General features: G+C 68.4%; 47 protein-coding genes and 1 tRNA gene (1 of these 48 only partly in view). 21 read left to right on the top strand and 27 right to left on the bottom strand.

Translation table 11 applies throughout. The features are described 5' to 3' along the window. The first annotated feature begins 78 nt into the window (after nt 1-78). Both ABZ928_RS11640 and ABZ928_RS11645 read left to right on the top strand, forming a co-directional pair. Entirely contained in the window at nt 79-444 is a 366-nt protein-coding gene (locus ABZ928_RS11640; protein WP_361517128.1) for a DUF6344 domain-containing protein, read from the top strand. A gap of 396 nt (nt 445-840) precedes the next feature. Then, entirely contained in the window at nt 841-4,929 is a 4,089-nt protein-coding gene (locus tag ABZ928_RS11645) for an AAA family ATPase (RefSeq protein ID WP_361517129.1), read from the top strand. Between the two features lie 224 nt (nt 4,930-5,153). Here the strand turns inward: ABZ928_RS11645 and ABZ928_RS11650 are convergent. The 9 genes from ABZ928_RS11650 to dnaA all read right to left on the bottom strand — a co-directional run bounded on the left by ABZ928_RS11650 (nt 5,154) and on the right by dnaA (nt 18,027). Then, nucleotides 5,154-5,230, bottom strand: a tRNA-Ile gene (locus tag ABZ928_RS11650). A gap of 88 nt (nt 5,231-5,318) precedes the next feature. Then, a complete protein-coding gene (locus ABZ928_RS11655; RefSeq protein WP_361517130.1) occupies nt 5,319-6,131 on the bottom strand; it encodes a DUF3566 domain-containing protein in 813 nt (270 codons plus the stop codon). A 17-nt stretch (nt 6,132-6,148) separates the two neighbouring features. Next, the gene (gene gyrA / locus ABZ928_RS11660; RefSeq protein WP_361517132.1) at nt 6,149-8,743 is read right to left on the bottom strand and encodes a DNA gyrase subunit A; all 2,595 of its coding nucleotides are present in this window, start codon (nt 8,741-8,743) and stop codon (nt 6,149-6,151) included. A 42-nt stretch (nt 8,744-8,785) separates the two neighbouring features. Further along, on the bottom strand, nt 8,786-10,825 hold the full coding sequence (gyrB, locus tag ABZ928_RS11665) for a DNA topoisomerase (ATP-hydrolyzing) subunit B (RefSeq protein ID WP_361517653.1): 2,040 nt from the start codon (nt 10,823-10,825) through the stop codon (nt 8,786-8,788). 416 nt (nt 10,826-11,241) lie between these two features. Then, nucleotides 11,242-11,778: a DciA family protein gene (locus tag ABZ928_RS11670; RefSeq protein WP_361517134.1), complete on the bottom strand. Its 537-nt coding sequence runs from the start codon at nt 11,776-11,778 to the stop codon at nt 11,242-11,244. Beyond that, nucleotides 11,775-12,896 carry a DNA replication/repair protein RecF gene (recF, locus tag ABZ928_RS11675; RefSeq protein WP_361517136.1) on the bottom strand — a complete coding sequence of 374 codons (1,122 nt, stop codon included), beginning with the start codon at nt 12,894-12,896 and terminating at the stop codon, nt 11,775-11,777. The genes ABZ928_RS11670 and recF overlap by 4 nt, the downstream gene beginning before the upstream one ends. Nucleotides 12,897-12,948: 52 nt before the next feature. After that, the gene (gene gnd, locus ABZ928_RS11680; RefSeq protein WP_361517138.1) at nt 12,949-13,824 is read right to left on the bottom strand and encodes a phosphogluconate dehydrogenase (NAD(+)-dependent, decarboxylating); all 876 of its coding nucleotides are present in this window, start codon (nt 13,822-13,824) and stop codon (nt 12,949-12,951) included. 190 nt (nt 13,825-14,014) lie between these two features. Beyond that, the gene (gene dnaN / locus ABZ928_RS11685; RefSeq protein ID WP_361517140.1) at nt 14,015-15,145 is read right to left on the bottom strand and encodes a DNA polymerase III subunit beta; all 1,131 of its coding nucleotides are present in this window, start codon (nt 15,143-15,145) and stop codon (nt 14,015-14,017) included. An 881-nt stretch (nt 15,146-16,026) separates the two neighbouring features. Beyond that, entirely contained in the window at nt 16,027-18,027 is a 2,001-nt protein-coding gene (gene dnaA, locus ABZ928_RS11690) for a chromosomal replication initiator protein DnaA (RefSeq protein ID WP_361517142.1), read from the bottom strand. A 375-nt stretch (nt 18,028-18,402) separates the two neighbouring features. On the opposite strand from dnaA, the gene rpmH reads away from it, so the two are divergent. From rpmH to ABZ928_RS11735, 9 genes are all read left to right on the top strand, one after another. Continuing rightward, entirely contained in the window at nt 18,403-18,540 is a 138-nt protein-coding gene (rpmH, locus tag ABZ928_RS11695; protein WP_005482975.1) for a 50S ribosomal protein L34, read from the top strand. A gap of 21 nt (nt 18,541-18,561) precedes the next feature. Continuing rightward, a complete protein-coding gene (gene rnpA, locus ABZ928_RS11700; protein ID WP_329337087.1) occupies nt 18,562-18,933 on the top strand; it encodes a ribonuclease P protein component in 372 nt (123 codons plus the stop codon). Then, entirely contained in the window at nt 18,930-19,283 is a 354-nt protein-coding gene (gene yidD / locus ABZ928_RS11705) for a membrane protein insertion efficiency factor YidD (RefSeq protein ID WP_361517145.1), read from the top strand. Before rnpA ends, yidD begins: the two co-directional genes overlap by 4 nt. Before the next feature lie 3 nt (nt 19,284-19,286). Next, on the top strand, nt 19,287-20,564 hold the full coding sequence (gene yidC / locus ABZ928_RS11710) for a membrane protein insertase YidC (RefSeq protein ID WP_361517147.1): 1,278 nt from the start codon (nt 19,287-19,289) through the stop codon (nt 20,562-20,564). A 15-nt stretch (nt 20,565-20,579) separates the two neighbouring features. Further along, complete coding sequence (locus tag ABZ928_RS11715) at nt 20,580-21,092, top strand: R3H domain-containing nucleic acid-binding protein (protein ID WP_361517149.1); 513 nt, start codon at nt 20,580-20,582, stop codon at nt 21,090-21,092. A gap of 127 nt (nt 21,093-21,219) precedes the next feature. After that, nucleotides 21,220-21,939: a 16S rRNA (guanine(527)-N(7))-methyltransferase RsmG gene (gene rsmG, locus ABZ928_RS11720; RefSeq protein ID WP_361517151.1), complete on the top strand. Its 720-nt coding sequence runs from the start codon at nt 21,220-21,222 to the stop codon at nt 21,937-21,939. Nucleotides 21,940-22,242: 303 nt separating this feature from the next. Then, the gene (locus tag ABZ928_RS11725; protein WP_361517654.1) at nt 22,243-23,316 is read left to right on the top strand and encodes a ParA family protein; all 1,074 of its coding nucleotides are present in this window, start codon (nt 22,243-22,245) and stop codon (nt 23,314-23,316) included. After that, nucleotides 23,313-24,413, top strand: coding sequence for a ParB/RepB/Spo0J family partition protein (locus tag ABZ928_RS11730; RefSeq protein ID WP_361517153.1), 1,101 nt, complete (start codon nt 23,313-23,315; stop codon nt 24,411-24,413). Before ABZ928_RS11725 ends, ABZ928_RS11730 begins: the two co-directional genes overlap by 4 nt. 325 nt (nt 24,414-24,738) lie before the next feature. Further along, a complete protein-coding gene (locus tag ABZ928_RS11735; RefSeq protein WP_361517155.1) occupies nt 24,739-25,356 on the top strand; it encodes a GNAT family N-acetyltransferase in 618 nt (205 codons plus the stop codon). Between the two features lie 76 nt (nt 25,357-25,432). On the opposite strand, the gene trxA is transcribed toward ABZ928_RS11735, so the two are convergent. The 7 genes from trxA to ABZ928_RS11770 form a co-directional block, all read right to left on the bottom strand. Continuing rightward, complete coding sequence (trxA, locus tag ABZ928_RS11740; protein ID WP_007383275.1) at nt 25,433-25,765, bottom strand: thioredoxin; 333 nt, start codon at nt 25,763-25,765, stop codon at nt 25,433-25,435. Nucleotides 25,766-25,812: 47 nt separating this feature from the next. Then, nucleotides 25,813-26,781 carry a thioredoxin-disulfide reductase gene (gene trxB / locus ABZ928_RS11745; protein WP_361517157.1) on the bottom strand — a complete coding sequence of 323 codons (969 nt, stop codon included), beginning with the start codon at nt 26,779-26,781 and terminating at the stop codon, nt 25,813-25,815. Nucleotides 26,782-26,941: 160 nt separating this feature from the next. After that, entirely contained in the window at nt 26,942-27,796 is an 855-nt protein-coding gene (locus ABZ928_RS11750; protein ID WP_361517159.1) for a hypothetical protein, read from the bottom strand. Then, nucleotides 27,793-28,518, bottom strand: coding sequence for an RNA polymerase sigma factor SigM (gene sigM / locus ABZ928_RS11755; RefSeq protein ID WP_361517161.1), 726 nt, complete (start codon nt 28,516-28,518; stop codon nt 27,793-27,795). Before sigM ends, ABZ928_RS11750 begins: the two co-directional genes overlap by 4 nt. A 27-nt stretch (nt 28,519-28,545) precedes the next feature. Then, nucleotides 28,546-30,243, bottom strand: a complete 1,698-nt coding sequence (locus tag ABZ928_RS11760) for a protein kinase family protein (protein WP_361517163.1) — start codon at nt 30,241-30,243, stop codon at nt 28,546-28,548. 138 nt (nt 30,244-30,381) lie between these two features. After that, nucleotides 30,382-32,637, bottom strand: a complete 2,256-nt coding sequence (gene murJ, locus ABZ928_RS11765) for a murein biosynthesis integral membrane protein MurJ (protein WP_361517165.1) — start codon at nt 32,635-32,637, stop codon at nt 30,382-30,384. A gap of 44 nt (nt 32,638-32,681) precedes the next feature. Continuing rightward, nucleotides 32,682-35,045 carry a DUF6049 family protein gene (locus ABZ928_RS11770; RefSeq protein WP_361517167.1) on the bottom strand — a complete coding sequence of 788 codons (2,364 nt, stop codon included), beginning with the start codon at nt 35,043-35,045 and terminating at the stop codon, nt 32,682-32,684. 246 nt (nt 35,046-35,291) lie between these two features. Between ABZ928_RS11770 and ABZ928_RS11775 the strand changes: the two genes are divergently transcribed. Next, the gene (locus ABZ928_RS11775; RefSeq protein ID WP_361517169.1) at nt 35,292-36,734 is read left to right on the top strand and encodes a CCA tRNA nucleotidyltransferase; all 1,443 of its coding nucleotides are present in this window, start codon (nt 35,292-35,294) and stop codon (nt 36,732-36,734) included. Between the two features lie 110 nt (nt 36,735-36,844). On the opposite strand, the gene ABZ928_RS11780 is transcribed toward ABZ928_RS11775, so the two are convergent. From ABZ928_RS11780 to ABZ928_RS11800, 5 genes are all read right to left on the bottom strand, one after another. After that, on the bottom strand, nt 36,845-37,198 hold the full coding sequence (locus tag ABZ928_RS11780; RefSeq protein WP_361517171.1) for a peptidase inhibitor family I36 protein: 354 nt from the start codon (nt 37,196-37,198) through the stop codon (nt 36,845-36,847). Between the two features lie 150 nt (nt 37,199-37,348). Beyond that, entirely contained in the window at nt 37,349-37,849 is a 501-nt protein-coding gene (locus ABZ928_RS11785; RefSeq protein WP_361517173.1) for a hypothetical protein, read from the bottom strand. 123 nt (nt 37,850-37,972) lie between these two features. Further along, on the bottom strand, nt 37,973-39,235 hold the full coding sequence (locus tag ABZ928_RS11790) for an MFS transporter (RefSeq protein WP_361517175.1): 1,263 nt from the start codon (nt 39,233-39,235) through the stop codon (nt 37,973-37,975). Nucleotides 39,236-39,332: 97 nt separating this feature from the next. Beyond that, a complete protein-coding gene (locus ABZ928_RS11795; RefSeq protein WP_361517177.1) occupies nt 39,333-40,415 on the bottom strand; it encodes an inositol-3-phosphate synthase in 1,083 nt (360 codons plus the stop codon). Between the two features lie 44 nt (nt 40,416-40,459). Continuing rightward, nucleotides 40,460-41,152, bottom strand: coding sequence for a PadR family transcriptional regulator (locus ABZ928_RS11800; RefSeq protein WP_361517179.1), 693 nt, complete (start codon nt 41,150-41,152; stop codon nt 40,460-40,462). A gap of 737 nt (nt 41,153-41,889) precedes the next feature. Between ABZ928_RS11800 and ABZ928_RS11805 the strand changes: the two genes are divergently transcribed. Both ABZ928_RS11805 and ABZ928_RS11810 read left to right on the top strand, forming a co-directional pair. Next, nucleotides 41,890-44,139 (top strand): transglycosylase domain-containing protein, encoded by a 2,250-nt coding sequence (locus ABZ928_RS11805; RefSeq protein ID WP_361517655.1) that lies wholly within the window; start codon nt 41,890-41,892, stop codon nt 44,137-44,139. Between the two features lie 108 nt (nt 44,140-44,247). Then, the gene (locus ABZ928_RS11810; protein ID WP_361517181.1) at nt 44,248-45,750 is read left to right on the top strand and encodes a glycosyltransferase 87 family protein; all 1,503 of its coding nucleotides are present in this window, start codon (nt 44,248-44,250) and stop codon (nt 45,748-45,750) included. 102 nt (nt 45,751-45,852) lie between these two features. Here ABZ928_RS11810 and ABZ928_RS11815 read toward each other — a convergent pair whose 3' ends face one another. The 3 genes from ABZ928_RS11815 to ABZ928_RS11825 all read right to left on the bottom strand — a co-directional run bounded on the left by ABZ928_RS11815 (nt 45,853) and on the right by ABZ928_RS11825 (nt 48,601). After that, complete coding sequence (locus ABZ928_RS11815; protein WP_126273066.1) at nt 45,853-46,884, bottom strand: alanine racemase; 1,032 nt, start codon at nt 46,882-46,884, stop codon at nt 45,853-45,855. Between the two features lie 101 nt (nt 46,885-46,985). Further along, nucleotides 46,986-48,107 carry a peptidoglycan bridge formation glycyltransferase FemX gene (femX, locus tag ABZ928_RS11820; protein WP_361517183.1) on the bottom strand — a complete coding sequence of 374 codons (1,122 nt, stop codon included), beginning with the start codon at nt 48,105-48,107 and terminating at the stop codon, nt 46,986-46,988. A gap of 179 nt (nt 48,108-48,286) precedes the next feature. Beyond that, a complete protein-coding gene (locus ABZ928_RS11825) occupies nt 48,287-48,601 on the bottom strand; it encodes a hypothetical protein (protein ID WP_361517185.1) in 315 nt (104 codons plus the stop codon). Between the two features lie 264 nt (nt 48,602-48,865). Between ABZ928_RS11825 and rpsF the strand changes: the two genes are divergently transcribed. The 4 genes from rpsF to rplI all read left to right on the top strand — a co-directional run bounded on the left by rpsF (nt 48,866) and on the right by rplI (nt 50,595). Next, the gene (gene rpsF, locus ABZ928_RS11830; RefSeq protein WP_007383258.1) at nt 48,866-49,156 is read left to right on the top strand and encodes a 30S ribosomal protein S6; all 291 of its coding nucleotides are present in this window, start codon (nt 48,866-48,868) and stop codon (nt 49,154-49,156) included. Between the two features lie 80 nt (nt 49,157-49,236). Next, the gene (locus ABZ928_RS11835) at nt 49,237-49,836 is read left to right on the top strand and encodes a single-stranded DNA-binding protein (protein WP_361517187.1); all 600 of its coding nucleotides are present in this window, start codon (nt 49,237-49,239) and stop codon (nt 49,834-49,836) included. A gap of 57 nt (nt 49,837-49,893) precedes the next feature. Continuing rightward, nucleotides 49,894-50,130, top strand: a complete 237-nt coding sequence (rpsR, locus tag ABZ928_RS11840; protein ID WP_003949403.1) for a 30S ribosomal protein S18 — start codon at nt 49,894-49,896, stop codon at nt 50,128-50,130. A gap of 18 nt (nt 50,131-50,148) precedes the next feature. Then, nucleotides 50,149-50,595: a 50S ribosomal protein L9 gene (rplI, locus tag ABZ928_RS11845; RefSeq protein ID WP_188290056.1), complete on the top strand. Its 447-nt coding sequence runs from the start codon at nt 50,149-50,151 to the stop codon at nt 50,593-50,595. Between the two features lie 175 nt (nt 50,596-50,770). Here the strand turns inward: rplI and ABZ928_RS11850 are convergent, their stop codons facing one another. Beyond that, entirely contained in the window at nt 50,771-52,108 is a 1,338-nt protein-coding gene (locus tag ABZ928_RS11850; RefSeq protein WP_361517189.1) for an MATE family efflux transporter, read from the bottom strand. 458 nt (nt 52,109-52,566) lie between these two features. Here ABZ928_RS11850 and dnaB point away from each other — a divergent pair, with 458 nt between their 5' ends. After that, on the top strand, nt 52,567-54,039 hold the full coding sequence (dnaB, locus tag ABZ928_RS11855; RefSeq protein ID WP_361517191.1) for a replicative DNA helicase: 1,473 nt from the start codon (nt 52,567-52,569) through the stop codon (nt 54,037-54,039). A 61-nt stretch (nt 54,040-54,100) separates the two neighbouring features. Beyond that, a complete protein-coding gene (locus ABZ928_RS11860) occupies nt 54,101-55,486 on the top strand; it encodes a serine hydrolase domain-containing protein (RefSeq protein WP_361517193.1) in 1,386 nt (461 codons plus the stop codon). 88 nt (nt 55,487-55,574) lie between these two features. Here the strand turns inward: ABZ928_RS11860 and ABZ928_RS11865 are convergent, their stop codons facing one another. Both ABZ928_RS11865 and ABZ928_RS11870 read right to left on the bottom strand, forming a co-directional pair. After that, the gene (locus ABZ928_RS11865) at nt 55,575-56,027 is read right to left on the bottom strand and encodes a GNAT family N-acetyltransferase (RefSeq protein WP_361517195.1); all 453 of its coding nucleotides are present in this window, start codon (nt 56,025-56,027) and stop codon (nt 55,575-55,577) included. 10 nt (nt 56,028-56,037) lie between these two features. After that, complete coding sequence (locus ABZ928_RS11870) at nt 56,038-56,496, bottom strand: MarR family transcriptional regulator (RefSeq protein WP_361517197.1); 459 nt, start codon at nt 56,494-56,496, stop codon at nt 56,038-56,040. 141 nt (nt 56,497-56,637) lie between these two features. Here ABZ928_RS11870 and ABZ928_RS11875 point away from each other — a divergent pair, with 141 nt between their 5' ends. Next, on the top strand, nt 56,638-57,671 hold the 5' portion of the coding sequence (locus ABZ928_RS11875) for an MFS transporter (RefSeq protein WP_361517200.1). Its footprint extends 199 nt past the window's final position; 1,034 of the gene's 1,233 nt are visible here — the first part of the coding sequence; it begins with the start codon at nt 56,638-56,640; its stop codon lies off the right edge, out of view.

Raw genomic sequence — 57,671 nt, forward strand, 5'->3', positions numbered from 1 at the left:
CCCGGGTCCACGATTTCGTCGCCTCCATACACATCATGAGGAAAGTACGCAAATCGCCCAACCCGAAAGTGAGGGGCCATGGCCCAGAACAAGGTCATGAAGCTGTGGACCGCCATCGTCACCGCGCTCCTGGCGCTGTGCACGGCGCTCGGACTCGTCACGACGACCGCTGCCGCCGCGACGGCCGCACCGCAGACCGGTACGAACGGGACGACGACCCGACACAGCACCGCCGAGACCACGACGGCGGCACCGCCCCTCTGGTCCTGGTCCTGGACCAGGTCCCTGCCCCCCACGATGAAGCAGCGCATCCGGGCCGAGGCCCACGGCAAGACCCCCAGCTGCCGCCACCGCCCGCCCGCTGACGACGAGTCGACCGACGACACCTCCTGCGAGGACGCCGGCGCCGTCCCGGACGAACCGGCCGCACCCCTCCAGCGCTGACCGCGCCCCGAGGAACGTCACGGCACTCATGTGCCGCCCTCACCACCCCGACGTAACGGCGAACTTGCGTACCCGCCAGCTACGAAGACGTACAGAAGTACGTACGGAACGACATATGTGATGACGTATGTGAAGACGTACGGCAATGCGACGACCCCCGGTCCCAACCGATCGGGGGTCGTCGTGCTGCCGGCGCGGGCGTCCGGCGTGCCGGTCGGTGCCGGTCCCTCCCCTCGTGGGGACCGGTACCTGGCGGCGCGGACGACGATTGCGTCGTGATCCTGCCAGCCGAGGCCTCCGGTGAGGAGGTTCCGGTCTCCGGACGACTACAAAACCGCAGGTCAGCCGTATAAGGTGAGTTTTCCGGTCCGGATACCAGTGCGGGGGAAGTAAGGGGTGGGGACCTTGGGTTCCGACTCAGGGGCGCGCACAGCCTTCGCGGAACGTCTCGCGCTGCTGTACAAGGAGGCCGGTGATCCTCCGCTCAAACGCGTGTCCGAGGCCGTCGTACGGTTGCAGCGGGTCGACGAGCGAGGGCGGCCCGTACGGGTCTCCGCGCAGCGGATCAGCGACTGGCGGCGGGCGCGGAACGTACCCGCCCAGTTCACGGCGCTCGCGGCCGTGCTGCATGTCCTGATACCCGACGCCCGCCGTTCGCGGCCCGCGCCCGTGTCCCCCGGCCTCTACGACCTGGGCCAGTGGCAGCGGCTGTGGGAGCGGGCGGTGGCCGACCCGGTCGGTGACGGTCCCGCGGGGGCCGCGTCCGCGGAGGACGAGGACCGGCTGTCCGCCGAGGCGCCGGCCGATCCCGGTGTGTGTCCGTATCGAGGGCTGGCTTCCTATCGTCCGCAGCACGCCCGGTGGTTCTTCGGGCGGGAGCGGAGCACCGAGGCGCTCGTCGCCCGGCTGCGTGCCGCGGAGCGGACCGGCGGTCTGATCATGCTCGTCGGCGCGTCCGGAGCGGGAAAGTCCTCGCTGCTGAGCGCCGGACTGGTGCCCGCCCTGCGCGGCGGCGCGCTCGACGACGAGTCCCGGCCGGCCACCAGCGTCCTGGAGTTCGTACCGGGAGCCGACCCTCTCAAGGAGCTGAGCCGGCAGATCCCCGAACTCGAAGGCGTCACGTCCGCCGCGGAGGAAGAAAGGGGGGAGGAGGCCGAGCGACCAGCGGCGCACCCCGCCGGCACTCCACACCCCCCTGGCAGCCCCCACCCCGCCGGCACCCCGCACTTCGCCCACGCCGTGCGCGCGGCCCTCACCGCCTGGGCCCGGCGTCAGCCGGAGTCCGCGGCCCGTCCGGTCCTCATCGTCGACCAGTTCGAGGAAACCTTCACCCTCTGCTCCGACGAGACGACCCGGCGCACCTTCATCGAGCTCCTGCACGCCGCCGCCACGCCGTCCGAGGCGGGGGAGCCGGCGCCCGTGCTCGTGGTCCTCGGTATGCGCGCCGACTTCTACGAGCAGTGCCTGGCCCATCCCGAGCTGGCCGACGCGTTGCAGCACCGGCACATGGTGCTGGGGCCGCTGTCCGCCGCGGAGCTGCGGGAGGCGGTGACCGGGCCGGCCAAGGCGGTCGGTCTCGAGCTGGAGCCGGGGCTGGCGGAGCTGATCGTGCGGGAGGTCAGCGCGGACGGTCCGCGGGGGGCGCACGACGCAGGCGCGCTGCCGCTTCTCTCGCACGCGCTGCTGGCCACCTGGCAGCGGCGCAAGACCGGCCGTCTGACGCTGGCCGGCTACCGGGCGGCGGGCGGGATCCAGGGTGCGGTGGCGGCGACCGCCGAGCGGGCCTGGTCCGATCTCGACCCGGCGGCCCGTACGGCCGCGCGGCTGCTGCTGCTGAGGCTGGTCCGGCTCGGCGAGGACACCCAGGCCACCCGCAGGAGGGGGACGCGGCGCCGGCTCGCGGAGGAGTCGAGGGACCCCGACAAGACGGAGGAGTCCCTGGAGGCCCTGGTACGTGCCCGGTTGGTGACGCTCGACGCGGAGAGCGTGGAGATCACCCATGAGGCGCTGCTGCACGCCTGGCCGCGGCTGCGGAACTGGATCGACGAGGGCCGCAGTGATCATCTGCTGCGGCAGCGGCTGGAGGAGGACAGCAGGTCCTGGGAGAGCGCGGACCGCGACACGGCGCTGCTCTACCGGGGTTCCCGGCTCGCGCAGGCCCACGCCTGGGCGGAATCCGCCGGTGACACCTTCCTGACGCGCGGCGCGGTGGAGTTCCTGGCGGCTTCGGTCAGGCTGCGCCGGCGCGTGGTCTGGATCAGCCGGGGTGCCGTCGCGGCGCTGGTCGCCCTGGCGTTGGTGGCCGGGGGTGCGGCGCTGGTCGCGATGCAGCAGCGGGACGACGCGGTGTTCGAGCAGGTCCTCGCGGAGGCCGACCGGGTCCGCTCCACCGACCAGTCGCTGTCCGCCCAGCTCGACCTGGTCGCCCATGACCTGCGCCCGGGCGACGCGGACACGAACAACAGGCTGGCCTCCATCGTCAACGCCCCGCTGGCCACCCCCCTGCTGGGCCACACCGGCGCCGTCTACCTCACCACGTTCAGCCCCGACGGACGGCTCATGGCGAGCGCCAGCTACGACCGGACCGTACGCCTGTGGGACGTGTCGGACCGGGCCCGCCCCAAGCCCCTGGGCAAGCCGCTGACCGGGCACACCAGTTGGGTGAGCAGCGCGGTGTTCAGCCCCGACGGCCGGACCCTGGCCAGCGCCGGGGACGACGGCACGCTCCGCCTGTGGGACGTCACCGACCCCAGCGGTCCGCGCCCCCTCGGCGCTCCCCTCACCGGCCACGACGGCACGATCTACCTGGTCGCCTTCAGCCCCGACGGGCGCACGCTCGCCACCGCCGACGAGGACCGCTCCGTACGGCTGTGGGACATGAGCGACGTACGGCGCCCGAGGACGCTCGGCACGCTGACCGGCTTCACCGCACCCGTGCGCGCGGTGGCGTTCAGCCCCGACGGACGGACGCTGGCGGCGGGCGGCGACGACTACAAGGTCTCCCTGTGGGATCTGCGCGACCGCCGTCACCCGGCTCGGATCGGTACGCCGCTCACCGGCCACACCGACACCGTGCACTCGGTGGCCTTCAGTCCGGACGGCCACACCCTCGCCAGCGGCAGCGCGGACAACACGATCCGGCTGTGGGACGTCACCGATCCGCGGCGGGCGAGCTCCCTCGGAGCGCCGCTCACCGGGCACACCGGGCCCGTGTGGTCCGTGGCGTTCAGCCCGGACGGCGGCATGCTCGCCGCCGGCAGCGCGGACAGCACGGCGAGCCTGTGGAACGTCGGCAATCCGGCGTACCCGTCGCAGATCGGCTCGCCGCTGGCCGGCAGCAGCGGGGAGATGTACGCCGTCGGCTTCAGCCCCGACGGGCGGACCCTCGCCACCGGCAGCGGCGACAGCAAGATCCGGCTGTGGTCGGTGCCGACCTCGGACATGATCGGCCGGGTCGGCGCGTTCACCGAGGACGGGCGGATCCTCGCCACCGCAAGCGCCGACGGCAGGATCCGGCTGTGGAACGTGACCGATCCCGGCCGCCCCGTCGCCCTGGGCGAGCCGTTCGGGGTCGGTGAGGACATGGGCGTCCAGCAGCTGGCGTTCTCGCGGGACGGCCGCAGCCTCGCCGTCCTGACCGGCACCCACAACACGGTCCAGCTGTGGAACGTCTCCGACCCCGCGCACCCCGTCCCCCACGGCAAGCCCGTGGCGCTGCGCACGCGCTACGCGGGCGCCGACTCAATGGCCCTCAGCCCCGACGGCCGCATCCTCGCCGGCGCCTACGACGACCGCACCCTCCAGCTGTGGGACGCCACCGACCCGTCCCGCCTCGTCCCGCTCGGCAAGCCGCTCACCGGCCACAAGGGGTACGTCAACGCCCTCGCCTTCAGCCCCGACGGCCGTACGCTCGCCAGCGGCAGCTCCGACCTCACGATCCGCCTGTGGAACGTCAGCGACCCGAGCCGCGTCACCCTGCTCGGCAAGCCGCTCACCGGGCACACCGGCCCCGTCAACACCCTCGCCTTCAGCCCCGACGGGGAGACCCTCGCCAGCGGCAGCGGCGACGACACGGTCCGCCTGTGGAACGTCACGGACCCCGGTGAGGCGACCCCGGCGGGCTCCCCGCTGACCGGTCACACCGAGGCCCTCGTCTCCCTGACCTTCAGCCGCGACGGCCGCACCCTGGCGAGCGGCGGCAACGACAACACGGTCCGCCTGTGGAAGGTCGCCGATCCGTCCCGGGCCGCGCCGATCGGCGAGTCCATGAGCGCCAACGCCAAGACGGGCAACTTCCTGCTGTTCAGCCCCAGCGACGACGACCTGCTCGGGGTGTCGACCGGCACCGACACGGTCCGCCTGTTGAGCCTCGACGTCGACCGGGCCGTCAGCCACATCTGCGCGGCCACCCGGAACGTCCTGACCCCGGAGAAGTGGCACGAGTACCTGCCCCGGCTCTCCTACGACCCCCCGTGCGACACCTGACGAACCCGCCGCTCTCACGTGACGCCGATCACAACTCCGCGTTACAGCCGAGCGGTCCACTCCCGCCGTTCGAACAGCGTTGTTAGTGTGGGCCACAGCCCGACCGCTTGCGCATCCCCCGTCGCCAGCGGTCGGGCGTTTTCCTGCCCTGCCGCGGCAGGGGCGTTGGTGTCACCCGTGAACGCCGAAGACCCCCAACCGTGACTGGTTGGGGGTCTTCGTGCTGGTGGGGCTAACAGGATTTGAACCTGTGGCCTCATCCTTATCAGGGATGCGCTCTAACCAACTGAGCTATAGCCCCGCCGCGCTCTGCGGTGTGTGTCCCGCGCGCTGACTCCTGAAGATTAGCGCACGACCGGGGCAGTCCCAAAATCGATAGTCGGGGCCCCTCACTCGTCCTCGGCGAGCGTCAGCTCGATGCCGCCGACGAAGCCCGCGGAGAGGTTGTAGATGAACGCGCCGAGGGTCGCGAGGGCCGTCGCGAGGACGACGTCGATGACCGCGATGATCGACGTGAACAGCAGGACGTTGGGCAGCGAAAGGAAGGACTGCAGGTCGAAGCCGTTCGACTCGTTGGAGCCGGTCGCCTCCGAGATGGTGCCGCCGACCGTCGAGAAGACGCCCATCGCGTCCATGACCATCCACAGCACGGCGGCCGCGACGATCGTGCAGATGCCGAGCGCGATGGAGAGCAGGAAGCTGACCTTCATCACCGACCACGGGTCGGCCTTCGCCACCCGCAGCCGCGCCTTGCGGGTGCGGGGCGTGGTGCGGGCGCCGGTGCGCGGACGGCGTACGGCGCCGGTGGCGGCCGCCGGTGCCTGCGCCGGGTAGGCCTGCGGCGGGTGGTAGGGCCCGGCGGCCTGCTGCGGCTGCCGTTCCCCCGGCAGCGGCGACGGCGCCTGCGGCTCCGCCGAAGGCTGCGGTCCCGCGCCCGGAGCAGCCGAGCCCGCGCCGGCCGCGTACTGCTGGGTCTGCGGGCCTCGGGTGTCCGTCACAGTTCCCCCCTGTGATCCAGATGAGTCGGGCGAGGGTGAGTCCTTCGCGGGTGGCTTGATCGCCTTGAGCTGGGTCGTGTGCGAATCTGTCGCGCGCGCGTCGGTCGTACGCGCGGCGGAGCCACGGCCACCGCCGTCCGTCTCCGTACCGGTCTGAGAACCGGTAGAGGTACCGGACGATCCGGCGCCCGTGGCTCCGCTCACGTGACTCACTCCTCGTGCTACTCGGCCGAGGGCGCCTCACCCTCGTCCGTGCCGGTGGTCGCGGCGCCTTCGGCGGTCTCGTCGACGGCGTCCTCGCCGTCGACCTCCTCCGCCTCGCGCCCCGCCTCGGCGTTACGTGCGATACCGACGACGGCATCGCGCTTGCCCAGGTTGATCAGTTGGACGCCCATGGTGTCACGGCCCGTCTCCCTGACCTCGTTGACTCGCGTACGAATCACACCGCCGCCCAGTGTGATGGCGAGGATCTCGTCGGTCTCCTCGACCACCAGCGCGCCGACGAGAGAACCCCGGTCCTCCACGATCTTGGCGGCCTTGATGCCGAGGCCACCGCGACCCTGGACGCGGTACTCGTCGACGGCGGTCCGCTTCGCGTACCCACCGTCTGTGGCAGTGAACACGAACGTACCGGGTCGAACAACATTCATCGAGAGCAGCTCGTCTCCCTCACGGAAACTCATGCCCTTGACACCCGAGGTCGCGCGGCCCATCGGTCGCAGCGCGTCGTCCGTGGCCGTGAACCTGATCGACTGTGCCTTCTTGCTGATCAGAAGCAGATCGTCCTCGGCCGAAACGAGTTCGGCTCCGATCAGTTCGTCGTCCGAACCGGCGTCCGTTTCCCGGAGGTTAATCGCGATGACACCACCGGAGCGCGGCGAATCGTAATCCTTCAGAGCCGTCTTCTTGACCAGACCGCCCTTCGTGGCGAGCACCAGATACGGCGCCACCTCGTAGTTGCGGATCGCGAGGATCTCCGCGATCGCCTCGTCCGGCTGGAAGGCCAGCAGGTTGGCGACATGCTGTCCACGCGCGTCACGCCCGGCGTCCGGAAGCTCGTACGCCTTCGCCCGGTACACCCGGCCCTTGTTGGTGAAGAACAGCAGCCAGTGATGGGTCGTGGAGACGAAGAAGTGGTCGACGATGTCGTCTTCCTTGAGCTTCGTGCCCCGTACGCCCTTGCCGCCGCGCTTCTGCGCCCGGTAGTCGTCCGTTTTTGTGCGCTTGACGTAGCCGCCGCGCGTGACGGTGACGACGATGTCCTCTTCGGCGATGAGGTCCTCGATGGACATGTCACCGTCGTAGGGCACCAGCATGGTCTTGCGGTCGTCGCCGTACTTCTCGACGATCGCGGCGAGCTCCTCGCTGACGATGCCGCGCTGGCGGACCGGCGAGGCCAGGATCTCGTTGTACTCCGTGATCTTCGCCTGGAGTTCGTCGTGCTCCTGGATGATCTTCTGGCGCTCCAGGGCGGCGAGCCGGCGCAGCTGCATCTCGAGGATGGCGTTGGCCTGGATCTCGTCGATCTGGAGAAGGTCCATCAAGCCCGTGCGCGCGATGTCGACCGTGTCACTGGCCCGGATGAGCGCGATGACCTCGTCGATCGCGTCCAGGGCCTTGAGCAGACCGCGCAGGATGTGCGCCCGCTCCTCGGCCTTGCGCAGCCGGAAGCGCGTACGGCGGACGATGACCTCGATCTGGTGCGTCACCCAGTGCCGGATGAACGCGTCCAGGGACAGGGTGCGCGGGACGCCGTCGACCAGGGCCAGCATGTTGGCGCTGAAGTTCGACTGCAGATCCGTGTGCTTGTAGAGGTTGTTCAGTACGACCTTGGCGACCGCGTCCCTCTTGAGCACGATGACGAGACGCTGACCGGTGCGCGAGCTGGACTCGTCCCGGACGTCCGCGATACCGCCGACCTTGCCGTCCTTCACCAGGTCGGCGATCTTCTGCGCGAGGTTGTCGGGGTTGGTCTGGTACGGCAGCTCCGTGACCACCAGGCACTGGCGGTTCTGGATCTCCTCGACCTCGACGACCGCCCGCATGGTGATCGAGCCGCGGCCCGTGCGGTACGCCTCCTCGATGCCCTTGCGGCCCACGACGAGCGCGCCGGTCGGGAAGTCGGGGCCCTTGACCCGCTCGATCAGCGCGTCCAGGAGCTCCTCGTGCGAGGCCTCCGGGTTCTCCAGATACCACTGGGCACCGGCCGCAACCTCGCGCAGGTTGTGCGGCGGAATGTTGGTCGCCATACCGACCGCGATCCCGGCCGAGCCGTTGATCAGCAGGTTCGGGAAGCGGGCCGGCAGGACGGTCGGCTCCTGGGAGCGGCCGTCGTAGTTGTCCGTGAAGTCGACGGTCTCCTCGTCGATGTCACGGACCATCTCCATCGACAGCGGCGCCATCTTGCACTCGGTGTAGCGCATGGCGGCCGCCGGGTCATTGCCCGGAGAGCCGAAGTTGCCGTTGGAGTCGACGAGCGGCATGCGCATCGACCACGGCTGGGCGAGCCGGACCAGGGCGTCGTAGATCGAGGAGTCGCCGTGCGGGTGGTAGTTACCCATGACGTCACCGACGACACGGGCGCACTTGTAGAAGCCGCGCTCGGGGCGGTAGCCGCCGTCGTACATCGCGTACAGGACGCGGCGGTGGACGGGCTTGAGACCGTCCCGGACATCCGGCAGGGCACGCGCCACGATGACGGACATCGCGTAGTCGAGGTACGAGCGCTGCATCTCGGTCTCGAGCCCGACGGGCTCGACACGCTGGACGATGGCGCCGCCCTCTTCAGGGGTGACAGGAGTGTTCTCGTCGGCCATTGCTGGTGAAGATCCTTCCTGGTGCGGTCAGCTGAGACCGACTCAGATGTCGAGGAAGCGGACGTCCTTGGCGTTGCGCTGGATGAACGCGCGACGGGCCTCGACGTCCTCGCCCATGAGGACCGAGAACAGGTCGTCGGCCTGGGCGGCGTCGTCGAGAGTGACCTGACCGAGGACACGGTGCTCGACGTCCATGGTCGTCACGCGCAGCTCCTCGGCGTTCATCTCGCCGAGACCCTTGAAGCGCTGGATCGAGTCCTCGCGGACCCGCTTGCCGCGCTGCCGGCCCATCTCCAGGAGCGCGTCGCGCTCGCGGTCCGAGTAGGCGTACTCGATGTCGTCCCGGCCCCACTTGATCTTGTACAGCGGGGGACGGGACAGGTACACGTGCCCGGCCTCGACCAGCGGCCGCATGAAGCGGAACAGGAAGGTCAGCAGCAGGGTGGAGATGTGCTGACCGTCGACGTCGGCGTCCGCCATCAGGATGATCTTGTGATAGCGGAGCTTCTCGATGTCGAAGTCCTCGTGCACACCCGTGCCGAAGGCCGAGATCAGCGCCTGGATCTCCTGGTTCTGCAGGATCTTGTCGATCCGCGCCTTCTCGACATTGAGGATCTTGCCCCGGATCGGAAGGATCGCCTGGTACTGCGGATTACGGCCGGACTTGGCCGAACCACCGGCGGAGTCACCCTCGACGATGAAGATCTCGCACTTGGTCGGGTCGTTCGACTGGCAGTCGCTCAGCTTGCCCGGCAGCGACGCCGACTCCAGCAGACCCTTACGACGCGTCAGATCACGCGCCTTACGGGCCGCCACGCGCGCGGTGGCCGCCTGGATGCCCTTGCGGATGATGTCCGCGGCCTCGACCGGGTTGCGGTCCAGCCAGTCGTTGAGGTGTTCGTAGACGGCCTTCTGCACGAAGGTCTTCGCCTCCGTGTTGCCCAGCTTCGTCTTCGTCTGACCCTCGAACTGCGGCTCACTCAGCTTGATCGAGATGATCGCCGTCAGACCCTCGCGGATGTCGTCACCCGTGAGGTTGTCGTCCTTCTCCCGCAACAGCTTCTTGTCGCGCGCGTACTTGTTGATCAGGTTCGTCAGCGCCGCGCGGAAACCCTCTTCGTGCGTACCGCCCTCATGCGTGTGGATGATGTTGGCGAACGAGTACACACCCTCGGTGTAGCCGCCGTTCCACTGCATCGCGACCTCAAGAGAGAGGTTGCGCTCCTTGTCCTCCGCCTCAAGGTCGATGATCGAGGGGTGAACCGCCTCCCCCTTGCGGGAGTTGAGGTACTTCACGAAGTCGACGATGCCGCCCTCGTAGTAGTACGAGACGGTCTTGACCTCGTGCTTCTCGTCCTCGCCCGCCTCGTCCGCGCCCGCGGTGGCCTTCGCCGACTCACGCTCGTCGGTGAGGTTGATGCGCAGGCCCTTGTTGAGGAACGCCATCTCCTGGAAACGCCGCGACAGCGTCTCGAAGGAGTACACCGTGGTCTCGAAGATGTCCGGATCGGCCCAGAAGGTGACCGAGGTACCGGTCTCGGAGGTCGCCTCGTGCCGCTCCAGCGGTGCGGTGGGGGCGCCGCCCTTGTACTCCTGCGTCCAGCGGTAGCCGTCGGTCCTGATGTCCACCGCGAGCTTGGTGGACAGCGCGTTCACGACGGAGACACCCACGCCGTGCAGACCACCGGAGACGGCGTAACCGCCGCCGCCGAACTTGCCGCCCGCGTGCAGCACGGTCAGCACGACCTCGACGGCCGGCTTCTTCTCCACCGGGTGGATGCCCACCGGGATGCCACGGCCGTTGTCGACGACACGCACACCGCCGTCGGCCAGGATCGTCACATCGATCGTGTCCGCATGCCCGGCCAGCGCCTCGTCGACCGAGTTGTCGACGACCTCCTGCACGAGGTGGTGCAGGCCGCGCTCGCCGGTCGAGCCGATGTACATACCGGGTCGCTTGCGAACCGCGTCCAGACCCTCGAGGACGGTGATGGCGCTGGCGTCGTACGAGGCGGTGACCTCGCCGTTGGCGCCGACGCCGGTGGACGGGATGTTCTCGTTGGGGTTGCCGGAATCGGCCACGAAGCGCCCTTTCTGGCACAGCACGAGCCAGGCTCCTCGGCGGGTTGCCGGAGCGGCTGCGGCATGTTGCGTTGGTAAGCCTTGATCAGCGTTGCTCAGCTTGTCCCGGCTGGTCCCCACGAGTGGGGCGGGATTGGCTTCCAGTCTACCGGTAGCGCCGACAGTGATGGGGGTTTGCCGGTACCTGAGTCCTCATGTGCCGCCCTGAATCCTCCTCTTCCGAGTCCCCATATACGGAACGGGGCTCCAAGAGGCTCAAGGAGGCACTCAGCGCTTCCGGCTGTCAACCCTTGGCTACTTGGGAGTCAGGTCCCTGTTCGCAACCGCGTGCGGTCCCACGACACGAAGGCCGCCGACGGTCGTACAGAACCGTCGACGGCCTTGAGTGTGATGTCTGTCACCCGCGGGTTTGCGGGTCACCCATAGGTGTCACCAGGGCCCGTGCTGCCCGGGGCACGCAAGGGACCGTAGCGCCGCGCGGGACCTCCCGGCCCCTGCACCTTGATGACCCGCACGGCCCCGTGCCCGAGATCCTCATTCAGCCGCGCGACAAGCGTCGGCGCGAGCAGCCGCAAATTGGTCGCCCAGGCCGTGGAATCACACCTCACGACCAGCACCCGCTCGTCCTCGTCGTACCGCTCCGGCTCACAGTGCTTGGCCACGTCCTCACCGACGATCTCCGGCCAACGCCCCATCACCCCGCCCACCGCAGCCGGCGCCTCCCAACCCCGCTCACTGATCAGCCGGTTGATCGCCGACCCCAACGCCATCGGATCCCGCCCATCAGCACGCGCGCCGGAACGCAGACCACCCCGCCGCGCCTGCTTCCTCTGCTGCGCCGCGTCCCCACGCGCACGTGCCTGCTCCTTCGCCGCCCGCAACGCCACGCGCGCGAGGTCGACACCGGACGGCTCAGGGCCCTTCTCGGGAGCCGGTTCCTGAGGGCTGCTCATACCCGCTCCACCACCCCACCGGACACCGAATACCGCGCCCCCACCAGCAGATGCGGTACGTCATCGTCGACCGCCGCCGTCACCAGCACTTGCTCCCCGGGCGCCACCAACTCCGCCAGCCGCTCCCGCCGCCGCGTGTCCAGCTCCGCGAACACGTCGTCGAGGATCAGCACCGGCTCATTGCCCTCCGCACGCAGCAGGTCGTACGACGCCAGGCGCAGCGCCAGCGCGTACGACCAGGACTCCCCGTGCGAGGCGTACCCCTTGGCGGGCAGCTGACCGAGCTTGAGCAGCAGATCGTCCCTATGGGGGCCCACGAGGGTCACACCCCGCTCGATCTCCTGCTTACGGGCCTCCGCGAGCGCCGCCATCAACTGCTCGTAGAGATCCTCACGCGTGTGCGCCTCACCCGGCGCCGACGGCTTGTACTCCAGGGCGATCGGACCCCCGCCGGGCGCCAGCTGCTCGTACGCCTTGTCGGCCAGCGGCTGGATCGCCGCGATCAGGTCGAGCCGCTGGGCGAGCAGCTCCGCACCCACGCGCGCGAGGTGCTGGTCCCACACATCGAGGGTGGACAGGTCCATGGACCGCCCACCGTGCCGCCGCGCGAGCGCCGCCGACTTCAGCAGCGTGTTGCGCTGCTTGAGCACTCGCTCGTAATCGGAACGCACACCCGCCATCCGCGGGGAACGCGCGGTGATCAGCTCATCGAGCAAACGGCGCCGCTCACCGGGGTCGCCCTTGACCAGGGCGAGATCCTCCGGCGCGAAGAGGACAGTCCTGACGATGCCGAGCACATCACGCGGTCTGACCTGCGAGGACCTGTTGATACGGGCCCGGTTGGACTTGCCCGGGTTCAGCTCCAGCTCGACCAGCTGCTGCCGCTCGCCCTGCTTGACCTGCGCCCGGATGACCGCACGGTCGGCGCCCATACGGACCAGGGGGGCGTCGGAGGCGACACGGTGGCTGCCGAGGGTGGCGAGATAGCCCACCGCCTCGACCAGATTCGTCTTGCCCTGCCCATTGGGGCCGACGAAGGCCGTGACGCCCGGGTCCAGTGGAACTTCGACCCGGGCGTACGAGCGGAAGTCGGCCAGCGACAGATGCGTGACGTGCATGGTCGGGCGCCGACCTCCCCCAGCTTGCGGACTGTCTCAACAGCCCTGTGGATTACTTCTTCTCGACCGCGTGGCCGCCGAACTGGTTGCGCAGCGCCGCGATCATCTTCATCTGCGGCGAGTCGTCCTGCCGGGACGCGAACCGCGCGAACAGGGACGCGGTGATCGCCGGGAGCGGTACCGCGTTGTCGATGGCGGCCTCCACAGTCCAGCGGCCCTCGCCGGAGTCCTGTGCGTAACCGCGCAGCTTGTCCAGGTGCTCGTCCTCGTCGAGGGCGTTGACGGCCAGGTCGAGCAGCCAGGAACGGATGACCGTACCCTCCTGCCACGACCGGAAGACCTCACGCACGTCCGTGACGGAGTCGACCTTCTCCAGCAGCTCCCAGCCCTCGGCATAGGCCTGCATCATCGCGTACTCGATGCCGTTGTGGACCATCTTCGCGAAGTGCCCGGCGCCCACCTTGCCGGCGTGCACCGAGCCGAAGTCGCCCTCGGGCTTCAGCGCGTCGAAGACCGGCCGCACCTTGGCGACGTTCTCCGCGTCGCCGCCGTACATCAGCGCGTAGCCGTTCTCCAGGCCCCAGACACCGCCGGAGACACCGCAGTCGACGAAGCCGATGCCCTTGGCCGCGAGCTCCTCGGCGTGCTTCTCGTCGTCCGTCCAGCGGGAGTTGCCGCCGTCCACGACGACATCGCCCGGCTCCAGGAGCTCGGCCAGCTCGTCGACGGTCGACTGGGTGGCGGCACCGGCGGGGACCATCACCCATACGACCCGCGGCCCCTTCAACTTGCCCACAAGCTCTTCCAGGCTGTGGACATCGGTGAGGTCCGGGTTACGGTCGTATCCGATGACGGTGTGGCCTGCGCGGCGGATCCGCTCGCGCATGTTGCCGCCCATCTTGCCGAGGCCGACGAGACCGAGCTCCATCAGTTGTTCCTTAGGTTGCTGTGGCGTGTGTGGCACCTTCGTACCCACGTCTGAGCCTAAACCCGGACGCTCACGCACACCTGTGGGCATACGCGCTCATACGTACTGTCCCACCTGCGGGTTTCCCCAGACCGCGAGATCCCTCTCCACCGCCTGGGGACAACTCCGGAGATCAGCCCCGCGCAGCGACTCAGCCGCTGAGCCGCACCGGCATGATCAGGTACTTGTAGGCCTCGTCCGCCTCCGCGTCCAGCGCCGGCTTACCGCTGAGCAGCGCGGGCTTCGTGGACGTCGTGAAGGACAGCTGGGCGACCGGGGAGTCGATGGCGCTCAGGCCGTCCAGCAGGAAGGTCGGGTTGAAGGCGATCGACACGTCGTCGCCCTCCAGGTTGGCGTCAACCCTCTCCACAGCCTGTGCGTCGTCACTGGAACCGGCCTCCAGGATGAGCACACCCTGCTCGAAGCTCAGCCGCACCGGGGTGTTGCGCTCGGCGACCAGGGCCACACGCTTGACGGCCTCCACGAAGGGGGCGGTCTCGATCACGGCGACGGAGTTGAACTCGGTCGGGAACAACGAGCGGTACTTCGGAAGGTCGCCCTCCAGGAGACGGGTCGTCGTACGACGACCGGCGCCCTCGAAACCGATCAGGCCCTCGCCCGCGCCCGAGCCGGAGAGCGCCAGGGTGACGCTGTCGCCGCTCGTGAGCGCCTTGGCGGTGTCCAGGAGCGTCTTGGCGGGCACCAGGGCCACCGCGGACGCCTCGGGGTTCTCCGGCTTCCACAGGAACTCGCGGACCGCGAAGCGGTAGCGGTCGGTGGAGGCGAGGGTGACGGTGTCGCCCTCGATCTCGATGCGCACACCGGTCAGCACGGGCAGCGTGTCGTCGCGGCCCGCGGCGATGGCCACCTGGGAGGCGGCGGAGGCGAAGACCTCACCGGGGACGGTGCCGGTCGCGGTCGGCATCTGCGGCAGCGCCGGGTACTCCTCCACAGGCAGGGTGTGGAGTGTGAATCGCGAGGAGCCGCAGACCACGGTCGCCCGTACACCGTCTGTGGAAATCTCGACGGGGCGGTTGGGGAGCGCGCGGCAGATGTCGGCGAGGAGCCGGCCGGACACCAGGACGGTGCCCTCCTCCTCGACCTCCGCCTCCACGCTCACGCGTGCCGAGACCTCGTAGTCGAAGCTGGAGAGGCTGAGCGCCCCGTCCTCGGCCTTCAGCAGGAGGCCGGCGAGGACAGGCGCCGGCGGACGGGCCGGGAGGCTGCGTGCCGCCCAGGCCACTGCCTCCGCGAGTACGTCGCGTTCCACCCGGATCTTCACTGTTGCCGCCTCCTGCTGTTGCCGGCGCTTCGCTCTGCCTGGCCCTCGTCGTCTGTCTCGGTGTCGTCAGCCCCTGTGAGGGGAAGGACACCGGGGAACAGTCTGACGCACCCCACTGACAGTAGGTGCCTCTCGGGGTCAAGTCGTGACGAGGGGCGGCCGGGAGCCGGACAGCAAGTTGTGCACAGCCCCCTCTTCGAAACGGATTCCCAGCTCTCTCTAGTTGGGAGTAGTAGTAGGGGCTGTGGAAACGGTGGATAACCCCGTTTTCCCAGGTCAGGCGGCAAATTTTGTCCACGGGCCCTGTGGGCGAAGACGGTGGACAACTTGGTGGATCTGTGGAGAACAGAAAGTTCTGCACACTCCATGCACAGCCCGAGGCGACTTCTCCCCAGCGCCGTCCCCAGCTTTACCCATGTTTCCCACACCCCAACCCGGCACCTTCGTGTGACGCCTTTCACTCGACCCGGTGAGCGGCCGCGTCGCGTTGCCGAACAGTGGACAGCGATGTGGAGAAACTGGTGATCGCTGGGGACAACATGCCTCAGCCTGTGGGTGGCCGGTGGACAACTTGGTGCACAGCCTGTGGATCTTTTCTCTGTCCACAGTCTGTGGAGATCCTTCATCCACCAATCCACAAGCAGGTGACCTGCCCTGATGACCTTTCAACAGGTCCCGCTGTGGACACAGTCTGGACAACTTCCCAGTCCCCAGGGTGTGGACGGCAGAAAGTCACCGAATCTGTGGAGAGAGACCGTAACGCGGCGGCTATTCGAACAGGCGGCTACGGGGACGTGACGACGGCGCCGGCGAGTCCATGACGAAGGGCGCCCCTGGAACCTCGTCCCAGGGGCGCCCTCAGCGGCGTACGACCGGCTTGCTCAGCCGTTCTTGATGCGGTTGGTCAGCTCCGTGACCTGGTTGTAGATGGAGCGCCGCTCGGCCATCAGATTGCGGATCTTGCGGTCCGCGTGCATGACGGTCGTGTGGTCGCGGCCGCCGAACAGTGCGCCGATCTTCGGCAGCGAGAGGTCCGTGAGCTCGCGGCACAGGTACATGGCGATCTGGCGGGCGGTGACGAGCGCGCGCCCGCGCGAAGTGCCGCACAGGTCCTCGACGGTCAGGCCGAAGTAGTCCGCCGTCGCGCCCATGATCGCCGTGGAGGTGATCTCGGGTGCCGAGTCCTCGCCGCCGGGGATCAGGTCCTTGAGGACGATCTCGGTCAGGCCCAGGTCGACCGGCTGCCGGTTGAGCGAGGCGAACGCCGTCACCCGGATCAGCGCGCCCTCCAGCTCGCGGATGTTGCGCGAGATGCGGGAGGCGATGAACTCCAGTACTTCCGGCGGGGCGTTGAGCTGTTCCTGGACCGCCTTCTTGCGGAGGATCGCGATCCGCGTCTCCAGCTCGGGCGGCTGGACGTCGGTGATCAGGCCCCACTCGAAACGGTTCCGCAGTCGGTCCTCCAGGGTCACCAGCTGCTTGGGCGGCCGGTCGCTGGAGAGCACGATCTGCTTGTTGGCGTTGTGGAGCGTGTTGAAGGTGTGGAAGAACTCCTCCTGCGTCGACTCCTTGTCCGCGAGGAACTGGATGTCGTCGACGAGCAGGATGTCCATCTCGCGGTACCGCTTGCGGAAGCTGTCGCCCTTGCCGTCGCGGATGGAGTTGATGAACTCGTTGGTGAACTCTTCCGAGCTCACGTAGCGCACGCGCGTGCCGGGGTACAGGCTCCGCGCGTAGTGCCCGATCGCGTGCAGCAGGTGGGTCTTGCCGAGTCCGGACTCCCCATAGATGAAGAGGGGGTTGTACGCCTTCGCGGGTGCCTCGGCGACGGCGACCGCGGCGGCGTGCGCGAAGCGGTTGGAGGCGCCGATGACGAAGGTGTCGAAGAGGTACTTCGGGTTCAGGCGTGCGGTCGGCTCGCCGGGGCCGCTGGCCGGCGCGGGCTTGGCGGCCAGGGGGCCGGGGGCGCCGCTGGCGGCGGGCAGCGTGGGTCCGCCGCGGTGCACGTGCCCGGCGCCGGAGGGCGGCTCGGGCAGGTCGCGGCGGGGGTCGCGCTGGTCGTGGTCGGCGGAGCGGGGCTGTCCGTAGTCGGGGCGCCGCTGGTCGTAGTCGGGCCGGTGCGGTTCGTACTCGGAGCGCTGCGGCTCGTATTCCGGGCGCTTCGGTTCGTAGTCGGGGCGCTGGCCGTCGTGTGACGGGCGGTCCATCGGCTGGGGGCGGTAGTCCTGGCTGGGCGCGGAGTACGCGTCCTGGCCGTACGGCTCCTGCGACGGGGGCGTGGCGTAGGGGTCGCGCTCCGGGAAGCCGAGGCGGGGCTGCTGCCAGCTGTACTCGTCCTGCTGCGGGCGCGGCCAGGCGCCGGGTTCGGGGCGTTGGTACTCGCCGGGGTAGGCGGGGCGTGCGGTGGGCAGCGGGTCGTTCTGTTCGGGCCGGCTCTGCGGGTGGTCGTCGGCGCGGTGGCGGCCGTAGCCGTCGTACTGCCGGTCGCCCTGGCCGTCGTACTTGCCCTCGTACTGATTGTCGTACTGGTTGGAGGGGAGCTCGGGCTCCTCGTAGCGCGGCTGCGGGCGGGCGGCCGGGGGTGCCGGTGGGGTGGGGGGCTCGCCGGCGGAGTCGTCGACGGTGATCGCGATGCGGATCGGGCGGCCGCACTCGCGGCTCAGGGTTTCGCTGACGATGGGCGCGAGGCGGCCTTCGAGTACGTTCTTCGCGAATTCGTTCGGTACGGCGAGCAGTGCGGTGTCGGCGACCAGCGCGAGGGGCTGGCAGCGGCGGATCCAGTGCTCGTCCTTGGTCTCGACGCCCTGCCCGCGGCCCCCGTCGAGGAGTTGCTCGAGTACTCGTGGCCACACTGCGGCAAGATCGGCAGGTACGTCAGCCACAGGGCACGCTCTCTCACGGGGTCCCACGAACGTGTGGTTGTGGGACGAGTCGGGATTCAAAGGGGGTGGGGCAGATACAAGGGAACGAATCGGAGTTCAGCCACGGTAGTCAGGGCGACGGGTGCGGTTCAAGTTGTTGTCCCCAGCCTGTGGATAGTGTCTCCCGGTGACCGCTGGTTTGACCGGATGGCGTAGCCGCGCGTACCGTAACCAGGTCGAGTTGTCGATGGCTGCTGCCGCCTGCCTCCGATGGGCCAAGATCGCGTCAGGTGATCGGGAAGCGGTGCACTCGGGCGTAACGAGAGCTACTCGTGGGCGCACGGTGACAGCCAGGACGGCACCCGCCACCACCGATTTGATTTCTGGAGCCCCCGAGTGAGCAAGCGCACCTTCCAGCCGAACAACCGTCGTCGTGCGAAGACCCACGGCTTCCGCCTGCGGATGCGTACCCGTGCCGGTCGCGCGATTCTCGCGAACCGCCGCAGCAAGGGTCGCGCCAGCCTGTCCGCCTGATCCTGATCAGGTCATGACGTCGTGCTGCCTACCGAGCATCGGCTGAGGCGGCGCGAAGACTTCGCGACCGCGGTACGACGGGGTCGCCGGGCAGGCCGCCCGTCTCTCGTCGTCCATCTTCGTAGCGGTGCCACGGACCCGCACGCGCCTGGGGAGAGCGCTCCCCCGACGCGTGCGGGTTTCGTCGTGAGCAAGGCCGTGGGCGGTGCGGTGGTGCGCAACAAGGTGAAGCGCAGGCTTCGCCATCTGATGCGCGACCGGGTCGACCTGTTGCCCCCCGGTAGCCTGGTAGTCGTACGAGCGCTGCCCGGTGCGGGTGACGCCGACCATGCACAGCTGGCCCGAGACCTGGATGCCGCCATCGAGCGGTTGCTGGGAGGGGGCGCGCGATGAAGTACCCGCTGCTGGCTCTGATCAAGCTGTATCAGTGGACGATCAGTCCGCTGTTGGGGCCTGTCTGCAAGTACTACCCGTCGTGTTCCCACTACGGCTACACGGCTATCGACCGGCACGGTGCGATCAAGGGCACGGCGCTCACCGCCTGGCGCATCCTGCGGTGCAATCCGTGGTCGCTCGGCGGTGTGGACCATGTACCGCCTCGCAAGCGTCCGCGGTGGCACGAATTGCTGCGTAACGCCTGGCGTGCACGCAAGGGCGGGCCCTCCGCCGCCGAAACGGCCATTGAAGGACAGCCTCCTTCGAGCCCGGCCGCAGAGACCCCGTCCCATGCCCAAGGAGCATGATTAGTGGACACGATTGCCAGCCTCTTCAGCTTCATCACGACACCTGTCTCCTGGGTCATCGTCCAGTTCCACAAGGTGTACGGCGCCGTCTTCGGCCCCGACACCGGGTGGGCCTGGGGCCTGTCGATCGTGTCCTTGGTGATCCTGATCCGTATCTGCCTGATCCCGCTCTTCGTGAAGCAGATCAAGGCGACCCGGGCCATGCAGACGCTGCAGCCCGAGATGAAGAAGATCCAGGAGCGCTACAAGAACGACAAGCAGCGTCAGTCCGAAGAGATGATGAAGCTGTACAAGGAGACGGGTACCAACCCGCTCTCCTCGTGCCTTCCCATCCTGGCGCAGTCGCCGTTCTTCTTCGCCCTGTACCACGTGCTCAACGGCATCGCGACGGGCGACACCATCGGTGTCATCAACGAGTCGCTGCTGGCCAGCGCCCGTAAGGCGCACATCTTCGGCGCTCCGCTGGCCGCGAAGTTCACCGACAGCTCCTCGACGGTGAGTGCGCTGGGCGCCACCTTGATGGATGTCCGTGTCGTCACCGCGATCATGATCGTCCTGATGTCGGCGTCGCAGTTCTTCACGCAGCGTCAGCTGATGACGAAGAACGTCGACACCACGGTGAAGACGCCGTTCATGCAGCAGCAGAAGATGCTGATGTATGTCTTCCCGGTCATGTTCGCCGTCTTCGGCATCAACTTCCCCGTCGGTGTCCTCGTCTACTGGCTGACCACCAACGTGTGGACCATGGGCCAGCAGATGTACGTGATCCGCAACAACCCGACGCCGGGTTCCAAGGCTCAGGCCGCCTACCTGGAGCGTCTGACGAAGCACGTCACGCAGCACGGCAAGGTCCGCCGCCGCAGCGAGCGCACCATCGTCAAGGCGATCGTCGCCAAGGGCCGCGACCGCAACGAGTTCGAGCGCAAGTTCATCAACGGCCTGAACAAGGCGGGTCTCGCGGCCCAGGCGGACGGCAGTGTGGTGAAGGGCGAGGCGCAGGCCGCCGCCCAGAACGAGGACGGTACGCCGACGGCGACCGGCGGTGCTCCCAAGCGTCAGCAGCCGAAGCGGCAGAGCAAGTCGCAGCGGCAGTCCGGTGGTGCCGCGGGTGCTCCGAAGGCGGCCGACGAGCCCACGTCGCTCACCAAGTCCGACGAGCCCGAGGACGCCAAGCCCGCCGCCGCTCCCGCCAAGAAGCAGCCCGGCGGCGCTACCCGCAGCAAGGCCCAGTCCGGACAGCGCAAGGGTCCGCAGCGGCCCAAGTCCCCGTCCAAGAAGTAAGAAGGAGTCCATCCCGTGACGGAAGGCACCACCTCCGCCGCTGCCGAGGGTGTAGACACCCTGTCCCGCCTGGAGCAGGAGGGCGAGATCGCGGCGGACTACCTCGAGGGTCTGCTGGACATCGCCGATCTCGACGGCGACATCGACATGGACGTCGAGGCCGACCGCGCCGCTGTGTCGATCATCAGCGAAGGCGGCGGCCGCGACCTGCAGAAGCTGGTCGGCCGGGACGGCGAGGTGCTGGAGGCGCTCCAGGAGCTCACGCGCCTGGCCGTGCACCGGGAGACCGGGGACCGCAGCCGGCTGATGCTGGACATCGCGGGCTTCCGCGCCAAGAAGCGTGCCGAGCTCTCCGAGCTGGGTGCCAAGGCCGCCGCTGAGGTCAAGAGCACCGGTGAGCCCGTGAAGATGAACCCGATGACGCCGTTCGAGCGCAAGGTCGTGCACGACGCCGTCAAGGCCGCCGGTCTGCGCAGCGAGTCCGAGGGCGAGGAGCCGCAGCGCTTCGTCGTTGTGCTTCCCGCCTGATCGGCCCGTACGTTCCTCCGGCCCCGTCTGTAGCGCAGACGGGGCCGAACTTTGTCAGCCTGATAGTTCTGGTGGTTGTGGTGATCGGCGCACGGTGCGCCCATCGCGGTACGGAAGGACGGTCCCCGTGACGGAGGCAGCGGAGCTTCCCCCCGCGCCCGAGCAGGCGCGCGAGGTGTTTGGCGATCGCTTCGCGGATGCGGTCCGATACGCGGAGCTGCTCGCTGAGGCGGGCGTGCAGCGTGGTCTGATCGGCCCGCGTGAGGTGCCCCGGCTGTGGGAGCGGCACCTGCTGAACTGTGCGGTGCTCTCGGAGGTCGTGCCCGAGGGCGTGACGGTGTGCGACGTCGGCTCGGGCGCGGGCCTGCCCGGCATCCCCTTGGCGCTGGTCCGGGAGGACCTGAAGATCACCCTGCTGGAACCCCTGCTGCGTCGTACGACCTTCCTGACCGAGGTCGTGGAGCTGCTGGGCCTGGACCATGTGACGGTCATGCGCGGCCGCGCCGAGGAGGTCATGGGGAAGCTGCCCCCGGTCCATGTGGTGACGGCACGGGCCGTGGCCCCGCTGGACCGGCTGGCCGCGTGGGGCATTCCGCTGCTGCGCCCGTACGGCGAGATGCTCGCGCTGAAGGGCGACACGGCGGAGGAGGAGCTCAAGGCGGCGGGCACGGCGCTGAGCAAGCTGGGTGCTGTGGGGACCTCGGTTCTTCAGGTCGGTGAGGGCGTGGTGGATCCGCTGTCCACGGTGGTGCGGGTCGAGGTCGGGGAGAGCCCGGGTGGTGTGCGTTTCGCCGCGAAGCGGGCCAAGGCGGCTCGTACGGGAAGGGCGCGTCGGCGGCGGGGGTAGTGGAGAGCCCGCGTAGTCGGTTTTCGGTGGGTCGCTGATCCGTCCTGACGACGAGACGTACTCCACACAAGCTGCCAAACCTATACATGCCGGAGTGTCGCGACAGTTCGGCCTCGGCTGCTGTGCATCGTGTTTCACGTGAAACGTCGCTCACTGCTTCACGGCATCATCAGCCGTGGCCGCGCCGCGGCCGAACCGCGCGACCGGAAGCCTCTCGGGTCACTCGGAGAGGTACCGGAGTTGTCCACAGAGGTGGATTTCTCCACAGAACACCAGGCCTCACTGGTTCACGACCCCGAAGACATGGGAGGCTCTGTTCATTGCGAGCCTGAAGTCGAGGAGAGTGAATCCTTGCGGTCCGACGCCAACATCGCGGGACCGATGACCGATCCGGTCCCCGGTCCCCGTACCGAGTCGATGGGGGACGATGTTTCACGTGAAACACCGCCCCCGATGGACGACACTCCTATCGGTCGTGCTGCCCAACAGGCGGTGGAGGCTCTGGGCCGAGCTGGCGAGGGCCTGCCACGGCCTGAGCAGACCCGGGTCATGGTGGTCGCCAACCAGAAGGGTGGCGTGGGTAAAACGACGACAACGGTCAACCTCGCCGCTTCTCTGGCGGTGCACGGTGCCCGTGTCCTCGTGATCGACCTCGACCCACAGGGCAACGCATCGACGGCCCTGGGGATCGACCACCACGCCGAAGTGCCGTCCATCTACGACGTGCTGATCGACAGCAAGCCGCTGGCCGAGGTCGTCCAGCCGGTCCCTGATGTCGAGGGTCTCTTCTGCGCACCCGCCACGATCGATCTCGCCGGTGCGGAGATCGAGCTGGTGTCCCTGGTGGCACGTGAGAGCCGGCTTCAGCGGGCGATCCAGGCGTATGAGCACCCACTGGACTACATCCTCATCGACTGCCCGCCGTCGCTCGGCCTGCTGACGGTCAACGCGCTGGTCGCCGGTGCCGAGGTCCTCATCCCGATCCAGTGCGAGTACTACGCGCTGGAGGGCCTGGGGCAGCTGCTGCGCAACGTCGACCTGGTGCGGGGGCACCTCAACCCGGCCCTGCATGTCTCGACGATCCTGCTCACCATGTACGACGGCCGGACGCGCCTGGCGTCCCAGGTCGCGGACGAGGTGCGCACCCACTTCGGTGACGAGGTGCTGCGGACGAGCATTCCCCGCTCGGTCCGTATCTCCGAGGCGCCGAGCTATGGGCAGACGGTGCTGACCTACGATCCAGGATCGAGCGGTGCCCTCTCCTATCTTGAGGCGGCACGAGAGATCGCGCTGAAGGGCGTGGGCGTCGCCTACGACCCGACGCAGGTCCATATCGGAACCCAGAGCAACCCGAGCATGGTGGAGGGCATTCAGTGAGCGAGCGACGGAGGGGTTTGGGCCGTGGGCTCGGCGCACTGATCCCTGCTGCCCCGACGGAGAAGACGCCGGCTCCAGCCGCGGTGGGAGGCGCCGGTTCGGCGTCCCCGTCCGCTGTACCGGTGCTGACGACCGACCGCGGAGTGGCCGCGGCGAAGGTGGCCACGCTGCCGCCTGTTTCACATGAAACCGAGGAGCCGTCGCAGAACGGCGGCGTGGAGACGCTCGCGGCTCCGGTCGGCGCCCACTTCGCCGAGCTGCCCCTCGACTCCATCAAGCCGAACCCGCGCCAGCCGCGTGAGGTCTTCGACGAGGACGCCCTTCAGGAGCTTGTCACCTCCATCAAGGAGGTCGGTCTTCTCCAGCCGGTCGTTGTCCGGCAGGTCGGTCCCGCGCACTACGAGCTCATCATGGGTGAGCGGCGCTGGCGGGCCAGTCGCGAGGCCGGGCTGGACGCGATCCCGGCGATCGTGCGGGCCACGGAGGACGACAAGCTCCTCCTGGACGCCCTCCTGGAGAACCTGCACCGGGCTCAGCTGAACCCGCTGGAAGAGGCCGCCGCCTACGACCAGTTGCTTAAGGACTTCAACTGCACGCACGACCAGCTGGCGGACCGCATCGGCCGGTCCCGTCCGCAGGTCTCCAACACCCTGCGTCTGCTGAAGCTCTCGCCGGCGGTCCAGCGCCGGGTGGCCGCGGGGGTGCTCTCCGCCGGGCACGCTCGGGCGCTGCTCTCCGTGGAGGACTCGGAGGAGCAGGACCGGCTCGCCCACCGGATCGTGGCCGAAGGGCTGTCGGTGCGTGCCGTCGAGGAGATCGTGACCCTCATGGGGTCGCGTCCGCAGACCGCTCAGCGCGCCAAGGGTCCGCGGGCCGGTACGCGGGTCTCCCCGGCCCTGAGTGACCTGGCAGGGCGTCTCTCGGACCGCTTCGAGACGCGGGTGAAGGTCGACCTGGGCCAGAAGAAGGGCAAGATCACCGTCGAGTTCGCCTCGATGGAGGACCTTGAGCGGATCCTCGGCACCCTTGCTCCCGGCGAGGGACCCGTCCTCCAGAAGAGCCTTCTGGACGGGGACGACGAGGACGCGGAGGACTGAGCCTCCGACCGGCCGGGCGGCGCTGCCCGGCCGACCGATGGAGCGGGCTGTGTCCGGTGGGGACCGGACACAGCCCGCTCTTTGCTTTCAGGCGGTATCGAGGCAATCACATCGTGGATACGATGCGTTCGGGTTATGGCGCATCCACCCGGCAGCACCTTCAGGGGAGGGCAGGTGTCATGCGAACGGTGAGCCGCACCGGACTGGTGAGCGCGGGCCTGGGACTGGGCGCGGTCGGCGGCTTCGTCGGCAGCCTTCTCCGGGAACGCAGCGCTCTGACAGCCGCCCGCGACGCCGCGGGCGAGGGAAGCGAGGAACAGCCTTCATGGGGCGACGGCTCGTACCGCTCACGCTGGACAACCTTCAGGACATTCCCAAGCGCTGTCGCTCGTGTGTCTTCTGGGAGTTGGACCCAGTCAGCGGTGAGGCCGCGGTAAGAGCGGGCACGCCCGCGCTGGAGAAGGAAGCCTGGATCTCCGCCGTCCTGCTGGACTGGGGATCGTGCGGGCGGGTCGTCTACGTGGACGAGGTGCCGGTGGGGTTCGTGCTCTACGCCCCTCCGGCCTACGTTCCCCGCTCGACCGCGTTTCCCACGAGCCCCGTGTCACCCGACGCCGTTCAGTTGATGACCGCGTTCATCATGCCGGGCTACCAGGGGCAGGGACTGGGCAGAGTGATGGTCCAGACGGTCGCCAAGGATCTGCTGCGACGGGGCTTCAAAGCCATCGAGGCTTTCGGAGATGCCCGCTGGAAGGAGCCGAGCTGTCTCCTTCCCGCCGACCATCTTTTGGCGGTGGGCTTCAAGACGGTCCGCCCGCACCCCATGCACCCACGGCTGAGGCTGGAGCTGCGCACGACGCTCTCCTGGAAGGAAGACGTGGAGATGGCGCTGGACCGGCTCCTGGGCGCGGTACAGAAGGAACCCGCGCTGCGCCCCCTGTGACGACGATGGGGCCGGCCCTCTCGGGCCGGCCCCATCGTGTTTCACGTGAAACGTCACTCGTGTTTCACGGGGAAGGTCACTCGGCGATGAAGTCCTCGAGGTCGCGAACGATCGCGGCCTTCGGCTTGGCGCCGACGATGGTCTTGGCGACCTCGCCACCCTGGTAGACGTTCAGGGTCGGGATGGACATGACGCCGTACTTGGCGGCCGTACCCGGGTTCTCGTCGATGTTGAGCTTGACGATCTCGATCTTGTCGCCGTACTCGGCGGCGATCGCCTCGAGCGACGGGGCGATCTGGCGGCACGGACCGCACCAGGCGGCCCAGAAGTCCACCAGGACGGGCTTGTCGCTCTTGAGGACGTCCTGCTCGAAGGAGTCGTCGGTCACGTTCTTCAGGGTGCCGGCCACGGCGGGCTCCTTAACTGGTTGTGCGGGGTGGGGTGGAAGGGAGGGGATCAGACAGCGGTCTTCTCGGGCTCGGCCTGCTCCTCGTCCGCGAGAGCGGCGAGGAACCGCTCGGCGTCGAGAGCGGCGGAGCAACCGGTGCCGGCGGCGGTGATGGCCTGGCGGTAGGTGTGGTCGACGACGTCACCGGCGCCGAAGACACCCGGCAGGTTGGTCCGCGTGGAGGGGGCTTCCACCTTCAGGTAGCCCTCCTCGTCCAGCTCCAGCTGGCCCTTGAAGAGTTCGGTGCGCGGGTCGTGGCCGATCGCGATGAACAGGCCGGTCACCGGAAGGTCCGAGAGCTCACCGGTCTTGAGGTTGCGCAGCTTCAGGCCGGCCAGCTTCGGGTCGCCCTGGATCTCGGCGACCTCGCTGTCCCAGATGAACTTGATCTTCGGGTCGGCGAAGGCACGCTCCTGCATCGCCTTGGAGGCGCGCAGGGTGTCACGGCGGTGGACGATCGTCACGGACTTGGCGAAGCGCGACAGGAAGGTGGCCTCCTCCATCGCGGTGTCGCCACCGCCGATCACGGCGATGTCCTGGTCCTTGAAGAAGAACCCGTCACAGGTGGCGCACCACGAGACACCGCGTCCGGAGAGGGCGTCCTCGTTCGGCAGACCCAGCTTGCGGTGCTGCGAGCCGGTGGTGACGATGACGGCCTTCGCCCGGTGGACCGTGCCCGCGGTGTCCGTGACGGTCTTGATCTCACCGGTCAGGTCGACGCTGACGACGTCGTCCGGGACGAGCTCGGCGCCGAAGCGCTCGGCCTGGGCGCGCATGTTGTCCATGAGCTCGGGGCCCATGATGCCGTCCTGGAAGCCCGGGAAGTTCTCCACCTCGGTGGTGTTCATCAGCGCACCACCCGCGGTGACGGCGCCCTCGAACACCAGCGGCTTCAGCGACGCGCGCGCGGTGTAGAGCGCCGCCGTGTAGCCGGCGGGCCCGGAGCCGATGATGATCACGTTACGGACGTCGCTCACGGCTTGGTTCCTCGTCTCTGGACTGCGTCAGTACGGCCGGTGGAGCCCCTTAGAACTCTCACCCCACCCAACGGATCCTAAGGGGCGCGCATTCCCGGTGTGTCCGGGCACACGGAGAGGCGACACCGTACGGGATACCACGCTGGATTCAGACGAAGCGTCAGCCGGTGGACCGCGCGTAGGAGTGCGTCAGCAGAACCTTCGCCGGCGCCGAGGAATCCTTCTCGCAGGCGGCATCGACGACGTAGGCCTCGACCCGGCTGGTGTCCTTCTTGTCGAGCATCACCACGAGATAGGCGGAGGTGCCGTCGTAGGTGCCCTTCTTGGCCGCCAGGGCGTCGCTGCGACCGATGCCCTTCAGGACGCAGGCGGGTACGTCGGGGAGAGGCTGGTTCATGATGTTGTTCTCGGGGACGGTGTTCGCGCCCAGACTGCGAGGGGCGCGACCGGAGCTCTTCGTCAGGAGCTCGGAGACCTGGGTCTCCACCTTCTTCCCGGAGAAGGCACTGGCCTGAGAGGCCGAGTCGGACGGCTTGCCGTCATTGAACGACGCCAGCAGCGCGGAGCCGAGCCCCAGGGCGGCGACCGTGAAGACGGTGCCCAGGACGGCGATCCTGCGGCGACCGCCGCGCGAGCGGTCCTTGCGGCCGGGGCCGGTGGTGGCGGTACGGGCATGTCCTGCGGGGCGGTCCGCCGATACCGATGTTTCACGTGAAACATGCGTGACGAGGGCGGGCGCGTCCGTGCCTTCGGGGGCGGTGGCGTTGAGAAGTGCCTCCGCGGCCAGTGCGGCGTCGATTCGGCTCGCGACCTCGGCGGGCATACGGGGCGGCCCCGGCATCGAGCCGAGCAGCCCCCGGATCTCCTCCAGCGATGCGTGGACGTCCGCGCAGAGCTCGCATTCGTCCAGATGCCGTCGTACGTCCGCGGTCCGGGACGGGGTGAGCAGGCCCTCGGTGAGGTCGGAGATCTCCGCGACGTCCGGGTGCCCGGTCGTGTCTGTCGTGGATGTCACGCTCGCCCACCTCCGCCCTTCACAGCAGCTGAATCGCCTGGACCTGTCTCACGGGGACCTGTGGCAGGAGGCCCCGCTGCGGGTGGGACGGATGTCTCCTGAACCTGGTTCCGTCCCCTGCCGGGTTCTCTTCTGTCACCGGTGTTTTCCGGCCGCAGATGAGTGAGGAGGGGAAGCAGTCTGGCTCTGCCGCGGGCACAGCGGCTCTTCACCGTGCCGGTCGGGACGTCGAGCATGCGGGCGGCCTCGGCGACCGGGTAGCCCTGCATGTCCACCAGGACGAGCGCCGCCCGCTGGTCCGGCGGGAGGGTGCCGAGGGCTTCCAGGAGCTGGCGGTGCAGATCATTGCGCTCCGCGGGCGCCGAGGCCGACTCGTGCGGCTCCAGGAGCTGCTCCAGGCGCTCGGTGTCGTCGACCGGGGACGTCTTGCGGGAGGCCGCCTTACGGGCGCGGTCGAGACAGGCGTTCACCGTGATCCGGTGCAGCCATGTCGTGACGGCCGACTGGCCCCGGAAGGTGTGGGCGGCCCGGTAGGCGGAGACGAGGGCGTCCTGGACGGCGTCAGCGGCCTCCTCGCGGTCTCCGAGCGTCCGGAGGGCGACGGCCCAGAGGCGGTCCCTGTGGCGCCGTACGAGCTCACCGAAGGCGTCGGGATCGCCTTCCACGTGGCGCGCGAGGAGGTCCTGATCGCTTGCGTCGCCGTAAGCGGTGCCATCTGCCATCGGACCCCCTCCCCGTCGCTCTCGGCCTCAGCTGCTCACTTTGACGTCCGCGATCCTGCCGCGGAACTGCCCGGTGTCGGCCTGCTTCGGCAGATCGGTCAGCCAGACCAGAAGATAGCGGGACTTGAGGGTCTCACCGGGCTTGAGCGTGACGCTCGTACCCGATCCCTCGGCCACCTTGCTGTAGCCGTCGAAGGACGTCGGCCGGGAACCGGCGTCACTGGAGGCGGCGCGCAGTTCGACGGAGGTGTCGCCCACGAAGGTCACGGTGACTTTGCCTACCTCCTGGACCTTGCCCAGGTCGAGGATGACCCCGACGCCCGACTTCAGGCGACCGAAGTCGGCGCTCGTGTAGTAGCTGGTCTGCCAGTACGAACTCGGGTCGCTGTCGTAGATGTTGTCTATGTCGCGCGGGTTCTCCGAGCCGTCGGTGCCGAACGGGTCGAAGTCGTGGACCCCTTCGATGGCGATCGGCGCGCTGGCCGCCTTCGTCGGACTCTTGTCGTTGTCGTCCGTCGTCTGCGTCTGGTTCGTGTCGTCGGACTTGTTGCTCTGGTCCATGAGGGCGTCCGCGAGCTGCCAGCTGCCGAGACCCAGCGCGGCGATCAGGAGGGCCGACACGGCCCACTTGAGGGCCCTGCCGGTACGGCTCTGCAGCGGCGGCGGAGGGGCCGCGAGCGGCTGCGTGACACCGGGGTGTGGTGCCGGGCGGCCGTAGCTGCCCTGCTGGTACGTCGTGCGCTGGTACTCGGGCGGCGCGGTGAACGCCGGCTCCGGCGGGCGGATGCGGGGCATCTCGCCGATCGCCTTCACCAGCTCCTCGGGCGTGGTGCACGCCGACTCGTGGCGGGAGGCGGTCGCGCCGTCGTTGGCGAGCGCGCGCATCGACAGCTCGGACAGACCGCGGTGGACGCCCGCGCGCACCTGGTCGGGGGCGATCAGGCCGACGCCCTTGGGCAGCCCGGACAGACCATAGGCGTCCGTCTCGTACGGCCAGCGCTGGGTGAGCCCCGCGTACAGCAGGGCGCCGATGGCCTCCGTGTCGGTGCGCTGCGGGGTGTCGGAGGTGATGCCGCGCAGCGCCGCGTTCACCGCGAGACCGCGGATCCGCCACTGGCCGCTCGACGTGCGCAGCACCGCGTTGGGGTTCAGGCGCAGATGGGCGAGGCCCTCGCGGTGGGCAGCCGCCATGGCCGAGGCGACCTGGCTGACCATCTGGTAGGCGTCGTGCGGCTCCAGCGGCCCGGGGGCGAGGAGCGTGGTCAGTTCGGTGGCGTCGGGCAGCCACTCGTGGACGACGTAGACGAGGTCGTTCTCCTCGACGGCGTCCAGGACCTGCACGAAGCGCGGATCACCCAGCAGCGCGGACGAGCGGGCCGCGGCCAGCACGGAACGCGCCCGCGCATGGTCGGCGGGCAGGATGTGGACGCCGACGGCGCGCCGGAGTTTCTCGTCGACCGCACGCCAACTGCTGAAACCGTCCAGACGGGTGACGCACTCCTCGAGCCGGTAGCGTCTGGCGAGCTTGTGGCCGCTGTGCAGCTCGGGCGGTGAGGCCTTCTCGGGACTCTCGGTCCCGCCACTCCCCTGTGCCTCGTCGTTGTCCGTGTCCCGCTCCCGGTTTGTGGCCACCCCGTCGGCCGTGGACTGGTCCGCCTGTGCGGTCAGCGGCTCGTCGCCGCTGTTGTCTGCCACGTCGACGGCAGCTGTGCTCCGTTCCGCCACCGTCGTCCCTGCCTCCCCATCTGTTGCGCGCCGAACGTCATCCGTGCGCGCCGTCCGACGCCGAAACCAATTGTGCCCACAGTCCGCCGCTATGCACGACACACGGTGGCGGACGATGGTTGTGCGCGTACCCCCTAATCAGCGCCCCAGCCGTCCGCGCACCATGCCGACCAGGGAGTTCAGCTCCTCGATCCGCATCTTGCGGGCCGCCACGAAGAAGATCCCCAGCAGCACTACTCCACCGACGATCAGAGCGGCGAAGGAGCCGATGACGCCCTGGCCGAGTACCTGGGCGATGCCGTAGCAGGCCGCGCCGCTGAGGATCGCCGCCGGAACCGAGGCGATGCAGAGCCTGGCGTACGTCCGCATCACGCGGGCGCCGTCCAGATCGCCGCCGAGACGCTTGCGCAGGCGCCGCCAGGCGACGCCGACACCGATCGCGTAGGACAGGCCGTACGAGGCGGCCATGCCGACGACGGCCCAGCGGGCCGGAAGCACGAAGTAGCAGACGGCCGAGGCGATGGCGTTGCCGGCCGCCACGATGACCGTGTTGTAGAAGGGGGTCCGGGTGTCCTCGTACGCGTAGAAGGCGCGCAGGACGACGTACTGCACGGAGTACGGGATCAGGCCGAGGCCGAAGGCCATCAGCATGTAGCCCATGTTGGTGGCGGCGCTGGTGCCGGAGGAGCCGAAGATCAGCGTGCACATCGGGACGCCGAGCGAGACGAAGCCGAAGGCGAGGGGCACGATCGCGACCGCTGTCGTGCGCAGGCCCTGGGAAATGTCGTCGCGGACGGCTCCGGCGTCGTCCTCGGCGGCCGAGCGGGAGATGCGCGGCAGGAGCGCGGCCATGAGGGACACGGTGATGATGGCCTGCGGGAGGCCCCAGATGAGCTGGGCGTTGGCGTAGGCGCTGAAGCCGGTGCCGGGGATCTTCGTGTCGGCGACCGCCGCGGTGGCCAGCTGGGTGACGACGAGGGCGCCCGCCTGGTTGGCGAGGACGAACAGGATCGTCCACTTCGCGAGCATCGCGGCCTTGCCGAGGCCGTGGCCCTTCCAGTCGAAACGCAGCCGCAGCTTGAAGCCGGTCTCACGCAAGTACGGGATCATCGCGAGCGCCTGGACGACCAGGCCGAGGAGGATGCCGACACCAAGAAGGCGCTGGCCCTCCGGCGGGATGTTCGTGACCTCCATGCCGGAGTGCTCCGAGGTGCCGTACACCCAGAGGAACATCCCCAGCGTCACGATGATGACGATGTTGTTCAGGACCGGAGTCCACATCATCGCGCCGAACTTGCCGCGGGCGTTGAGGATCTGCCCCATCACCACGTGGATGCCCATGAAGAAGATGGACGGCAGGAAGTAGCGGCTGAAGGTGATGGCGACATCGTTGGCCGCGGGGTTCGTCGCGACGGAGTTCGACAGCAGGCGCACCAGGAGCGGTGCCCCGAACATCGCGATCGCGGTGAGCGCGGCGAGCGCCACCATGACGAGCGTCAGCAGCCGGTTCGCGTAGGCCTCGCCGCCGTCCTCGTCGTCCTTCATGGCACGCACGAGCTGCGGTACGAAGACGGAGTTGAGGCCGCCGCCGACGGTCAGGATGTAGATCATGGTCGGCAGCTGGTAGGCCACCTGGAAGGCGTCACCCAGGAAGGCGGTGCCCAGCGCTGCCACGATCATCGCCGAGCGCACGAACCCGGTGAGCCGGGACACCATCGTGCCCGCCGCCATCACCGCGCTCGACTTCAGCAGGCCCGAGGCCTTGCCGCCCTTCTTCGCGGGCGGCGGTGCGGCCGGAGGCGGCACGGGGGCGGTGCCGAGGTTCATGGTCCGGTCCGCGGAGGGCGGCATGGGGGGCACGGCGCCGGGGACGGGGGCCGGGGAGGGGCCCGGGACCGACGGGGGCTGGTACGGCGGCTGGCCGCCGCCCTGCTGCTGATCGCGGAAGAGGTGGGCGAAGGCGTCCGGCTCGTGGCGTTCCTCGGCGGAGTGCGTGACGAGGTCGTCGACGCCGACGAACTGGGTGGTGCGGGGGTTGTCGCCGTACGGCAGGTACTGGCTCGGGCCCTCCGGCTCCGGGGCCGGGGTCTGTGCCCAGACGTTCGGGTCCGGGGCGTACGGGGACTGCTGCGGCTGCGCGTACAGCGGCTGCTGGGGCTGGTACGTGCCCGGGGGCGGCGGGGGGTGCGCGGCGCGGTCGTAGAGCGCCTCGGCGACCGGGTCCTGGGCGGAGAGGTCCTGCGCCCGGTAGGGATCCTGGGCGTAGGCGTCCTGGAGGTACATGTCCGCGGGGGGCTGCGGCGGCGGTACCTGGCCGTGCTCGGGCGGCGGGCCCTCGGGGTGGCCCGAGCTGCCCGCGGCCTGGCCGCGGTCACCGTCGTACGGCGCGTTCATGGTTACCCCACCTCATCGTCCCGGGCCCACCGGCCACGACATCCTCAACGGTCCACTCTCTCACCCGTGCCGGACGGGTCGGCGCTTTCGGATGCGGTGTCCGGTGTCGGGTCACTCGGCTGCTCCGGGTCGTCTGCCCCGGGCCCGGTGCCGGACTCCTCCTTGAGACGGTCCTCGGGCCCCTCGGGGTTCTCCGGGCCGTCCACGGCCTCGCCCGCCTCGTCGGGACCGTCGTCCTCGGCGGCACGGGCGGCGGCGCGCTTGCGCTGCGTGTACATACGGAAGCCGGCGAGGACAAGCAGGAGGAAGCCGCCGCCGATGACCAGCATCACCGTTGCCGTGAACTCGGTGACCTTGACCTCGAACTGGACGGCGTCGCCGTATGCCTGGCCGTCCTCCGTGTACAGCTGGGCGGTCACCGTGGCCTGGCCGTTGGCCTGCGCCGAGGTGGTGAACTTCACCGTCTGGCTGTGCCCGCCGGAGACCGCGACCTGCTGCTCGTCATAGGCGCCGTCGCCGATCTTGAGGCGCGTGGGGCTCGTCGAGGTCAGCCGCAGCACCAGGTGGTCGACGCCCTGCACCAGGTTGTTCTGGACGGTCACGGGGATCGTGGCGCTGCGTCCGGAGAGCTTGGTGTCGGACTTGTCGATCAGTTTGACCTGTTCGGTCAGGGAGTCGAGGTACGACCGCACGCCGTCGCGGTAGCTCTTCGCCTCGGTGGCACGGCCGCGCCACGACGTGGACATCTCACGGTTCATGGCCCGCCCGAAGGGGGTCACGACCCGGGCCTGGTTGGTCAGGATCACTTTGAACTTGTCGAGCTGGTCCTGCACGGCCGCGATCTCCTCGAAGGCCGACTTCGGCAGCTCCTGCTTGCGCAGTGAGGAGGGGTAGGCGGACGCCGACGGCACCTTCCTGGTGGCGCCCGGGTCCGGCTTGGCGGCGGCCGCCGCCGTGAGGTTCTGGGACTGGGACCAGTTCCCGCCCTGGAGGGCCGTCACCGCCTGGGCCATCGCCCGGGCCTGGCTCGCCGTCGCCATGCGCTGCGGGGCGACGACGATGCTGCGCTGCTTGTCCGTCTGGAGGTTGAGGGCGAGGCTCGACGCGAGGAACTTCTGCACGGCGAGGGTGGACGCGGAGGCTCTCGTCAGGTCGCCCTGGAACGCGGTGGACAGCCGTGCGTCCGCGACCACCGCCGTGGTGCCGCCGCCGATGGGACGAGCCGTCGAGGGCGTGTACGTCAGGCCGCCGGTCTCTTCCAGGCTGTCGCTGCGCGTGATCACCTTGTCGGCGCCGGCGGAGGTGGCGACCTTGACGATCGAGGGGTCGATGGCACCCTCGACCGGCCACGCGAAGTCGGTGGTCGGCGTCACGTGGAGCACCGTCTCCACGGTGGAGGCGGCGACGTCCGTGGCCTCCTTGAGGTGGCTCAGCGAGCCGGTGACGGACGTGCCGTTGTGGGCTAGGGAGGCGAGGTCCGGGTCGGAGAAGGGGAGGGCGACGACCTCCTTGTCCGCCACCGCGTCCTGCAACTCGGCCAGCCACTGCATCGCGACCCTCTGATGCGAGCCCGCCACCGTGGTGCCGCCCGAGGCGACGCGGTAGGTGCGCGTCATCGCGTCGACGGAGGCCAGCAGGTCCGGGTCGATGACCCAGGTGACGTCCAGCTCCTTGCCCAGCGACAGGAGCTGCTCCAGACGGCCGCCCGCTGAGATCTCCTCGGCGAGGTCGTCGTTGCTGAAGACCGGCGTCTGCTGTTCGTTCGACCCGGTCTCCGCCGTCATGTGCACGGTGGAGATCAGAGGCCACAGGACCGTCGTCTTCGTCTTCGTGTCGGCGCCCTCGGGCTGCCAGGGCAGGAACGTCCGCTGGATGCCGTACACCTGCGGCCACTGCTGGGCCGCCGTCTCGCCGGTGACGGAGACCCCGAACTGGTAGACGCCGTCGTCACCGAGGTCCAGGTCGTCGACCGGCACGGAGATGCTGAAGCTCTGGGAGACGCCCGGAGCGAGCGTGGAGAACTTCTTGACGTACTTCCCGCCGACGATCGTCCCGTCGAGCCCCGGCTCGAAGTCGGTGCGCTTGGCGACGGTCTCGATCTCCGACCGGGTGCTGACCTCCGGTCCCACCCGCAGATCCACCTGGGCGTCGGTGACCGCCTGCTTGCCCTTGTTGGTCACGGTGCCCGAGACGGTGAGGGTGTCGCCGTCCGTGGGAGCGCTGGGGGTGAGCGTGTCGAGGGCGACCGCCACCGTGCTGGAGGTGGAGGCGGCGTCCGCGGGCGTGGCGGCGGGCAGCTGGAGCAGCCCGGCCAGCAGGGGTGTCCCGGCGAGCAGGGCTCCGGTGCGCCGCAGCCAGCGGCGGGCAGGTGAGGGACTCATCCCCTGGAAGTCTGCCGCCTCGGCCACGCGCTCGCCCGTCCCTCGTCGTCGTCAGTGGTCGTCGGAATGTGCGTCCACGCATGGTAACGATGCGCGCTGAGGGGAAGTGCCGCGGACTGCTCCACAAGATCGGGGGAAGAGTCCGGGCCGTCCCGTATGTGTGCGTATAAAGGGGAGCGATTCTTAAAGCCGGAGGGGTGGGCCCCGCGTATCCGGCTGTGCAGATTTAATGGAGGCGCCTGGGGTCGCCCGGGCCACGTACCCTTTTCTGTTGTGCCGAACGCCAACGAAGACACCCCCAGCGCCCTGAGTCAGGTGCAGCACCGCGCGGTGAGTGAACTGCTGCGGGTCGCCCCTGTCGCCGACGACCTCGCCCGCCGCTTCCAGGAGGCCGGGTTCTCTCTCGCCCTGGTCGGCGGCTCGGTCCGGGACGCGCTGCTCGGCCGGCTCGGCAACGACCTGGACTTCACGACCGACGCCCGCCCCGAGGACGTACTGAAGATCGTGCGCCCGTGGGCGGACGCCGTGTGGGAGGTCGGAATCGCCTTCGGCACGGTGGGGGCGCAGAAGGACGGCTACCAGATCGAGGTCACGACCTACCGGTCGGAGGCCTACGACCGGACATCGCGCAAGCCCGAGGTCTCGTACGGCGACTCCATCGAGGAGGACCTCGTCCGGCGGGACTTCACCGTGAACGCGATGGCCGTCGCGTTGCCGGAGAAGGAGTTCATCGATCCGCACGGCGGGCTCGACGACCTCGCGGAGCGCGTGCTGCGCACCCCGGGCACCCCTGAGGACTCCTTCTCGGACGACCCGCTGCGGATGATGCGGGCCGCGCGCTTCGCGGCGCAGCTCGGCTTCGAGGTGGCTCCCGAGGTCGTCACCGCGATGAAGGACATGGCGGCGCGCATCGAGATCGTGTCGGCCGAACGCGTCCGGGACGAGCTGAACAAGCTCATCCTGTCCGCGCACCCCCGCAAGGGCCTGACACTGCTGGTCGACACCGGCCTCGCCGACCACGTCCTGCCCGAGCTCCCGGCGCTCCGTCTGGAGAGCGACGAGCACCACCGCCACAAGGACGTCTACGAACACACGCTGATCGTGCTGGAGCAGGCGATCGCGCTGGAGGACAACGGCCCCGACCTGGTCCTGCGGCTGTCCGCCCTCCTGCACGACATCGGCAAGCCGCGCACGCGCCGGTTCGAGAAGGACGGCCGGGTCTCGTTCCACCACCATGAGGTGGTCGGCGCGAAGATGACCAAGAAGCGCATGACGGCGTTGAAGTACTCCAACGATCTGGTGAAGGACGTCTCACACCTGGTCGAACTCCACCTGCGCTTCCACGGATACGGCACGGGAGAGTGGACGGACTCCGCGGTCCGCCGTTACGTCCGTGACGCCGGCCCCCTCCTCGACCGGCTCCACAAGCTGACCCGCTCGGACTGCACCACGCGCAACAAGCGCAAGGCGGCCGCGCTGTCCCGTGCGTACGACGGCCTGGAGGAGCGCATCGCTCAACTCCAGGAGCAGGAGGAGCTCGACGCGATCCGTCCCGACCTGGACGGCAACCAGATCATGGAGATCCTCGGCGTCGGCCCCGGTCCGGCTGTCGGTCGCGCGTACAAGCACATGCTGGAACTGCGCCTGGAGAACGGGCCGATGGGCGAGGACGCCGCGGCCAAGGCGCTCAAGGAGTGGTGGGCCGAGCAGGGCTGAGCCTGTGGAACGGGGTCATGTTTCACGTGAAACATGACCCCGTTCCACGAAGGTGCGATCTGGCCGTGAGAGTGGCGCCTCTTGATGCTAAGGCTGCCTGTCGGGCAGGGCTACAGAACCGCCCTGAAGCTGTGGACTGCGAACGGCGTACTCGATGAGTAGTCGTGAGCGCCTATATCGAAGTACGAACCGGTGCAGTTGTCCTTCGAGTAGTAACGGACGTCGAAGGTCCTGCCATTCGCCACTGAGTGGCCGAGAGTCAGGGAGTTCGCACAGCCCCCGGTCCAGTTGCCGCTAGCCGCAAATCGGTTGCCCTCGTAATTCGTGTTTTGCCACACGCAGACGCTCAAAGCGCTGATGCAAGAGTTTCGATCGGCTGTGCTAGCGCTGGCTGGCGGAGCCGCGACGATTGCCGCGGCAGACAGGGTTACTGCTGCGCTGACGATGCCAAATGCTCGTTTCAACGTGCCCCCTTTAGTCGCTTGGTCAAGCCGAAACTAGCACGGCATGTACATGACTGACGGAGGTAGAGGTGAAACGCGATCTATCTCTCATCTTGATCGCTGAGGCGATGTTTCACGTGAAACATCGCCCCGCTCATGATGAGAGTGGACCTACTTGGCCGAGTAGTCCTCAAGGCAGAGGGTGAAGTCCTTACTGCCGCCCGTTTCGGTGTACTCCGAGTACTTGTTGCGGTCGCACCCTTCAGTCGTGCCGTCCTTCTTCTCCGCGACCTTGTACGCAGCCTTGGAGTCGCTGCAGCCGACAACCTCCAGGCCCGGGTCAGTCGTGCTGTCCGGGTTGGAGATGCTCATGCAATCGCCGACCTTCGCCTGGTCGGCGTCATCGCGGCTCGTTATGTAACCGCCAATGGCGATACCGGCGACGGCCACGACGATGACGATGTTCTTGATCGTCTTGAAGCTGAGCTTGCGGCGCGGCTGCTCCGGCGGGACGGGCGCGTACGGCGCGGCGCCCTGCGGGGGAACGCCCGGCTGACCCTGGGCGTACGGGTTACCGCCCTCGGGCGGGTACGGGGCCTGGCCCTGGGGCTGGCCGTAGGGCTGCTGGCCCTGCGCGAACGGGTTCTGGCCCTGGGGCGGCGGAGTAGACACTTGGGGGTCCCCCTAGAACATGAGTGTGTGACACGCATAAGGAGCGAGTAAGACGCACGTAAGCTACCGGGCGCCAGTGACACTCCTGTACTCCAGGGGGACTCTGTGGCGTTGATGTGACACTTACCGCCGTTCAAAGTGGGTCATAGTGGCTGCAACTGCTCCGTAGATAACGGCAATTGTGACCACCAGCACCACGGAGCGCCCGTCCGGCGGCAGCATCAGAGCGGCCACGGCGGCCGCTCCCACGAAGGCGACGTTGAACAGCACGTCGTAGACGGAGAAGATCCGGCCCCGGAAACCGTCGTCGACAGAGAACTGCACGATGGTGTCCGTCGCGATCTTCGCGCCCTGAGTGGTCAGGCCCAGGACGAACGACGCCACGAGCATGGGGGCGACCGCGAACGGCAGGCCGAGGGCCGGTTCCAGGACCGCGGCGGCCGCCGCGCACACGGCGATCCAGCGGCCGGGCCCGAGCCGTCCCGCCGTCCAGGGCGTCAGGACGGCCGCCGCGAAGAAGCCGGCGCCGGAGATGCCCAGCGCCAGCCCCAGCAGGGCGAGTCCGTCATCGGTGGTCGAGGAGAACTCGTACCGGCACAGCATCAGCAGCATGACCAGCAGGGCGCCGTAGCAGAACCGCATCAGCGTCATCGTGGCGAGCGCTCGGGCGGCCTGTCGGCGCGCCGGCGAGGCGAGGTGGCGTACGGCGGCCACCAGGTCGTGTGCGGCGCCGGAGAGGGCCGTGGAGAGGCGTGGCCGGACCAACTCCTGGTCGGGTCCCAGCAGTTCCGGTGACATGCGCAGGGAGGCGAGCGCCGCGCACAGGTACAGGGCAGCGCCCAGCAGCACCACCGCCGCGTCGGAATCGGCGACCACCAGTCGTACGACGAAGGCCAGACCGCCGCCCGCGGTCGCGGCGAGCGTGCCCGCCGTGGGGGAAAGGGAGTTGGCGATGACCAGGCGTTCGTCGTCGACCACGCGTGGCAGGGCGGCCGACAGGCCCGACAGGACGAAGCGGTTGACGGCCGTGACGCACAGGGCGGAGACGTAGAAGAGCCAGTCCGGGGCGTCGCTGAGCATCAGGACGGCCGTCGCGGAGGCCATCGCCGCGCGCACCAGGTTGCCGTAGAGGAAGATCTGGCGGCGGCGCCAGCGGTCCAGCAGGACGCCGGCGAAGGGGCCCACCAGGGAGTAGGGGAGCAGCAGGACGGCCATGGCGGAGGCGATGGCGGCGGCCGAGGTCTGTTTCTCCGGGGAGAAGACGACGTACGCGGCGAGCGCGACCTGGAAGACGCCGTCGGCGCCCTGGGAGAGCAGGCGTACGGCGAGAAGGCGTCTGAAGCCCTGGAAGCGGAGCAGGACGCGCAGGTCACGTACGACGGCCATGGGGCACAGCCTCACACAAGGGAAGGGTCCCCGGGCGGTACAACCCGGGGACCCTCGACACAGCCCTGGCAGGAGCGTTTTTGAGCGACGGTGAGCTTTAGCGCTCGACCTCACCCTTGATGAACTTCTCGACGTTGGCGAAGGCCTCGTCGTCGAAGTACTGGACCGGCGGGGACTTCATGAAGTACGAGGACGCCGACAGGATCGGGCCGCCGATGCCGCGGTCCTTGGCGATCTTCGCGGCGCGCAGGGCGTCGATGATGACACCCGCGGAGTTCGGGGAGTCCCAGACCTCGAGCTTGTACTCCAGGTTCAGCGGGACGTCACCGAAGGCACGGCCCTCAAGACGGACGTAGGCCCACTTGCGGTCGTCGAGCCAGGCCACGTAGTCCGAGGGACCGATGTGGACGTTCTTCTCGCCCAGGTCGCGGTCGGGGATCTGCGAGGTAACGGCCTGCGTCTTCGAGATCTTCTTGGACTCCAGGCGGTCGCGCTCCAGCATGTTCTTGAAGTCCATGTTGCCGCCGACGTTGAGCTGCATCGTGCGCTCAAGACGGACACCGCGGTCCTCGAACAGCTTCGCCATCACACGGTGCGTGATGGTCGCGCCGACCTGCGACTTGATGTCGTCACCGACGATCGGGACGCCCGCCTCGGTGAACTTGTCCGCCCACTCCTTGGTGCCGGCGATGAAGACCGGAAGGGCGTTGACGAAGGCGACCTTGGCGTCGATGGCGCACTGGGCGTAGAACTTCGCCGCGTCCTCGGAACCGACGGGCAGGTAGCAGACGAGAACGTCGACCTGCTTGTCCTTGAGGACCTGGACGACGTCGACCGGCTCCTCGGCGGACTCCTCGATGGTCAGGCGGTAGTACTTGCCGAGACCGTCGAGGGTGTGGCCGCGCTGGACCGTGACGCCCTTGTTCGGGACGTCGCAGATCTTGATGGTGTTGTTCTCGCTGGCACCGATGGCGTCCGAGAGGTCGAGGCCGACCTTCTTCGCGTCGACGTCGAAGGCGGCGACGAACTCGACGTCACCGACGTGGTAGTCGCCGAACTGGACGTGCATCAGGCCGGGGACCTTGGTCGCCGGGTCGGCGTCCTTGTAGTACTCGACTCCCTGGACCAGCGACGCGGCGCAGTTGCCCACGCCAACGATGGCTACGCGGACCGAACCCATTCCGGTTGCTCCCTGTGTGTACGAGTGAGGCCCTGACTGGGCGCTCACGTGGCGGTGTCGTCGGGCAGATCGGTCCGGGGGGTGTCCCCGGGCCGTGGCAGGTTGCCCGTCGCTCCAGTGGTGTTGTTCTGCTGAGAGGACTGAGCGGGCCCCCCGGAGGCGGACCCCTTGAGGTCGCGTCCGGCCCGCTCGCTCTCGATGAGCTCGTTCAGCCAGCGCACTTCGCGCTCCACGGACTCCATTCCGTGGCGCTGGAGCTCAAGCGTGTAGTCGTCGAGGCGCTCCCGGGTGCGCGCGAAGGAGACGCGCATCTTCTCCAGCCGGTCCTCCAACCGGCTGCGGCGGCCTTCCAGCACGCGTACGCGTACGTCGCGCGAGGTCTGGCCGAAGAAGGCGAACCGCGCGGCGAAGTGCTCGTCCTCGTACGCGTCGGGGCCGGTCTGCGAGAGCAGGTCCTCGAAGTGCTCCTTACCTTCCGCCGTCAACCGATAGACGATCTTGGCGCGACGTCCCGCGAGTGTGGCGGCGAGGGCGTCCTCGGGAGCGTTCCCCGGCTCTTCGATCAACCAGCCGTTGGCGACCAGCGTCTTGAGGCAGGGGTAGAGCGTGCCGTAGCTGAACGCGCGGAACACACCCAGTGATGTATTGAGTCGTTTGCGCAGCTCATAGCCGTGCATCGGGGACTCGCGGAGCAGGCCGAGGACGGCGAACTCGAGGATCCCTGAGCGCCGGCTCATCCTCTCGCCTCCTCGTCCCTGGTTCGCTTATCTCGCTCTGATGTATCGACTCGATACATCATGACGATAGAACGGCCATCCGCATGCGACAAGTGGGGAGACGGTGAACGGGATCACATCACTTATTCATCCGAGGCAAGTTGCCTGATTTGGGGTGAACTTCGGGGCTAGGCGGGTTTTGACGGTGCGTAGTCTGTGCGCCATGCACACCACCGGGAACCGAGTGACGTCTGAGGGCGTCGTCGTCCCCGGTGCAGTACGGGTGAATGCGAAAGCGACCACATCCGTACTTCGGGGGGACCGGAAACCAGCCGCCGTTTCCAGGCGCGCACGGATGCGCCTGCCCGAGGAGTAGTCGTTCGATGAGCGAGCACCGTCGCAAACCGCCGCAGCCGCAGGGAGGCGGACGTGCCGAGGCCCGACGCGGCCAGTCCGGTCCGTCCTCCGGCCGCCGTGCGGCACCGCGAGGCGCCACCGGATCTCCTTCCGACTCGTACGGGTCGGGTTCATACGGGTCGGGAGGCGAGGAGCGGCCGTACGGCGGCCGCGCCGAGGCCCGGCGCGCGGCCCAGAGAAGCGGGGGCAGCCGACGCAGAGCGGCCGAACCCGCCGGCCGCGGCGCCCGACGCGGTGGCCCCGGCGGCCCGAGCGGTCCTGGACGAGGCCGAGCCGCCGCCTCCGGCAAGAACCGGTTCATCGACTATCCGCGCGCGGGCAAGTACGGATGGCAGCGCTGGATGCCGTCCTGGAAGCTCGTGTCCGGGCTGTCCCTGGCGTTCCTGGGCGGGCTGGTGGCGATCGCGGGTCTGGGTTACGCGATGGTCAGCATCCCCAGCGAGAACGCCGCGGCCAAGTCGGAGAACAACGTCTACTACTGGGAGGACGGCACCCGGATGGTCGCGACGGGAGCCGGCGCCAACCGGCAGAACGTCACGATCGACAAGATCCCGAAGGCCATGCAGTGGGCCGTGATCTCCGCCGAGAACAAGAGCTTCTACACCGACTCGGGCGTCGACCCCATGGGTATCGCACGAGCGCTCGCCAACATGGCGCGCGGCGGTGACACCCAGGGTGGTTCGACCATCACCCAGCAGTACGTGAAGAACACCTACCTGAGCCAGGAACAGACGGTCTCCCGGAAGTTCAAGGAGATGTTCATCTCCATAAAGGTGGGCACGAAGCTCACCAAGGACGAGATCCTCCAGGGCTATCTCAACACCTCGTACTACGGCCGCAACGCGTACGGCATCCAGGCCGCCGCTCAGACCTACTACGGCGTGGACGCGGAGAAGCTCTCGGTGTCCCAGTGCGCCTTCCTGGCCGCGCTCCTCAAGGGCCCGACGTACTACGACCCGGTCGACAACACGAGCATCGACCCCTCCGCGACCAAGGACAAGAACCTCGAGCGTTCCAGGGAACGCTGGGGCTGGATCCTGGAGCAGATGCACGACGACAAGCGCATCACGGACGCCGAGTACCAGGAAGCCATCAAGAAGTACCCGACGCCCCAGGGCCTCAAGGCGACCAAGGGCATGACCGGGCAGATCAGCTACCTCGTCGACACGGCCAAGAAGTACGTGCTGTCCCACTCGGACATCTCGCAGACCGAGTTCGACAAGGGCGGATTCCAGATCTACACGACCTTCGAGAAGGACAAGGTCGACGATCTCGCGGCGGCTGTGAAGAAGATCGAGAAGCAGAAGATCGATCCCGAGAAGCGCGAGAAGGACAAGCACGTCCAGTTCGGTGCGGCGTCGGTGCGCCCCAATGACGGTGCGATCGTCGCGCTGTATGGCGGCGCCGGCTACGAGAACGACCACTTCAACAACAATGCGAACACTTCGGGTGTGCCCGTCGGTTCGACGTGGAAGCCGTTTGTGCTCGCCGCGGCCATGGAATACGGCACGTACAAGGATCCGGACGTCGGAGTCTCGCCGCTCAGCAAGTACAACGGCAACGACCATCTCAAGGTCAGGAAAAACGACGGCACCTACGTCCTGAAAAAGGACAACTCGGTCTTCTATCAGGAGAACGAGAGTAACTATCCCTGGGGTTACATCAGCCTCCGCAAGGCGATGGAACAGTCCGTCAACACGCCGTTCGTGCAGCTCGGCATGGACGTGGGGTTGATGAAGGTGAGGGGCGTGGCGGAGAAGTCCGGAATCCTGGACGAGAGCATGCCGCAGGACCCGAACGCCTCCTTCTCCCTCGGTACATCAACTCCCAGCGCCATCCGCATGGCAGATGCCTACGCGACGTTCGCCGCGTCCGGTAAGCACGCGGACCCGTACTCCGTGACCGGCGTGAAGAAGGACGGGCAGGAACTTCAGGGCTTTGACAAGCCGAAGGTCACGTTGGCTATGCCCGAGAACGTGGCGCACAACGTCACAGACGTCCTTGAGAACGTCATCCAGAACGGTACGGGTACGAACGCGAAGGCCCTGGGGCGTACGGCGGCCGGCAAGACCGGTACCACCGACGAGAACAAGTCCGCCTGGTTCGTCGGCTACACCCAGCAGCTGTCGACGTCGGTCGCGATGTTCCGTGAGGACCCGAAGAGCAGCAAGCTGCTCTCCATGAACGGCACGGCCGGTGAGGACTCCATCCACGGTGGAGACATTCCGACGTCCATCTGGACCGAGTACATGAAGGCCGCCCTCAAGGGCGACAACGACCCTGGCTTCCCGGATGCCGAGAAGATCGGCGAGGTCCAGGACGAGGACGGTGCCCCCTCCCCGACCCCGTCCGTCACCGCGACTCCGAGCGAGACGCCGAGCGCGACTCCGAGCGAGGAGCCGAGCCCGACCTTCTCCGCTCCCTCGCCCACGGCGAGCGAGTCCTGCAAGTTCAGCTGGCAGTGCTCGGACGACGGAGGCACGGACACCGGTGGTACGGACGGAGGGGTGACCTCCACACCGACGGCCACGGAGACCGACACCACCAGAGGCAATCAAAATGGCGGCCTCTTCGGAGGATCGACCGGTTAGCCGCCGTATCGCCCGCCGAGGGTGTTTCACGTGAAACATGGGCCGCCGCACCCGCCAGGTGCGGCGGCCCTCGGCGTATTCCTAGACACGTACGGCAGGATGTGCCCCATGCCCAGCGCAGAATCGACGCAAGCGAGCGTGCACGAGCCGGAGCCGGTGCGGCCGACCAAGGATGACGAGATCGCCGCGAACGGCAGTGAGCTGATCGGCGGTCCCATCGGGCGGCGTGCGCTGCTCGGGACGTCCTGGTGGACGCCCGTGCGGATCATCGCGCTCGTGGCGATCGGCATGTTCGCCCTCGGCCTGGTCCAGAAGGCGCCCTGCTACAACGGCGGCTGGTTCTTCGGCGCCAGCTCGCAGTACACGCACGCGTGCTACTCGGACATCCCGCACCTCTACGCGGGACGCGGCTTCGCCGACGGGCTCGTGCCGTACTTCGACAAGCTGAACGGCGACATGGAGTACCTCGAATACCCGGTGCTGACCGGTGTGTTCATGGAGGTCGCCTCCTGGCTCACGCCGGGCAGCGGCAGCATCCAGGACCAGGAGCAGTGGTACTGGATGGTCAACGCCGGGATGCTGATGGCCTGCGCCGCCGTCATCGCCGTATGCGTGACCCGTACCCACGCCCGGCGCCCCTGGGACGGTCTGCTGGTCGCCGTGGCGCCCGCCTTCGCGTTGACCGCCACCATCAACTGGGACCTGCTGGCGGTCGCTCTGACGGCCGCGGCGATGCTGATGTGGTCGCGGGGCCGTTCGCTCGCCTTCGGCGTCCTGCTGGGCCTCGCCACGGCCGCCAAGCTCTATCCCGTCTTCCTCCTCGGCCCGTTGTTCGTGCTGTGCTGGCGCGCGGGCAAATGGCGGGACTTCGGGAAGGCGTTGGGAGGCGCCGCCGTCTCCTGGCTGGTCGTCAATCTTCCGGTGATGCTGCTCGCCTGGGACGGCTGGGCGAAGTTCTACGAGTTCAGCCAGGAGCGGGGCGTCGACTTCGGGTCCTTCTGGCTGATCATGGCCCAGAACTCGAGCGACCCGCTCAGCACCGACACGGTCAACACGTTCGCCACGCTGCTGGTGCTGCTGTGCTGCGTCGGCATCGCCGCGCTGACGCTGACCGCGCCGCGCCGGCCGCGCTTCGCCCAGCTGGCCTTCCTGATCGTGGCGGCGTTCATCCTCACCAACAAGGTCTACTCGCCGCAGTACGTCCTGTGGCTGGTCCCCCTGGCCGTCCTGGCCCGGCCCAAGTGGCGGGACTTCCTGATCTGGCAGGCCTGCGAGGTGGCGTACTTCCTGGGCATCTGGATGTACCTCGCGTACACGACCAGCGCGGACGCCCACAAGGGCCTGCCCCAGGACGGCTACCACTGGGCGATCGGGCTGCACCTGCTCGGGACGCTGTACCTGTGTGCGGTGATCGTGCGCGACATCTGGATGCCGGAGCGGGACGTGGTGCGCCGGTCCGGCGAGGACGATCCGTCAGGGGGCGTGCTCGACGGCGCGGAGGACGTCTTCGTCCTCGGCCCGGCCGCCCATCCCCCGCGGCACGCCGCCCACTTCGCGGGCCCGCAGGTGGAGTGGGGCGACCCCGCTTCTCCCGCGGACCGTTCGCTCTGAGCGAACAGGGCGTAGGCGACCCACGCAAAAGGCCGTACACGGGCAGTCCGTGTACGGCCTTTCGGCTGTCTGCGCAGGGCTGTTGAGTCGTCCGTACGGCGCTCAGCGGTCGACGATGCGGTCGAACTGCGTGGTGGTGTGCCGCAGATGGGCCACCAGCTCCTCGCCGACCTTCGGCTCCGGGGCATCGGAGGGCACGAACAGGATCGAGACCTGCATGTGCGGCGGCTCGGCGAACCAGCGCTGCTTGCCGCCCCAGACGAACGGAGAAAGGTTCCGGTTCACCGTGGCGAGGCCCGCGCGGGCGACGCCCTTGGCGCGCGGCATGACGCCGTGCAGCGCCTTGGGGGCCTCCAGGCCCACCCCGTGCGACGTACCGCCCGCCACGACGACCAGGAAGCCGTCCGAGGCCGCCTTCTGCTGCCGGTAGCCGAAGCGGTCGCCCTTGGCCACGCGCGTGACGTCCAGGACGGCCCCGCGGTACTCGGTGGCCTCGTGGTCCCCCAGCCACAGCCGCGTGCCGATCCGCGCGCGGAAGCGGGTCTGCGGGAACTGCTGCTGGAGCCGAGCGAGATCCTCGGCCTTGAGGTGGCTGACGAACATCGTGTGCAGCGGCAGGCGGGCCGCGCGCAGGCGGTCCATCCAGCCGATGACCTCCTCGACGGCATCCGAGCCGTCGGTGCGGTCCAGCGGCAGGTGGATGGCGAAGCCCTCCAGGCGGACGTTCTCTATGGCGGCGTGCAGCTGCGGCAGGTCCTGCTCGCTGATGCCGTGCCGCTTCATCGAGGACATCACCTCGATGACGACACGGGCGCCCACGAGGCCGTAGACGCCGTCGATCGACGACACCGAGCGGATGACCCGGTCGGGCAGCGGTACGGGCTCCTCACCGCGGCGGTAGGGCGTCAGCACCAGCAGGTCGCCGCCGAACCAGTCCTTGATGCGCGCGGCCTCGTACGTGGTGCCGACGGCGAGGACGTCCGAGCCGAGCCGCGTGGCCTCCTCCGCCAGCCGCTCGTGGCCGAAGCCGTAGCCGTTGCCCTTGCAGACCGGGACGAGTCCTGGGAACTGGTCCTGCACGTGCTTGTGGTGCGCACGCCAGCGCGCGGTGTCGACGTAGAGCGTGAGCGCCATGGCCGGACCTGGAACCTTTCTCGTGGCTGCGGTGTATCAGAGGTATGGAAGCGAACGAACGAGTCGAAGCCGCCGAAGCTATGGAAGCAAACCCGCGGGGTTCAGCGCCGCGACATGTAGATGTCGAGCGCCTTGTGGAGCAGCTTGTTGAGCGGGAAGTCCCACTCGCCGAGGTACTCGGCGGCCTGGCCGCCCGTGCCGACCTTGAACTGGATCAGGCCGAAGAGGTGGTCGGTCTCGTCCAGCGAGTCGGAGATGCCGCGCAGGTCGTAGACGGTCGCGCCGAGCGCGTAGGCGTCACGCAGCATCCGCCACTGCATCGCGTTCGAGGGCCGGACCTCACGGCCGATGTTGTCGGAGGCGCCGTAGGAGTACCAGACGTGGCCGCCGACGATCAGCATCGTCGCCGCCGACAGGTTCACACCGTTGTGGCGGGCGAAGTACAGCCGCATCCGGTTGGGGTCCTCGGTGTTGAGGGCCGTCCACATGCGCTGGAAGTACGACAGCGGGCGCGGCCGGAAGTGGTCGCGCACAGCCGTGATCTCGTACAGCCGCTGCCATTCCTCGAGGTCCTGGTAGCCGCCCTGGACGACCTCGACGCCGGCCTTCTCGGCCTTCTTGATGTTGCGGCGCCACAGCTGGTTGAAGTTCTTGTGGACCTCTTCCAGGGAGCGGTTCGCCAGCGGCACCTGGTAGACGTACCGCGGCTGGACGTCACCGAAGCCGGCGCCGCCGTCCTCACCCTGCTGCCAGCCCATCCGGCGGAGCTTGTCGGCGACCTCGAAGGCGCGCGGCTCGATGAAGTCGGCCTCGATGTCGCGCAGCCGCTTCACGTCCGGATTCTGGATGCCCGCCTTGATGGAGGTGGCCTCCCAGCGCCGGATGATCACCGGCGGGCCCATCTTCACCGAGAAGGCGCCCTGGTGCTTGAGGTGGGCGAGCATCGGTTCCAGCCAGTCCGTCAGATTCGGCGCGAACCAGTTGATGACCGGGCCCTCGGGGAGATAGGCGAGGTAGCGCTTGATCTTGGGCAGCTGACGGTAGAGGACGAGGCCCGCACCGACCATCTCGCCGGTCCTGTCGTCGAACCAGCCGAGGCTCTCCGAGCGCCACTCCGCCTTGACGTCTGCCCAGGCCGGAACCTGCATGTGGCTCGCCGCCGGCAGGCTCTGGATGTACGCCAGATGCTGCTCGCGGCTGATCGTCCTCAGGGTCAGGCTCATTCGGGGCGCTCCTCGGGCTGGTGTGTCCCCATGGGTACAGGGGCTCCGGCTCTCGCGCCGAAGCCTACTGCGCCTGGCGAGCGCCCCGACTGGGCGTACGGAACCTGCGCCCCGGCCGGTGGGCCGCCGAGGCGTTCCGAGGTGCTTTGTGTGGTGTTAAGGGGACGGTGCCGGTGGCGTCAGCTGATGACTCCGCCGAAGAGGCCGCCGTGCGCCATGCCGAGGAAGAAGCCGACCGCGGCGGCACCGAGACCGAGGATCAGTCCGAAGCGCTCACGGGTCGTCTCCGAGATCCACTGGCCGTAGGCGCCGGTGAGGATCCCGACCAGCCCGGTCCAGGAGCTGAGCAGGTGCAGATTGTGGAACATCGCCGTCACGAACGACGTGATCCCCAGCACCAGGGTCACCGCGAGCAGGGTGTCCTGGAGGGGGTGGGCTTTGCCGTCCGTGGCGAACAGGCCTCCGACGGTGTTGGGTCGCAATGCTTGTGCCATAGGGCACCTCCTGCGAAAGGCGGCGCATCGTAGCGCCATACACACCCGATGTGTACAGATTGTCGGCCCTGGCGGCCGGATTTCAACCGGAAGCCGAGGTGCGGGTACTCTGTACCGTCTGCACTGGTGTCTGCCCATGTCACGACCGGGACTACCGCGAGGAAGCCCCGATTGTCAGTGGCGGCCGATACCGTTGCGTACGCATCACGACCCTCCTGCCACGGAACGACCGTGGCCGCTGAGTCCAAAGGAGGTGGGTTCCACATGCGTCACTACGAGGTGATGGTCATCCTCGACCCCGATCTGGAGGAGCGCGCTGTCGCCCCCCTGATCGAGAACTTCCTCTCCGTCGTCCGTGAGGGCAACGGAAAGGTCGAGAAGGTCGACACCTGGGGCCGTCGTCGTCTCTCGTACGAGATCAAGAAGAAGCCCGAGGGCATCTACTCGGTCATCGACCTGCAGGCCGAGCCTGCGGTCGTCAAGGAGCTCGACCGCCAGCTGAACCTGAACGAGTCGGTCCTCCGGACCAAGGTCCTCCGCCCCGAGACCCACTGAGCTCTCCCGCTCAGTTGATCCCGGGATTCGAGTAGCAGCAACCAAGCAGCCAGAGCAGCAAACCCGCCGAGAGGTTCCCCATGGCAGGCGAGACCGTCATCACGGTCGTCGGCAATCTTGTCGACGACCCCGAGCTGCGCTTCACCCCTTCCGGTGCGGCGGTCGCGAAGTTCCGTGTCGCGTCCACCCCCCGCACCTTCGACCGTCAGACCAATGAGTGGAAGGACGGCGAGAGCCTGTTCCTGACCTGCTCGGTCTGGCGTCAGGCGGCGGAGAACGTCGCGGAGTCGCTCCAGCGAGGCATGCGCGTCATCGTGCAGGGCCGGCTGAAGCAGCGGTCCTACGAGGACCGTGAGGGCGTCAAGCGCACGGTCTACGAGCTGGACGTCGAGGAAGTCGGCGCCAGCTTGAAGAACGCCACGGCCAAGGTCACCAAGACGGCCGGCGGTGCCGGCCGTGGTGGCCAGGGTGGTTACGGCGGCGGTGGCGGCCAGGGTGGCGGCGGCTGGGGTGGAAACTCCGGCGGCGGCCAGCAGGGCGGCGGCGCTCCCGCCGACGACCCGTGGGCGACCGGCGCTCCCGCCGGTGGCAACCAGGGCGGCGGCGGTGGCGGCGGCTGGGGTGGAAACTCCGGCGGCGGCCAGCAGGGCGGCGGCTACTCGGACGAGCCCCCCTTCTAGGCCTTCGGGCCAAGGGTGGGTCGTACCCACACTTCTTGATCACACAGGAGAAACACCATGGCGAAGCCGCCTGTGCGCAAGCCTAAGAAGAAGGTCTGCGCTTTCTGCAAGGACAAGGTCACGTACGTGGACTACAAGGACACGAACATGCTGCGGAAGTTCATTTCCGACCGCGGCAAGATCCGTGCCCGCCGCGTGACCGGCAACTGCACGCAGCACCAGCGTGACGTCGCCACGGCCGTCAAGAACAGCCGTGAGATGGCGCTGCTGCCCTACACGTCCACCGCGCGCTAAGGGAAGGGTGACCGAATAATGAAGATCATCCTCACCCACGAGGTCTCCGGCCTCGGTGCCGCTGGCGACGTCGTCGACGTCAAGGACGGTTACGCTCGCAACTACCTGATCCCGCGGAAGTTCGCTATCCGCTGGACCAAGGGTGGCGAGAAGGACGTCGAGCAGATCCGTCGCGCTCGCAAGATCCACGAGATCCAGACCATCGAGCAGGCCAACCAGGTCAAGGGCCAGCTCGAGGCCGTCAAGGTCCGCCTGGCCGTTCGCTCCGGCGACGCCGGTCGTCTCTTCGGTTCCGTCACCCCGGCCGACATCGCTTCCGCGATCAAGGCTTCCGGTGGCCCCGAGGTCGACAAGCGCCGCATCGAGCTCGGTGCCCCGATCAAGACCCTGGGCGCCCACGAGACGTCCGTGCGTCTGCACCCCGAGGTTGCCGCCAAGGTCAGCATCGAGGTCGTCGCGGCCTGATCGCTGCGCTCGGTTTGAGCAGTTGTGAGAGGGGCCGTACCCATGGTGGTGCGGCCCCTCTTGCGTGCCCAAACGCAGGGGTGGAACCCGGCGTGTTTCACGTGAAACGTCGTGGGGCGCCGTGTTTCACGTGAAACGGTCAGTGCGAGGGCGCCTCTTCAGCAGCGAACCCAGCTCAGCGCGTGGCGCCGACGACGATCCAGCGGCCTGAACGGGACCGCAGCCAGAGCGTGAGCAGGCGGATCGTCATCATCAGCGCCATCGCTCCCCAGACAGCGGTGAGGCCTCCGCCGAGCGTGGGGATGAGCAGCGCCACGGGAGCGAAGACCGCCAGCGTCAGCACCATGGCCCGGGCCAGATACGGTCCGTCGCCGGCGCCCATCAGGACTCCGTCCAGGACGAACACGATCCCGCAGATCGGCTGGGCGAGCGCCACCACGAGAAGGGCGGGCAGGGCTGCGTCCTTCACTACGGGGTCACTGGTGAACAGCGGCAGGAACGCAGGTCGGGCCACGATGACCAGGAGGCCGAGGACCACGCCGGTCGCGATGCCCCACTGCACCATCCGACGGCAGGCCTCGCGCGCGCCCTGGGCGTCGCCCGCGCCGAGATAGCGGCCGATGATGGCCTGGCCGGCGATGGCGATGGCGTCCAGGGCGAAGGAGAGCAGGTTCCACAGGGACAGGGTGATCTGATGGGCCGCGATATCGGCGTCGCCGAGGCGGGCCGCCACAGCAGTGGCGATCATCAGGATCGCCCTCAGTGAGAGAGTCCGGACGAGGAGCGGGGCCCCCGCATGTGCTGAGGCGCGGATACCCGCGGCATCGGGACGCAGCGAGGCGCCATGGGCGCGGGCTCCGCGTACGACCACGACGAGGTAGACGGCGGCCATGCCGCACTGGGCGATGACGGTGCCCCAGGCGGAGCCGGCGATGCCGAGGTCGGCGCCGTAGACGAGGCCCGCGTTGAGGACGGCGTTGGCGACGAAACCGCCGATGGCGACGTACAGCGGTGTCCTGGTGTTCTGGAGTCCGCGCAGCACTCCTGTCGCGGCGAGGACGACGAGCATGGCCGGGATGCCGAGGGACGAGATCCGCAGATAGGTGGTCGCGTACGGGGCGGCGGTGTCCGAGGCGCCGAAGAGTTCCACCAAGGTCGGTGCCGTGGGCAGGACGACGGCGATCACCGCCGCGCCGAGCAGGAGGGCCAGCCAGATGCCGTCCATGCCCTGGCGGATGGCGGCCTGGAGGTCATCGGCGCCGACACGTCGGGCAACGGCCGCCGTGGTGGCGTAGGCGAGAAAGACGAAGACGCTGACGGCCGTCGTGAGGAGGGCCGAGGCGACTCCCAGTCCCGCGAGTTGTGCCGTGCCGAGGTGGCCCACGATGGCGCTGTCGACCATGACGAAGAGGGGCTCGGCGACCAGCGCACCGAAGGCCGGGACGGCCAGTGCGACGATCTCTCGGTCGTGCTGTCGTCGCGTGGCGCGCGGGGTCGCGGGAGCGTGTGTCATGACCACCAATCTAATCGTCCACAGGTAAGAGATGCAATCGCCTTAAGACCCTTACTCCATATCTTGTGGCGCGTGCTTGTGCGTGTCGTTCGATGTGATCTTGGTCCGACTGGGGAAGTTTTTCTTCTGCACAGCCGGTGGACGGTAAGTTCGCAGGTCAAGGCGGGTGCGGCGTGAGTGGCGCGAGCTTGTTCACAGGCCTGTCCACCGTGTCGTGCACAGGTTTCGGCGAGTTCTCCACAGCATCCGGGCCGTCGTCCACATGGCCTGTGGATAACCAGATTGGCTGACGGTGCCGGGAGGCCTACCGTGGTCCGGCGCCCGCTCCGTCCGTCGGTCTGGAAACCATCACAAAACCGACGCGCCAGAACCGGAGTTGGGCCTCTTATTTGTCAGTGCCGTGCCGTAGAAAGAGAGGCACGGCGAGGTCCGCTCGGCGGACGGGAGGAGGTGGCTCGGTGAGCATTTCCGAGCCCTTGGACGATCCGTGGGCCGACAGCGGTCCCAGTGATCGCCTGCCTGCCTCGCGCCGCCGCGGTGACGGGGGCCGGGCACGGGACGAGCAGCACGACCGCGGCCGGGAGAACGGTGAGTGGGACGGCGGGGGTTCGTCCTTCGAACGGGTACCGCCGCAGGACCTTGACGCCGAGCAGTCCGTCCTCGGCGGCATGCTCCTGTCCAAGGACGCCATCGCGGACGTCGTGGAAGTCATCAAGGGCCACGACTTCTACAAACCGGCGCACGAGACGATCTTCCAGGCGATCCTCGACGTCTACGCCAAGGGCGAGCCGGCCGACCCGATCACGATCGCGGCCGAGCTCACCAAGCGCGGCGAGATCAACAAGGTCGGCGGCGCATCGTATCTGCACACCCTCGTCCAGACGGTGCCGACGGCGGCGAACGCCGAGTACTACGCCGAGATCGTGCACGAGCGCGCGGTCCTGCGGCGGCTGGTCGAGGCCGGTACCCGCATCACCCAGATGGGATACGCGGCCGACGACGACGTCGACGAGATCGTCAACCGCGCCCAGGCCGAGATCTACGCGGTCACCGAGCAGCGCACCAGCGAGGACTATCTGCCGCTCGGCGACATCATGGAGGGCGCCCTCGACGAGATCGAGGCGATCGGCTCCCGTACCGGCGAGATGACCGGTGTCCCGACCGGCTTCACGGATCTCGACTCGCTCACCAACGGTCTGCACCCCGGCCAGATGATCGTCATCGCCGCGCGTCCCGCCATGGGCAAGTCCACCCTCGCGCTGGACTTCGCGCGGGCGGCGTCGATCAAGAACAACCTGCCGAGCGTCATCTTCTCCCTCGAAATGGGGCGCAACGAGATCGCGATGCGTCTGCTGTCGGCCGAGGCGCGGGTGGCCCTGCACCACATGCGCTCCGGCACCATGACGGACGACGACTGGACGCGGCTGGCCCGCCGGATGCCGGAGGTCTCGGCTGCGCCGCTCTACATCGACGACTCCCCGAACCTGTCGATGATGGAGATCCGGGCGAAGTGCCGTCGGCTGAAGCAGCGCAACGACATCAAGCTCGTGATCATCGACTATCTCCAGCTGATGCAGTCCGGCAAGCGCTCCGAGAGCCGTCAGCAGGAGGTCTCGGACATGTCCCGTAACCTCAAGCTCCTCGCCAAGGAGCTGGAGGTCCCGGTGATCGCGCTCTCGCAGCTGAACCGTGGTCCCGAGCAGCGCACGGACAAGAAGCCGCAGGTGTCCGACCTGCGTGAGTCCGGCTCCATCGAGCAGGACGCCGACATGGTGATCCTGCTGCACCGCGAGGACGCCTACGAGAAGGAGTCGCCTCGCGCGGGCGAGGCGGACATCATCGTGGGCAAGCACCGTAACGGTCCGACGGCGACGATCACGGTCGCCTTCCAGGGCCACTACTCGCGCTTCGTGGACATGGCGCAGACCTGATCCGCCCGCCGCGGGCGTATTGGGTTCGACGCCCCGGTGCCTCGCGGGGTGGACTGGGCCCATGACGACATCTCAGGAAGAGCTGCTTCCCGGCACACGCCGGGCGCTGCTGCACCGGATCGGCGTGGCCCAGTCCGAGGGGCGTTCCCCGTCGCTGGTGGCGACGGTGGTGCGGGGCGGTCGGGCCGTCTGGCACGGCTCGCGGACCTCGGTGGAGGGGCACGGACCGGACGAGCACGTGCAGTACCGGATCGGCTCGATCACCAAGACCTTCACCGCCGTGCTGGTGCTGCGGCTGCGCGACGAGGGGCTTGTCGACCTCGGCGATCCGCTGGAGAAGCATCTGCCGGGCACCGGCGCGGGGGAGGCCACCATTGTCGAACTGCTCGCGCACACGGCCGGGTTGGCGGCCGAGTCACCAGGTCCGTGGTGGGAGCGCACGCCGGGCTCGCTGCGTCCCGAACTCGCCGATGTGCTCGGCGAACAGCCCTTCCTGCATCCGGCCGGACGGCGCCACCACTACTCGAACCCCGGGTACACCTTGCTGGGCGCCCTGGTCGAGAAGTTGCGTGGTGCCCCGTGGGAGGACGTTCTGCGGCGCGAGGTGCTCGAACCGCTGGGCCTCGACCGCACGAGCTCCCGGCCCCGGGCGCCGCATGCGGGCGGCTGGGCGGTGCACCCCTGGGCCGATGTGATGCTTCCGGAACCCACGGAGGACCTGGGGCGGATGGCCCCGGCGGGTCAACTCTGGTCCACCACTGGTGACTTGGCGAAGCTCGCCGCCTTCCTGGTGGCGGGGGACGACCGTGTGCTGAGCGCGGAGACGGTACGGGAAATGCGGACGCCCGCCGCGCCGCCGGAGGCCACGGATGTCGTGGACGGTGCCGCCTACGGTCTCGGAATGCAGGTGCAGAGCCGGGACGGACGGCTGCTGGTCGGCCACTCGGGGTCTCTGCCGGGCTTCCTGGCGAACCTCACCATCAGCGTGGCGGACGATGTCGCGGCGGTGGTCCTGGCGAACTGCACATCGGGCCCGTTGCTGGGCTCCGTGGGCGCCGATCTCGTCCGCATCGTCGCGGAGGCCGAGCCGCGGATTCCCGAGCCGTGGCGACCCCTGCCCGAAGTCGACCCGGCGGTACTGGAGTTGGCGGGGCCTTGGTACTGGGGCACGCACGCCTTCGCTCTGCGGATGACGACGGAGGGCGGGGTCTCGCTGGATCCCCTCGGCGGCAGTGGCCGGCGCTCGCGCTTCCGGTCGAACGGGGACGGAACGTGGACCGGGCTGGAGGGCTATTTCGCCGGGGAGCCCCTGAAGGCCGTACGGCGGCCTGAGGGCAGTGTGAGCCACCTGGACCTCGGGTCGTTCGTGTTCACGCGTCAGCCGTACGACAAGGAGGCTCCTGTGCCGGGTGGGGTGGACCCGGAGGGGTGGCGCGGGATCGGCTGAGCGGTGAAGGGGTCTGTTTCACGTGAAACAGACCCCTTCATGTGACTTGCTGTGCAGCAGGCCCCTCCGCCGCGTGGCACTCGGGGCCTCACAGCGGCAGCTTGAATCCCACGTGCGAGGCCTCGAAGCCCAGCCGCTCGTAGAAGCGATGCGCGTCGGTGCGGGTGGCGTCGGAGGTGAGCTGGACCAGCCGGCAGTTCTGGCGCCGGGATTCCTCGATGGCCCACTCGATGAGCTGAGTGCCCAGGCCGCTGCCGCGCTCGTCGGCATGGACGCGGACCGCTTCGATGATGGACCGGGTCGAGCCGCGTCGGGAGAGCCCGGGAATCACCGTGAGTTGGAGTGTGCCGATCACGCGGCCCTCGCGGACGGCGACCACCAGGTGCTGGTTCGGATCGGCGGCGAGCCGCTCCAGCGCGGTCAGGTACGGGGTGAGGTCGTCCGGCGATTCACGCTGGGCCCCCAGGGGGTCGTCGGCGAGCATGCCGACGATCGCGGGGATGTCGCCGGTGACGGCGGCACGTATTTCAAGATCTCCCATGCCCGCCACCCTAGGCGGGCACGTTGAGGGACTCCACCACCCGTACCAGCGGTGCCAGTTCGGGGTTCTTGGCCGCTTCGTCGAGGGCCTCGCGCAGGGCGGAGTCATTGGTCGGCCGTGCCGCTTCGAGGAGCTCGATGCCGGCCTCGGTGACGTTGGTGTAGATGCCGCGGCGGTCGGTGGGGCAGAGGTAGCGGGTGAGCAGTCCGCGGTCCTCCAGGCGGGTGACCAGCCGGGTGGTGGCGCTCTGGCTCAGGACGACGGCGTCGGCGACCTGCTTCATCTGCAGATGGCCTCCGTCCCCGTCGTGCTGGCGGCTGAGGACGTCGAGCAGGGAGTACTCGCGCACGCTGAGGTCGTGCTCGGCCTGGAGGGCCCGTTCGATGTGGGCCTCGATCCTGCCGTGCAGCAGGGAGAGGGCGCACCAGCCCTGGGCGAGGGCGGTGAGTGCGGGATCCGTCGCTGTCATCGGTGCTTCCTTCGTCCCGGAGCGGCTGACACCAGGATAGAGCAGGTGCGCAATAGTCATCGCTTGCAAATAGACAGCGTCTGCAAGTATTGTCGTGAGTCGTAAAGCGCTCCTGCAATCACTTGGGAAGGTGCAGTCTCCATGCCTCTCGCGCTCCTGGCTCTCGCGATCGGGGCCTTCGGAATCGGGACCACCGAGTTCGTGATCATGGGCTTGCTGCCCGAGGTCGCGGGCGACTTCGGGGTCTCCATCCCCACGGCGGGCTTCCTGGTGACGGGCTATGCGCTCGGCGTCATGTTCGGTGCCCCGCTGATGACGGTGCTCGGCACCAAGGTCTCCCGCAAGCGCATGCTGATGCTGCTGATGGGCCTGTTCATCGCCGGCAACCTGCTGTCCGCCCTGGCCCCCGCCTTCAGCGTCATGCTGATCGGCCGCGTGGTCGCCTCACTCGCCCACGGCGCCTTCTTCGGCATCGGCTCGGTCGTCGCGGCGGACCTTGTCGCCCCGGACAGGAAAGCCGGAGCCATCGCGATGATGTTCACCGGCCTCACCGTCGCCAATGTCGTGGGAGTTCCGCTCGGCACCCTCGTGGGACAGACCGTCGGCTGGCGCGTCACCTTCGCCCTGGTCGCCGCGCTCGGCGTCCTCGGCCTGGCCGGCATCGCCAAGCTCGTCCCCGACATGCCCAAGCCGGAGGGCGTGCGCCTGCGCCATGAGATGGCCGCCTTCAAGAACACCCAGGTCCTGCTCGCGATGGCGATGACCGTGCTGGGCTTCGGCGGCGTCTTCGCGGCCATCACCTACATCGCGCCGATGATGACCCATGTGGCCGGATTCGCCGACGGCTCCGTCACCTGGCTGCTCGTCCTCTTCGGCCTCGGCATGGTCGGAGGCAACCTCGTCGGCGGCAAGTACGCCGACCGCGCCCTGATGCCCCTGCTGTACGTGTCTCTGGGCGCCCTCGCGGTCGTCCTCGCGCTGTTCACGCTGACCGCGCACAACAAGGTCCTCGCGGCCGTCACGATCGCGCTTATCGGCGCCCTGGGCTTCGCCACTGTCCCGCCCCTGCAGAAGCGCGTCCTCGACCAGGCGCACGGCGCCCCCACGCTGGCCTCGGCCGTGAACATCGGCGCCTTCAACCTGGGCAACGCGCTCTCCGCCTGGCTCGGCGGTCT

It is taken from the genome of Streptomyces sp. NPDC046909, from assembly GCF_040644695.1.
Classification (GTDB): Bacteria; Actinomycetota; Actinomycetes; order Streptomycetales; family Streptomycetaceae; genus Streptomyces.

Excerpts from the sequence above, each read along its gene's own strand:
- ABZ928_RS11795 (WP_361517177.1), bottom strand. The coding sequence starts at position 40,415 with ATGGGTTCGGTCCGCGTAGCCATCGTTGGCGTGGGCAACTGCGCCGCG.
- ABZ928_RS11790 (WP_361517175.1), bottom strand. The coding sequence starts at position 39,235 with ATGGCCGTCGTACGTGACCTGCGCGTCCTGCTCCGCTTCCAGGGCTTC.
- ABZ928_RS11800 (WP_361517179.1), bottom strand. The coding sequence starts at position 41,152 with ATGAGCCGGCGCTCAGGGATCCTCGAGTTCGCCGTCCTCGGCCTGCTC.
- murJ (WP_361517165.1), bottom strand. The coding sequence starts at position 32,637 with ATGAACGCGCCGTACGACGGTGACCGCGGCCAGGCCGCGGGCAGCTCG.
- ABZ928_RS11865 (WP_361517195.1), bottom strand. The coding sequence starts at position 56,027 with ATGGGAGATCTTGAAATACGTGCCGCCGTCACCGGCGACATCCCCGCG.
- rplI (WP_188290056.1), top strand. The coding sequence starts at position 50,149 with ATGAAGATCATCCTCACCCACGAGGTCTCCGGCCTCGGTGCCGCTGGC.
- ABZ928_RS11825 (WP_361517185.1), bottom strand. The coding sequence starts at position 48,601 with ATGGCACAAGCATTGCGACCCAACACCGTCGGAGGCCTGTTCGCCACG.
- recF (WP_361517136.1), bottom strand. The coding sequence starts at position 12,896 with ATGCACGTCACGCATCTGTCGCTGGCCGACTTCCGCTCGTACGCCCGG.
- ABZ928_RS11850 (WP_361517189.1), bottom strand. The coding sequence starts at position 52,108 with ATGACACACGCTCCCGCGACCCCGCGCGCCACGCGACGACAGCACGAC.
- ABZ928_RS11805 (WP_361517655.1), top strand. The coding sequence starts at position 41,890 with ATGCCGTCCTGGAAGCTCGTGTCCGGGCTGTCCCTGGCGTTCCTGGGC.
- ABZ928_RS11815 (WP_126273066.1), bottom strand. The coding sequence starts at position 46,884 with ATGGCGCTCACGCTCTACGTCGACACCGCGCGCTGGCGTGCGCACCAC.
- ABZ928_RS11735 (WP_361517155.1), top strand. The coding sequence starts at position 24,739 with ATGGGGCGACGGCTCGTACCGCTCACGCTGGACAACCTTCAGGACATT.
- ABZ928_RS11725 (WP_361517654.1), top strand. The coding sequence starts at position 22,243 with ATGGGAGGCTCTGTTCATTGCGAGCCTGAAGTCGAGGAGAGTGAATCC.
- ABZ928_RS11860 (WP_361517193.1), top strand. The coding sequence starts at position 54,101 with ATGACGACATCTCAGGAAGAGCTGCTTCCCGGCACACGCCGGGCGCTG.
- yidD (WP_361517145.1), top strand. The coding sequence starts at position 18,930 with ATGAAGTACCCGCTGCTGGCTCTGATCAAGCTGTATCAGTGGACGATC.
- gyrA (WP_361517132.1), bottom strand. The coding sequence starts at position 8,743 with ATGGCCGACGAGAACACTCCTGTCACCCCTGAAGAGGGCGGCGCCATC.
- ABZ928_RS11870 (WP_361517197.1), bottom strand. The coding sequence starts at position 56,496 with ATGACAGCGACGGATCCCGCACTCACCGCCCTCGCCCAGGGCTGGTGC.
- rpsF (WP_007383258.1), top strand. The coding sequence starts at position 48,866 with ATGCGTCACTACGAGGTGATGGTCATCCTCGACCCCGATCTGGAGGAG.
- sigM (WP_361517161.1), bottom strand. The coding sequence starts at position 28,518 with ATGGCAGATGGCACCGCTTACGGCGACGCAAGCGATCAGGACCTCCTC.
- ABZ928_RS11640 (WP_361517128.1), top strand. The coding sequence starts at position 79 with ATGGCCCAGAACAAGGTCATGAAGCTGTGGACCGCCATCGTCACCGCG.
- ABZ928_RS11810 (WP_361517181.1), top strand. The coding sequence starts at position 44,248 with ATGCCCAGCGCAGAATCGACGCAAGCGAGCGTGCACGAGCCGGAGCCG.
- rpsR (WP_003949403.1), top strand. The coding sequence starts at position 49,894 with ATGGCGAAGCCGCCTGTGCGCAAGCCTAAGAAGAAGGTCTGCGCTTTC.
- gnd (WP_361517138.1), bottom strand. The coding sequence starts at position 13,824 with ATGGAGCTCGGTCTCGTCGGCCTCGGCAAGATGGGCGGCAACATGCGC.
- ABZ928_RS11670 (WP_361517134.1), bottom strand. The coding sequence starts at position 11,778 with ATGAGCAGCCCTCAGGAACCGGCTCCCGAGAAGGGCCCTGAGCCGTCC.
- femX (WP_361517183.1), bottom strand. The coding sequence starts at position 48,107 with ATGAGCCTGACCCTGAGGACGATCAGCCGCGAGCAGCATCTGGCGTAC.
- ABZ928_RS11835 (WP_361517187.1), top strand. The coding sequence starts at position 49,237 with ATGGCAGGCGAGACCGTCATCACGGTCGTCGGCAATCTTGTCGACGAC.